Annotated in this window: 52 protein-coding genes and 6 pseudogenes (1 of these 58 only partly in view); 24 read left to right on the top strand and 34 right to left on the bottom strand. The window is 60.8% G+C overall.

What is annotated here, in order from left to right; genetic code table 11:
* Positions 1–217: 217 nt before the first annotated feature.
* Positions 218–367: a hypothetical protein gene (locus ACQR1E_RS22445; RefSeq protein ID WP_434897571.1), complete on the top strand. Its 150-nt coding sequence runs from the start codon at positions 218–220 to the stop codon at positions 365–367.
* A 130-nt stretch (positions 368–497) separates the two neighbouring features.
* On the opposite strand, the gene ACQR1E_RS22450 is transcribed toward ACQR1E_RS22445, so the two are convergent.
* From ACQR1E_RS22450 to ACQR1E_RS22480, 7 genes and pseudogenes are all read right to left on the bottom strand, one after another.
* Entirely contained in the window at positions 498–1028 is a 531-nt protein-coding gene (locus ACQR1E_RS22450) for a Dps family protein (protein WP_434897572.1), read from the bottom strand.
* Positions 1029–1126: 98 nt separating this feature from the next.
* Positions 1127–1558, bottom strand: a complete 432-nt coding sequence (locus ACQR1E_RS22455) for a DUF6130 family protein (protein ID WP_315802208.1) — start codon at positions 1556–1558, stop codon at positions 1127–1129.
* Between the two features lie 123 nt (positions 1559–1681).
* Positions 1682–2590 (bottom strand): alpha/beta fold hydrolase, encoded by a 909-nt coding sequence (locus tag ACQR1E_RS22460; protein ID WP_409997922.1) that lies wholly within the window; start codon positions 2588–2590, stop codon positions 1682–1684.
* Between the two features lie 385 nt (positions 2591–2975).
* A pseudogene (locus ACQR1E_RS22465) lies at positions 2976–3488 on the bottom strand (cytochrome P460 family protein).
* Between the two features lie 131 nt (positions 3489–3619).
* Entirely contained in the window at positions 3620–4441 is an 822-nt protein-coding gene (locus tag ACQR1E_RS22470) for an alpha/beta fold hydrolase (RefSeq protein ID WP_315802206.1), read from the bottom strand.
* Between the two features lie 153 nt (positions 4442–4594).
* Positions 4595–5584, bottom strand: a complete 990-nt coding sequence (locus ACQR1E_RS22475; protein ID WP_250171833.1) for a helix-turn-helix domain-containing protein — start codon at positions 5582–5584, stop codon at positions 4595–4597.
* Between the two features lie 309 nt (positions 5585–5893).
* Positions 5894–8761 (bottom strand): ATP-binding protein, encoded by a 2868-nt coding sequence (locus ACQR1E_RS22480; protein ID WP_315802205.1) that lies wholly within the window; start codon positions 8759–8761, stop codon positions 5894–5896.
* Positions 8762–9060: 299 nt separating this feature from the next.
* On the opposite strand from ACQR1E_RS22480, the gene ACQR1E_RS22485 reads away from it, so the two are divergent.
* Genes ACQR1E_RS22485 through ACQR1E_RS22495 form a run of 3 tightly spaced genes read left to right on the top strand, consistent with a single transcriptional unit; the run spans position 9061 to position 10778 of the window.
* Positions 9061–10026 carry an MBL fold metallo-hydrolase gene (locus ACQR1E_RS22485; RefSeq protein ID WP_250171853.1) on the top strand — a complete coding sequence of 322 codons (966 nt, stop codon included), beginning with the start codon at positions 9061–9063 and terminating at the stop codon, positions 10024–10026.
* A 42-nt stretch (positions 10027–10068) separates the two neighbouring features.
* Positions 10069–10410 carry a hypothetical protein gene (locus tag ACQR1E_RS22490; protein WP_315802204.1) on the top strand — a complete coding sequence of 114 codons (342 nt, stop codon included), beginning with the start codon at positions 10069–10071 and terminating at the stop codon, positions 10408–10410.
* Positions 10407–10778 carry a YidH family protein gene (locus ACQR1E_RS22495; protein ID WP_250171836.1) on the top strand — a complete coding sequence of 124 codons (372 nt, stop codon included), beginning with the start codon at positions 10407–10409 and terminating at the stop codon, positions 10776–10778. Before ACQR1E_RS22490 ends, ACQR1E_RS22495 begins: the two co-directional genes overlap by 4 nt.
* Positions 10779–10842: 64 nt before the next feature.
* Here the strand turns inward: ACQR1E_RS22495 and ACQR1E_RS22500 are convergent, their stop codons facing one another.
* From ACQR1E_RS22500 to ACQR1E_RS22545, 10 genes are all read right to left on the bottom strand, one after another.
* Complete coding sequence (locus tag ACQR1E_RS22500; protein WP_250171837.1) at positions 10843–11247, bottom strand: DUF302 domain-containing protein; 405 nt, start codon at positions 11245–11247, stop codon at positions 10843–10845.
* A 106-nt stretch (positions 11248–11353) separates the two neighbouring features.
* Positions 11354–11887 carry a c-type cytochrome gene (locus tag ACQR1E_RS22505; RefSeq protein ID WP_434897573.1) on the bottom strand — a complete coding sequence of 178 codons (534 nt, stop codon included), beginning with the start codon at positions 11885–11887 and terminating at the stop codon, positions 11354–11356.
* On the bottom strand, positions 11874–13130 hold the full coding sequence (gene soxC / locus ACQR1E_RS22510; RefSeq protein ID WP_315802202.1) for a sulfite dehydrogenase: 1257 nt from the start codon (positions 13128–13130) through the stop codon (positions 11874–11876). The genes ACQR1E_RS22505 and soxC overlap by 14 nt, the downstream gene beginning before the upstream one ends.
* Positions 13131–13264: 134 nt before the next feature.
* Positions 13265–14014, bottom strand: a complete 750-nt coding sequence (locus ACQR1E_RS22515) for an SDR family oxidoreductase (protein ID WP_315802201.1) — start codon at positions 14012–14014, stop codon at positions 13265–13267.
* A 260-nt stretch (positions 14015–14274) separates the two neighbouring features.
* Positions 14275–17442, bottom strand: coding sequence for an efflux RND transporter permease subunit (locus ACQR1E_RS22520; protein WP_315802200.1), 3168 nt, complete (start codon positions 17440–17442; stop codon positions 14275–14277).
* Positions 17439–18587 (bottom strand): efflux RND transporter periplasmic adaptor subunit, encoded by a 1149-nt coding sequence (locus ACQR1E_RS22525; RefSeq protein ID WP_315802533.1) that lies wholly within the window; start codon positions 18585–18587, stop codon positions 17439–17441. Before ACQR1E_RS22525 ends, ACQR1E_RS22520 begins: the two co-directional genes overlap by 4 nt.
* Before the next feature lie 293 nt (positions 18588–18880).
* A complete protein-coding gene (locus tag ACQR1E_RS22530; protein ID WP_315802532.1) occupies positions 18881–19591 on the bottom strand; it encodes an alpha/beta fold hydrolase in 711 nt (236 codons plus the stop codon).
* 111 nt (positions 19592–19702) lie between these two features.
* The gene (locus tag ACQR1E_RS22535; protein WP_434897574.1) at positions 19703–20695 is read right to left on the bottom strand and encodes an alpha/beta fold hydrolase; all 993 of its coding nucleotides are present in this window, start codon (positions 20693–20695) and stop codon (positions 19703–19705) included.
* A gap of 199 nt (positions 20696–20894) precedes the next feature.
* Positions 20895–21185, bottom strand: a complete 291-nt coding sequence (locus ACQR1E_RS22540) for a putative quinol monooxygenase (protein ID WP_250171844.1) — start codon at positions 21183–21185, stop codon at positions 20895–20897.
* 47 nt (positions 21186–21232) lie between these two features.
* Complete coding sequence (locus ACQR1E_RS22545) at positions 21233–21910, bottom strand: type 1 glutamine amidotransferase domain-containing protein (RefSeq protein ID WP_315802198.1); 678 nt, start codon at positions 21908–21910, stop codon at positions 21233–21235.
* 182 nt (positions 21911–22092) lie between these two features.
* Here ACQR1E_RS22545 and ACQR1E_RS22550 point away from each other — a divergent pair, with 182 nt between their 5' ends.
* The gene (locus ACQR1E_RS22550; protein WP_315802197.1) at positions 22093–22476 is read left to right on the top strand and encodes a hypothetical protein; all 384 of its coding nucleotides are present in this window, start codon (positions 22093–22095) and stop codon (positions 22474–22476) included.
* 619 nt (positions 22477–23095) lie between these two features.
* The gene (locus ACQR1E_RS22555; RefSeq protein ID WP_315802196.1) at positions 23096–23362 is read left to right on the top strand and encodes a hypothetical protein; all 267 of its coding nucleotides are present in this window, start codon (positions 23096–23098) and stop codon (positions 23360–23362) included.
* Positions 23363–23364: 2 nt separating this feature from the next.
* Here ACQR1E_RS22555 and ACQR1E_RS22560 read toward each other — a convergent pair whose 3' ends face one another.
* A complete protein-coding gene (locus tag ACQR1E_RS22560; protein ID WP_315802195.1) occupies positions 23365–23619 on the bottom strand; it encodes a hypothetical protein in 255 nt (84 codons plus the stop codon).
* A 303-nt stretch (positions 23620–23922) separates the two neighbouring features.
* Here ACQR1E_RS22560 and ACQR1E_RS22565 point away from each other — a divergent pair, with 303 nt between their 5' ends.
* Both ACQR1E_RS22565 and ACQR1E_RS22570 read left to right on the top strand, forming a co-directional pair.
* Positions 23923–24516, top strand: coding sequence for a DUF6088 family protein (locus ACQR1E_RS22565; protein WP_315802194.1), 594 nt, complete (start codon positions 23923–23925; stop codon positions 24514–24516).
* Positions 24506–25456 (top strand): nucleotidyl transferase AbiEii/AbiGii toxin family protein, encoded by a 951-nt coding sequence (locus ACQR1E_RS22570; protein WP_315802193.1) that lies wholly within the window; start codon positions 24506–24508, stop codon positions 25454–25456. The genes ACQR1E_RS22565 and ACQR1E_RS22570 overlap by 11 nt, the downstream gene beginning before the upstream one ends.
* Before the next feature lie 19 nt (positions 25457–25475).
* Here the strand turns inward: ACQR1E_RS22570 and ACQR1E_RS22575 are convergent.
* From ACQR1E_RS22575 to ACQR1E_RS22585, 3 pseudogenes are all read right to left on the bottom strand, one after another.
* Positions 25476–25718, bottom strand: a pseudogene (locus ACQR1E_RS22575) (SOS response-associated peptidase); the annotation flags it as partial.
* Positions 25714–25926, bottom strand: a pseudogene (locus ACQR1E_RS22580) (conjugal transfer protein TraG); the annotation flags it as partial. The pseudogenes ACQR1E_RS22580 and ACQR1E_RS22575, both read right to left, overlap by 5 nt.
* Before the next feature lie 61 nt (positions 25927–25987).
* Positions 25988–26880, bottom strand: a pseudogene (locus ACQR1E_RS22585) (type VI secretion protein); the annotation flags it as partial.
* On the opposite strand from ACQR1E_RS22585, the gene ACQR1E_RS22590 reads away from it, so the two are divergent.
* The 4 genes from ACQR1E_RS22590 to tnpC all read left to right on the top strand — a co-directional run bounded on the left by ACQR1E_RS22590 (position 26773) and on the right by tnpC (position 30024).
* Positions 26773–27030 (top strand): hypothetical protein, encoded by a 258-nt coding sequence (locus ACQR1E_RS22590; protein WP_434897575.1) that lies wholly within the window; start codon positions 26773–26775, stop codon positions 27028–27030. The pseudogene ACQR1E_RS22585 and the gene ACQR1E_RS22590 overlap by 108 nt on opposite strands.
* 152 nt (positions 27031–27182) lie before the next feature.
* Positions 27183–28079: an IS66-like element accessory protein TnpA gene (tnpA, locus tag ACQR1E_RS22595; RefSeq protein WP_434897576.1), complete on the top strand. Its 897-nt coding sequence runs from the start codon at positions 27183–27185 to the stop codon at positions 28077–28079.
* On the top strand, positions 28079–28429 hold the full coding sequence (gene tnpB, locus ACQR1E_RS22600) for an IS66 family insertion sequence element accessory protein TnpB (RefSeq protein ID WP_434897602.1): 351 nt from the start codon (positions 28079–28081) through the stop codon (positions 28427–28429). Before tnpA ends, tnpB begins: the two co-directional genes overlap by 1 nt.
* Before the next feature lie 68 nt (positions 28430–28497).
* Positions 28498–30024 (top strand): IS66 family transposase, encoded by a 1527-nt coding sequence (tnpC, locus tag ACQR1E_RS22605; RefSeq protein WP_315802189.1) that lies wholly within the window; start codon positions 28498–28500, stop codon positions 30022–30024.
* Positions 30025–30282: 258 nt separating this feature from the next.
* Here tnpC and ACQR1E_RS22610 read toward each other — a convergent pair whose 3' ends face one another.
* The 3 genes and pseudogenes from ACQR1E_RS22610 to ACQR1E_RS22620 all read right to left on the bottom strand — a co-directional run.
* Complete coding sequence (locus ACQR1E_RS22610) at positions 30283–30723, bottom strand: hypothetical protein (RefSeq protein ID WP_315802188.1); 441 nt, start codon at positions 30721–30723, stop codon at positions 30283–30285.
* Positions 30720–30968 (bottom strand): annotated as a pseudogene (locus ACQR1E_RS22615) (DUF2840 domain-containing protein); the annotation flags it as partial. The gene ACQR1E_RS22610 and the pseudogene ACQR1E_RS22615, both read right to left, overlap by 4 nt.
* Positions 30962–31087: pseudogene (locus tag ACQR1E_RS22620) on the bottom strand (replication initiator protein A); the annotation flags it as partial. The pseudogenes ACQR1E_RS22615 and ACQR1E_RS22620, both read right to left, overlap by 7 nt.
* Positions 31088–31480: 393 nt before the next feature.
* On the opposite strand from ACQR1E_RS22620, the gene ACQR1E_RS22625 reads away from it, so the two are divergent.
* Positions 31481–32782, top strand: coding sequence for an integrase arm-type DNA-binding domain-containing protein (locus ACQR1E_RS22625; RefSeq protein WP_434897577.1), 1302 nt, complete (start codon positions 31481–31483; stop codon positions 32780–32782).
* Positions 32783–33092: 310 nt separating this feature from the next.
* On the opposite strand, the gene ACQR1E_RS22630 is transcribed toward ACQR1E_RS22625, so the two are convergent.
* The gene (locus ACQR1E_RS22630; protein ID WP_434897578.1) at positions 33093–33332 is read right to left on the bottom strand and encodes a hypothetical protein; all 240 of its coding nucleotides are present in this window, start codon (positions 33330–33332) and stop codon (positions 33093–33095) included.
* A 14-nt stretch (positions 33333–33346) separates the two neighbouring features.
* On the bottom strand, positions 33347–37975 hold the full coding sequence (locus tag ACQR1E_RS22635) for a CHAT domain-containing protein (protein WP_434897579.1): 4629 nt from the start codon (positions 37973–37975) through the stop codon (positions 33347–33349).
* Positions 37976–38260: 285 nt separating this feature from the next.
* Between ACQR1E_RS22635 and ACQR1E_RS22640 the strand changes: the two genes are divergently transcribed.
* Positions 38261–38899 (top strand): DUF1353 domain-containing protein, encoded by a 639-nt coding sequence (locus ACQR1E_RS22640; protein ID WP_434897580.1) that lies wholly within the window; start codon positions 38261–38263, stop codon positions 38897–38899.
* 422 nt (positions 38900–39321) lie between these two features.
* On the opposite strand, the gene ACQR1E_RS22645 is transcribed toward ACQR1E_RS22640, so the two are convergent.
* Together ACQR1E_RS22645 and ACQR1E_RS22650 are read right to left on the bottom strand one after the other, a co-directional pair.
* Positions 39322–39501: a hypothetical protein gene (locus ACQR1E_RS22645; protein ID WP_434897581.1), complete on the bottom strand. Its 180-nt coding sequence runs from the start codon at positions 39499–39501 to the stop codon at positions 39322–39324.
* 31 nt (positions 39502–39532) lie between these two features.
* Positions 39533–40000, bottom strand: a complete 468-nt coding sequence (locus ACQR1E_RS22650; RefSeq protein ID WP_434897582.1) for an ImmA/IrrE family metallo-endopeptidase — start codon at positions 39998–40000, stop codon at positions 39533–39535.
* A gap of 26 nt (positions 40001–40026) precedes the next feature.
* Here ACQR1E_RS22650 and ACQR1E_RS22655 point away from each other — a divergent pair, with 26 nt between their 5' ends.
* From ACQR1E_RS22655 to ACQR1E_RS22665, 3 genes are all read left to right on the top strand, one after another.
* Complete coding sequence (locus tag ACQR1E_RS22655) at positions 40027–40299, top strand: hypothetical protein (protein ID WP_434897583.1); 273 nt, start codon at positions 40027–40029, stop codon at positions 40297–40299.
* Positions 40300–40304: 5 nt separating this feature from the next.
* Complete coding sequence (locus tag ACQR1E_RS22660) at positions 40305–40706, top strand: DUF6527 family protein (RefSeq protein ID WP_434897584.1); 402 nt, start codon at positions 40305–40307, stop codon at positions 40704–40706.
* Positions 40707–40933: 227 nt separating this feature from the next.
* Positions 40934–41380, top strand: a complete 447-nt coding sequence (locus tag ACQR1E_RS22665; RefSeq protein WP_434897585.1) for a hypothetical protein — start codon at positions 40934–40936, stop codon at positions 41378–41380.
* On the opposite strand, the gene ACQR1E_RS22670 is transcribed toward ACQR1E_RS22665, so the two are convergent.
* From ACQR1E_RS22670 to ACQR1E_RS22680, 3 genes are all read right to left on the bottom strand, one after another.
* Positions 41361–42530, bottom strand: coding sequence for a radical SAM protein (locus ACQR1E_RS22670; RefSeq protein ID WP_434897586.1), 1170 nt, complete (start codon positions 42528–42530; stop codon positions 41361–41363). The two genes, ACQR1E_RS22665 and ACQR1E_RS22670, sit on opposite strands and share 20 nt — an antisense overlap.
* Positions 42511–43863 (bottom strand): radical SAM/SPASM domain-containing protein, encoded by a 1353-nt coding sequence (locus tag ACQR1E_RS22675; RefSeq protein WP_434897587.1) that lies wholly within the window; start codon positions 43861–43863, stop codon positions 42511–42513. Before ACQR1E_RS22675 ends, ACQR1E_RS22670 begins: the two co-directional genes overlap by 20 nt.
* Before the next feature lie 387 nt (positions 43864–44250).
* Positions 44251–44385 carry a hypothetical protein gene (locus tag ACQR1E_RS22680; protein ID WP_434897588.1) on the bottom strand — a complete coding sequence of 45 codons (135 nt, stop codon included), beginning with the start codon at positions 44383–44385 and terminating at the stop codon, positions 44251–44253.
* 372 nt (positions 44386–44757) lie between these two features.
* Here ACQR1E_RS22680 and ACQR1E_RS22685 point away from each other — a divergent pair, with 372 nt between their 5' ends.
* The 4 genes from ACQR1E_RS22685 to ACQR1E_RS22700 all read left to right on the top strand — a co-directional run bounded on the left by ACQR1E_RS22685 (position 44758) and on the right by ACQR1E_RS22700 (position 47758).
* Complete coding sequence (locus ACQR1E_RS22685) at positions 44758–45435, top strand: tetratricopeptide repeat protein (protein ID WP_434897589.1); 678 nt, start codon at positions 44758–44760, stop codon at positions 45433–45435.
* 75 nt (positions 45436–45510) lie between these two features.
* Positions 45511–46416 (top strand): hypothetical protein, encoded by a 906-nt coding sequence (locus ACQR1E_RS22690; RefSeq protein WP_434897590.1) that lies wholly within the window; start codon positions 45511–45513, stop codon positions 46414–46416.
* A gap of 59 nt (positions 46417–46475) precedes the next feature.
* Positions 46476–47204: a dTMP kinase gene (locus ACQR1E_RS22695; RefSeq protein ID WP_434897591.1), complete on the top strand. Its 729-nt coding sequence runs from the start codon at positions 46476–46478 to the stop codon at positions 47202–47204.
* Positions 47201–47758, top strand: a complete 558-nt coding sequence (locus ACQR1E_RS22700) for a hypothetical protein (RefSeq protein ID WP_434897592.1) — start codon at positions 47201–47203, stop codon at positions 47756–47758. The genes ACQR1E_RS22695 and ACQR1E_RS22700 overlap by 4 nt, the downstream gene beginning before the upstream one ends.
* Before the next feature lie 141 nt (positions 47759–47899).
* On the opposite strand, the gene ACQR1E_RS22705 is transcribed toward ACQR1E_RS22700, so the two are convergent.
* Positions 47900–48271: a conjugal transfer protein TraD gene (locus tag ACQR1E_RS22705; protein ID WP_434897593.1), complete on the bottom strand. Its 372-nt coding sequence runs from the start codon at positions 48269–48271 to the stop codon at positions 47900–47902.
* 1 nt (position 48272) lies between these two features.
* The gene (locus ACQR1E_RS22710) at positions 48273–48599 is read right to left on the bottom strand and encodes a conjugal transfer protein TraD (RefSeq protein WP_434897594.1); all 327 of its coding nucleotides are present in this window, start codon (positions 48597–48599) and stop codon (positions 48273–48275) included.
* A 171-nt stretch (positions 48600–48770) separates the two neighbouring features.
* On the opposite strand from ACQR1E_RS22710, the gene traA reads away from it, so the two are divergent.
* Entirely contained in the window at positions 48771–51782 is a 3012-nt protein-coding gene (gene traA, locus ACQR1E_RS22715; RefSeq protein WP_434897595.1) for a Ti-type conjugative transfer relaxase TraA, read from the top strand.
* 128 nt (positions 51783–51910) lie between these two features.
* A complete protein-coding gene (locus ACQR1E_RS22720) occupies positions 51911–52123 on the top strand; it encodes a helix-turn-helix transcriptional regulator (RefSeq protein ID WP_434897603.1) in 213 nt (70 codons plus the stop codon).
* Positions 52124–52616: 493 nt separating this feature from the next.
* Here ACQR1E_RS22720 and ACQR1E_RS22725 read toward each other — a convergent pair whose 3' ends face one another.
* Positions 52617–54179 carry a hypothetical protein gene (locus ACQR1E_RS22725; protein ID WP_434897596.1) on the bottom strand — a complete coding sequence of 521 codons (1563 nt, stop codon included), beginning with the start codon at positions 54177–54179 and terminating at the stop codon, positions 52617–52619.
* A 332-nt stretch (positions 54180–54511) separates the two neighbouring features.
* Here ACQR1E_RS22725 and ACQR1E_RS22730 point away from each other — a divergent pair, with 332 nt between their 5' ends.
* Positions 54512–55764, top strand: the 5' portion of a protein-coding gene (locus ACQR1E_RS22730) for a GmrSD restriction endonuclease domain-containing protein (RefSeq protein ID WP_434897597.1). 412 nt of this gene lie beyond the right edge of the window; only the first 1253 of its 1665 coding nucleotides appear in the window; the start codon lies at positions 54512–54514; its stop codon lies off the right edge, out of view.

Below are 55764 nucleotides of genomic sequence, written 5' to 3' on the forward strand. Positions count from 1 at the left end.
GGTTCGGCTGCGCGTGATGCTGGGTCCACGTCTGGCCGGGTGATGCCACAAGGGTCGCCGCCCGCGAACGTCCGCATCAATGTCTCAAAACGGGCTCGGAACACTTGAGCTACCTCAAGGCGCAATCTCTCGATTCCCGGAGAGTGCGGCGTTAGCCGAACAGCTGTCGTTCGGATGTCGATGACCCCGAGGCGAATGGCTTGGTATCGAGATGACGATGAAGATCCTGGCCGCCGCCGAGTCGGCACTCAATGAGGTCGAGCGCGATAGCAACAGTCTGCGATCCAAAGAACTGCGTGAGGCGATCCAGCAGAGAATCGACGAGCAAAGAGAGGCCATCAAGGCGCTGCGCCGGCTTTACAACTAGCTGGAAGCCATCGGTGCGGGCGCATCCGTGCGCCGCAGCACCTTCTCCAGATCCTCGGCCGGGGCTCCGATCGCCAGCATCGAGGCCGGAATGGCCATGTGCCCGTCGCTGAATTGGCTGCGGTCTGGCTTTAGCCGGCGGACGATTGTGATCGGCGGCTGCTCTCGAACAAGAACCAGACCCGACCTTCAGCTTCATCGATCCACGGTTCGAGCAGGCTGACGCTCGCGACGTCGCGGTGTTCCTCGCAGAGCTGGCGGGTCTCACGCATCCGTGCGATCAACTGCATATTGTCGTCGCGCAACTCCGCGAGCATATCGAGCGGCGTTACGTACTCCGCATCGTTGTCGAGGACCCGCTGCAGGCGCGAGACATGCCCAATGGACTTGATGGTCGTTCCACCGACCTTGCGCACGCGCTCCGCGATGGCGTCCGTCGTGGCAAGAATTTGAGCACTTTGATCATCCAGCATCAGATGATCCTCGCGGAAATGCGGCCCCGACGCATGCCAGTGGAAGTTCTTGGTCTTCAGGTAAAGCGCAAGCATGTCCGCCAGCAGTACGGTCAACGCGCCCGAGACGTCGCGCACAGCATTTGCCCCGAGGCCGCTTGGCGTCTGCAGCGGTGCGGCTCGGCGCTTCTTCGTTTCCACGGCATCCATCTTCGATCCCTTCCAGTTCTGTCCACTACTCCGCGATGTCGATCGTCTCACGCCTGGCGACAAGGGTATTGGACGAACGTGCGATACCTTGGTCGATATCATTCCGGTATTGTAAACCGCACCATTTGACGGTCGATCACGCGGTGGATCGGGTCCGCCAATTCGAACAGCACGCGGTGCGGACCCGGAGCAAGGCCCACGAGGACAACCGTTTCGCCGGATGCGTCGATAAAGTGCCAGGTCGCGTCGTCCACCGTGATGTGCACGTGTCCGACCTTCGGCGACACGTCCAGGGCTCCGGTGCCGAAGACCGGCAGCACACGCAGGTTTTCCGTCCTGTATTGGATGAAGACCTTTCCCGCTGCGAGAGGACCGGCGAGCGGCGGATCCACAATCAGCCTGGGAGGCGGTTCATCATCGAGGGCAAGCAAAGCCGACGGACCGCGAACATCGCGAGCCGTCGCGGCGTCGAGCGTCACCGACGGCACGTTGCCGGCGGGCCTGGCGTCCGTGTCGAAAGAGGCGTCCATGTTCGATTTCCTTGCGTTAGCTAAAGTGATCCAGCGCGCCGAAAGGCCGCTTACGTCCTGCATCTGCAGGCGCAGTGCCGACTTGATGCTGCGCCTCCGATGAACTACCGCGTATGCCGCTCGTCAGGAGGCCGGCAGTTTCCGTTCGAGAAAGCTGCGGATCAACGGAACCATTTCATCGGCCTTGTCCTCGAGTGCGAAGTGGCCGCTGTCGATCAGATGCAATTCGGCATCCGGCAGATCGCGCAGATACGGACCCGCGCCATCCGCCGGGAAGATGAAGTCGTTCTTTCCCCAGACGATCAGGGTCGGCGGCTTGCGCTCCCGGAAGAACGCCTGAAATTGCGGATAGAGCGGAACGTTCGACCCGTAGTCGTGGAACAAGTCGAGTTGAATATCCATGTTGCCCGGCCGGTCCAGCAAGGTCTGGTCGTGCAGTATATTGTCCGGATCGATCCGGCTGACGTCGCTCATTCCGTCGGTGTACTGGAATTTCGTCGTCTCCAGCTTCATCAGGACTTCCAGCGCTTTGCGGTGCGCCGGCGATCCGTCGGCCCAATAGGCCTTGATCGGATCCCAGAACGTCTTGAGCCCCTCCTCGTAGGCATTGCCGTTCTGGATGATCAGCGCGCTCACCCGTTCCGGATGCTTCAGCGCGAGCCGGTAGCCGACCGGGGCGCCATAGTCCATCACGTACATCGCGTAGCGCTTCACCTCGAGCTTGCCCAGCAGACCATCCATCAGGTCGGCAAAGCGGGCGAACGTATAGGCGAACGTCTTGTGATCGGGAGCTGCGCTCTGGCCGAAGCCTGGATAGTCCGGCGCAATCACATGATAGCGGGACGCCAGCTGAGGGATCAGGTTGCGGAACATGTGTGACGACGTCGGGAATCCGTGAAGGAGCAAGATGACCGGAGCATCCGCAGGCCCGGCTTCTCGATAGAAGATATCGATGTCGTCGATCTTTACTGTCCGATAGTGAGTAACCGGAATGGGGCTCGCGTCCATGGCCTGCGCCGCTCCGGACACCATCGCCGGGATCGGCGAGAGCGCAGCTACGGACGCGGCAAGAGCCGCGATCTTGATATATCGTGTCAGTCTGATCATGTCTGCTTCTCCGGGATGTTGCGCTTGTGCGACCGCCGACAGGCAGCGCGATCGTCGCGCCATCTGCATTTGCCAGCCGATGCCGGAGAGACTAGCCGCGAGGATCGATCTGCTCTTGCCTGCGACTCTTTCCGATTGTCTGTTCTTACCGTCCGCGCGAAGGCGACGAGTTCAGAAGATGCCGGCATCGCTTGAGGTGAGCACGACGCGTCCGAAATGGATCTCGCCACGCTGACGAATTGAATGAGACGATCTGGACAGCTCAGCATCATTCCGAAAACGCTTTCGGAGCCCTAGAGGCAACCGAGTCTCAAGGCGCAAGTCGCGTGAAGACGAAGTCGTGTTCTTTGACCCCCGCGGCGTGGCAGCCAAAGCAGGTTTGATGTTGAGCCTCGTCGACCGGCCGGCCATCGATGAAGCGACCGAAGGCCTAGCCACCGGTCGAGCGGTATCGTTTCGAGTCCTTGAGCATGACCTGGACCGTCGTGGCGGGCCCGGGTACGAACGCAGGTTCGAACTCCGTCGACTGGACGTGCTTCCACGCCAGCTTGACCAGGATCGCCCCGTCCGGAAACGGCAGCGTTCCGGCCCGGTAGGCCTCAATCGCCGCCGCGTTACCGACAATGCCCCGGAGCTCGTCCAATCCGGTTTCGTGCGCCACCCCGACCAACTCCCAATGGCGGTAGTCCGGCGGAATTCCAACGCCGAAGATCGGCGACAGCACAAGCTCCCCGGGCGCCGCGCTGGATCGCAGGAAGACGGCGCCCGCGGTCGCCGCAATCAAAATGACAAGCCTTGCCGCCCTGTTCATCGCATGTCCCATCGTCGTACCGCCGAACTGCCAATGACCTTATGAATGCGAGGGGCTCCGCATCGACGCGATCCTTGTGCATCGTGCAGAGCCCGTGCGGAGCTTCTTCGACAACGTGCCGTCGGGCGCCGGCGCATGAGCCGCTAGCCTTGAATGAACGAGAGCAGCTCGGCGTTGACGCGGTCCTTGAGGGTCGTGCACATGCCATGCGGTGCGCCCTCGTAGACGACGAGTTTCGCGTCCTTGATGATCTTGGACGACAGCAGCGCCGAGGCGCCGATCGGAACGATCTGGTCGTCGTCCCCGTGCAGGACGAGCGTGGGGACGTCGAACCGCTTGAGGTCCTCCGTCAGGTCTGTTTCCGAGAACGCCTTGATGCAGAAATAGGACGCCGGAAAGCCGGCCATCATGCCCTGCAGCCAGAAGGACTCCCGGACTCCCTCCGAGATCTTCGCTCCAGATCGGTTGTAGCCGTAGAACGGCAGGCTCAATTCCTTGAAGAACTTCGATCGGTCGGCGGCCACGTTTGCGCGGAGCTCGTCGAACACCGCGATCGGCAGTCCGCCGGGGTTCGCTTCGGTCTTGAGCATCAGCGGCGGAATCGCGCCGATCAGAATGGCCTTCGCCACCCGGCCCGTCCCGTGCCGGCCGATATATCGGGTCACTTCGCCGCCACCGGTCGAATGCCCAACATGGATCGCGTGCTTCAGATCCAGCTTCTCGACGAGCGTCGCCAGATCGTCGGCATAGGTGTTGAGATCGTTGCCCTGCCAAGGCTGGCTCGAACGGCCATGCCCACGCCGATCGAGAGCAATGCAACGATAGCCACGCGAGGCGAGGAAGAACATCTGGTCCTCGAAGGCGTCCGCGCTCAGCGGCCAGCCGTGACTGAACACGATCGGCCGCCCCGAACCCCAATCGTTATAGTAGATCGTCGTACCGTCCTTCGTCGTGATTGTGCTCATGTCCGCTCCTGTCGAGTTTTGTCGGGATCCTCGGCGAAAAGCCGCCGGGACCCGAGTTGCCTTACAACTGACGCATCATTGAGCGAACAAACGACAGCTTCTTTCCGTATTCTCTGCTCCTTGTGACGAAAGCATTGCTTTGCGCCGACGCACTTACCTTTCCTGCGCGCGCTTCCAGGCGGCGGGGCTCGTCTTGACCATGCGTGAAAATACGCGCGTGAAATGGCTTTGATCGGCGAAGCCGGCATTGAGCGCGATTTCGCTGAGCGGCTGATCGCTGTTCAGCATCAATTCCTTCGATCGCTCGACCCGTTGAGATAGCAGCCATTGATGTGGCGGACAGCCCACCGTCCGTCGAAATGCCTGACTGAAGTGACTGCATGACAGGCGGCACGCCTGCGCGAGATTCGGCAACGTCACATTGCCATTCAAGTCTGCCAGCAGCATCTCCTTTGCCCGACGCTCCTGCCATGGAGAAAGGCCGCCTCGGGCGATTTGCGGGCGCGCGTCAGACGATCCGTATGTTTTGAGCAAATGCGCCGTCAGCGCTCTCCAGGCGTGGTCAAGAAAGATCTTGCTCGCCTGTTCGGGACGCATCAGAGCGGGCAGAAGCGCCATCGCAACGTTCGTCACGACGGAGTCCAATCTTGTCTCCACGATGGGACAATGAAGTGTCCCCGCGCCCGGCGAGCCCTGCCCCTCGGCGACCTCGTCGAGAGCCGATTGAGGTAGGTAGAAATTGGCAACCTGGAATGAGCTCTGAATATCTGCCTGCCAAGTGTGTCGCATGTCGCTGATGTGAATTGTGCCTGCCGCGAGCGGAGGACTGGCGCAATGCCTCTCGTCGCTCCACACGTCGTATGAGGCGAGTTCATCCAGGTGTACGCAGACCGCATAGCCGGCTTTCCTGGCTTGCGATTCCGTGGAGCCATGTCCGGCCAGGCGTCTTGAAATGTGTGAGATCACCACCTCGTCTTCGCCCGCCGGAACGACCAGTTGTCTGAAGAGATCAACGCGGTCCAAGGACGTCTGGGCTATCACAGCGCCTCCACGATTCGGAGGCGTGCGGCGCGTCTTGACCGATCCAAACGCGTGCGCCGGCCAACCTGGGCTTGCGGCGGCGGTCTGATCGAGGACGCTCATATCAGGCTCCCCGAATCGGTGGGGACGGCGATCTCGATGCGCGCGCGGGCCGGCTTGATGCAGCGATGCCAGCACGGTCGCTGCGACGGCAGCCGCCAGCTTGAATACTGGCGAGCGCACCCCGTCTGGGGATCCTTCAACCCTTGCATATGTGGACACTCTCGTGTTGGTCGCTCTGCACTTGCAAGGTACAATTCCTGAGCAAGTCCGGGGGTTAGAACATCCGAGAGGCGTGTTAGAATGCTCAAAGACGGGTGTTAGATTGTGTGAGAGGTCTCCTTCGGGACGGTAGACCGCCCGGGTTCCCCGTCAAGGCGCAGCGCGCCTGGCGCAATCAACGAGCAATTTCCTGGCGTTGATGAAATCAGGGCACCCGAAGCCTTCGGTGCGGCTTTCCAGGACGTCCTCCAACAGTTCCACGGACGCCTCGAACCTTCCCTGCGAGCGCCACAGGCTGGCCAAGCTCGTCGCCGTTCGCAGTTCCCACGCACGGGCTCCGCATGCCTTCGCGGCTTCGAGGGATTGAATGAAAAGCTCCTCCGCCCTGGGCATGTCCTTCATCGTTTCGGCCAAGAACACGTGACCTTTGATGCGAAGAAGCTCGGCGGCATTGAACATGTCTCCATTTCGCGCCACCGTAGCAAGTGCGTCGTCCGCCGCGTCAAGCGCTTCTCTCGCTTGACCCGCCATCAGCAATCCCTCCGCCAACGCACTCTTGAAGGCTGTGGTCATCAGTTCATAACGATGCGCGCGCGTCTCGATGAGGGCGTATCTCAGCATCGGCAGCCCCGCCTGGTGGTCACCTCGCATGACAGCGAGATAGCCTCGCACGCCAATTCCCGCCGCCTCATAGGCGACTATTGCGCGATTGCGCGCGTGATCGATCAGTCGCTCGATGCTCTGCTCCGCATTTTCCCAATCTCCGTTCCAAAGATAGACTGAAACAGCCCAGATAAGCGCGATGCAGAGCGTAAGCGGATGATTCAGCTTCCCGGCCTCGATCGAGACCTGCCGAGCCAATTCGGTCGCCCGGTCGGCGTATCCAAGAAGCCAGAGCGTGCGCGCCAGGCAGATTCCAGCGCGGTTGCGATAGTCGAGACCAAGACGGAATGAATCGACATGCTTTGATTCGGGTACGTGCCTGACAGCCGATTCCAGATACCCACGCGCCTTCTCGAGATCCTCCATGAGATGATGCGAGACACCCAGAAGGGAGCTTGCAGCCGCCAGCGCCCCCTGGTCATTCATCTTCAGTGCAACTGCCTCACTGCGTTCGGCATATTTGAGAGCCTCGCGAAAATTTCCGGTTCTGTAGTGAAACAGATGCAGGCGGCCGATCAATTGCAGTTGACTTGGCAAATCCCCCAAGTCCCCGGCCACTTCAAGTCCCCTTTCGAGTGATGTCCTGGCCTGCTGATTATTGCCTTGAGAAAACATGAGCGAGAGGCCAAGCGCCGCCTGCAAGGTCACCTCTCCACACGTCCCCCGGCTCGACTCATCCAGATTGACCATCGCCAGCTCCGTCCAGCGGCGACATTCCGTGACCAACGACGACTCGAGCAGCAGTGGAGCGGCCGCAGCGGTCAGTGCAATAGCGATCGACTTTTCGGTCTGAAGAAAGCTCCACTCCAATGCCGCACGTATGTTGCCGAGGTGAGGGTCGTAATCGGAGGCCCCGTCACGACCTGCCTCGGTCAGCCGAAGATTCTCGTGCTGTTCGGCCCACCTCAGATAAAACATGGCATGTCGCTGGAAGACGCCGTTGTCGTCGTCACGATCGATGAGCTTCGACAAGGCGTATGCGCGCGTGGTGTCGAGCAGACGATAGCGCGCCTCCGATGTCCCTGAAGCGACCGCTATCAGCGACTTGTCGACGAGGCTTGCGACGGCCTCGAACGCGAGCTCCTCGCTGAGATCATCCGGCCCGACCACGGCAACGACGGCTCGCATCGAGAAAAAACCAACGAAGACAGCTGACCGCCGAAGCACAAGCGATTCGTTGTCGGAGAGCAGACCGTAACTCCAATCCAGCGCAGCTGTCAGCGTCTGGTGACGCTGCAAAGCCGTGCGCCGCCCCTGGCCCAGCAGCCTGAACCGGTCATCGAGCAGAGCAGCCGTTCCTTTGACCCCGAAGGCGATCACCCGGCTTGCAGCGATTTCAATCGCCAGTGCTATTCCATCCAATCGCCGGCAGATGTCCCCGACGATCGGCGCATCGGCATCGTTCAATTCAAATGATGACCCATTCGCGAGAACGCGATCCAGGAACAATTGCGCCGCCGGAAACGCAAGCACGTCCGAGACTGTCTGCACATCGAGGGGCGGATTCTCCAATGACGGCAGTTGGAAGACATATTCTCCCTCCACCCGTAGCGCCTCACGACTCGTCGCGAGAATTCGCACCTTCGGTGCGTGCTGAAAAATATGCTCGGCGAGTGCCGCCGCAGAGGTGACGACGTGCTCGCAACTATCGAGGATCAGCAACATGCTCTTGTCGCGGATAAAGCTGATGATGGCCGGCGTCGGATCATCGGATTGAACCATGAGACCGAGCGTCGACGCCACGGCCGTCGGCACGAGCATGGGATCGTTCAGGGGCCCCAAGTCGAAGAAGGCCACGGCGCCGGCAACCTGCGGATTCGTGTGATGCGCAACAGCTATGGCCACCGTCGTCTTGCCGATCCCGCCTGGTCCAACGATGGTGACGAAGCGATCCTTGAGGAGCATCCCGCAGACTTTTTCGACCACCTCGTCGCGACCGATCATCCGGCTGAGACGCGGTGGCAGGCCATAGTTCGACTCGACAGCCCGACTGCGATCGTCTGCCTCTGCGCTCATCCGATATGATACAGGACAGACGAAACTGTACCCTTTGCCCGGCACCGTGGCGACAAATCTGGCGCCGGCTTCTCCGTCGCCCAGGACCTTGCGCAACACGCCGATGTGGAATCGCAGGCTGCCGGCATCGACGTTCACGTCCGGCCAGACCCGCGCCATCAGATCATGTTTGTCGACGACGCTGCCCGCCTGCTGCAGGAGCACAAGAAGAATATCCAGCGCGCGCGGCGGCAGGTGGACCGGTGTCGCACCTTTTCTCAGAGACCGCTCACTCACCCGGAGTATGAACGAGCCGAACGACACTTCATCCTCCTGCGACAACGTATCCTGAGGAATCATCCGGCATGTCCCGCTAAGGCGCCAACGGCCAATTCTTGAGATGTCTGCTTGTCAAAATCAAAGACACAAACGATCACAGGTCCAGCTTACGCGATCGACCTGCGACACTTTGCAACCGATCGCTCGCTTGTTGCCCCGAAAGGGACAAGCCGCCCTTGCTGCGCGTTGCGCAGGCATTTTTGCATCGTTTGCGTCTGCGAGTGAGCGAAACGTACAAAGCCGAGGAGGTTCATTCAAGTACCCGCCATCGAATTCGCCCCATATGTCCGGACGAACCCTGCGGATCATCGGAGGCGAAGATGAGCCAAGTGTCACAATTGACAAGACGGCGCTTTTGTTTGTGTTGCGTGGCATCGGCTACTTTCGCATCCGGTGGAGGGTGGCTGACGCCTCGGGCCGCGTATGCCGAAGCGAGGAACATCGTGGACATGATCCGTGCGGACGCGGCCACGGCATCCATCAAGGTCCACAAATTGCGCGGCGGCGTCAGCGTCCTCGAGGGCTCCGGCGGCAGTGTCGGCGTGCTCAGTGGACCGGACGGCAAGGTCATGATCGACGCCGGAATCACAGCGTCGAAGCCCCGAATGCTGGAAGCGCTGGCCAGTCTTGGAAGCGAGCCCGTGCGGCATCTCATCAACACGCATTGGCATTTCGACCACGCCGATGGCAACGAGTGGGTTCAGGCCCAGGGCGCGGCCATTACGGCTCACGAGAACACACGAAAACATTTGAAGACGATGCAGCGCGTCGAGGACTGGAACTTCGATTTCCCGGCCCTGGCGCCGAGCGCCATTCCCACGGACGTGTTTTCCGAACGGAAGCGGCTGACGGTGAACCGATCCACGATCGAACTTCAGTATTATGGGCCTGCTCACACCGACAGCGACATCTCGGTCCACTTCGTGGAAGCCGATATTCTGCATGTCGCGGATACCTTCTGGAATGGGATCTACCCGTTCATCGACTACTCGACCGGCGGCAGCATCGACGGCATGATCCGCGCAGCGGAGGCGAATCTGGCGAAGGCCGGTGACAAGACGATCGTGATCGCGGGACACGGCGTCCCGATCAGCAATCGCGCCGAGCTGCAGGACTATCGCGACATGCTGGTCGCCATCCGCGACAACGTCGCGCGGCTCAAGAAGCAGGAGAAGACGCTCGATGCGGTGGTCGCTGCCAGGCCGACGGCGGCCTTCGACGGCAAATGGGGTCAGTTCGTCATCACGCCGGCGCTGTTCACCAAGCTGGTCTATGAGGGCGTCTAGCTCGACAGGCCGAAGCGGCGACCCGTCACAGGGAGCACTGACATGAGCGACCCACAGAGGCAAACGGTTCTTGACGCCGGAACCACGACGGCGAATGCCCGTCTTGGCGTGGGATCCTGGACCATCATCGTGATCCTGGTCGCGCTGCTGGGAGCCTCAGGCTTCGTCGCCTATCTCGGCTGGACACTTGGAAGCGGCGCGGACGTGACGACCGCAGGCTATGTCGCGATGGCCCTGGGCGTGGTCGCTTCACTGGCCGTCGGAGTCGGGCTCATGGGCCTGGTGTTCTACAGCAGCCGCCGCGGCTACGACGAGCCTGCGGTGTTCATCACGACGGAGCAAGATTCCGAATGCTCTGTCGAGACGGACGGCGACAACAAATGATCCGCAACTTCCGGGATCACTCCGCAAACGAGCGCACGTTCCTGGCCTGGATACGGACCGCCATCGCCGTGATGGCATTCGGATTTGTCATCGAAAGATTCGATCTGATGCTGGAGGCCGCCGGCTTTGCCGCGGGCGCCGCGACACCGCGTGCGGCGGAGCGCGAATTCGCCAACATCGCGGGAACCTCGGCGATCGCCGTCGGGACGCTCCTGTTCGTCCTCGCGACCGTTCGCTTCCTGCGCAACGCGACCATGATCGACAGCGACGAGGAGCGAAAGATCCCGGGCTCGCGCATGGACATCGTGCTGGGCGGGCTGCTCAGTGTGATGGGAATTGCGCTGCTGGTGTACTTGTCCCACGTCTGACGCAGCCAGGTCAGCCGCGATCGACACCGAGGCGGTGTTCACTGCGCCGGCGCCGTTGGGACTGCTACTTCTCCGACGCGACCTCGGCTGCAATGCCCTGGAGCAGCTTCGACATCGCCTCGACTGCGGCCTTGGCGTCCGGGCCTGCGGCGTGCCTGGCGGCGATCCAGGCCGGATCATTGTACGACAGCCACGTGATGCCGTCCGCATCCTGCCAGACCAGCGCCTTCAGCGGCAGGTCGATGCCCGCGGTCTGCGCCGCCTGCATCACCGGTGTGCCGCCCTTGGCATTGCCGAAGATCAGCAGGTCGGTCGGGCGCAGCGACAGATCGACCGCCGCGGCGCCGGCCGCATGATCGACCCGCGCGAAGATGGTCAGGCCTCGCCGGGACACCGCGGCCTCGAGCCGCCTCATGGTCTCCGTCGGCTCGTAGTGGCTCTTCTGACTGATCAATCCTTCGGCGGCCATGGCGTCTGCTCCTGAGAGGCGGGCTGATAAGAGAACAAGTGTTGCTGCGAGCAAATGAGGCCGCGAACGGCGCAATTGCGGGTATGTCGCGTTCGGCATGGAAAACCTATTTGCTGCTCCTACTGAATTCCGGTTCCGGGATGAAGCCGTCCCGGTTGGGCATCCGGGTTCCAGGCAGGGAGTGATTGTCGAGCTGGCCCTCCGGAGGCAGGATCCCGTTGAGGCTGAGGATGTAGGCGGCCACCGCGTAGGTGTCGTCGACGCTGAGCGATCCCGGCGCCTGATAGGGCATGGCCCTGTGGATGTAGTCGAACAGGGTCGTGGCGTAAGGCCAGAAGCTTCCCACCGTTTTCACGGGCGTGGCCGAGGCCAGTGTCCCCTGCCCGCCAGCCAGCCGATCCTTGATGCCGCCAACGCCATTGTCGCCGTGGCAGGACGCGCAGTTCTCCGCGAAAACGTCCTTGCCTCGGGCCACCGTGCCGCTACCTGGCGGCAGGCCCTTTCCATCAGGTCGGACGTCGATGTCCCACAGCGCGATCTCACCGGGGGTCGCGGGGCGGCCGAAGTCCGCCGCCACTGCGGAGGAGACCAGCGCTGATACCATCGCGCCCGACAGCAGCGCCATTCTACGACAGGACATTTTGCACCCTTCCCGCCTGGTCGATGCTCCAGGTCTGCTGGGCGTTGTAGTGAAACAGGGCGTTGGTCCCCATCGTGGCGATGAAGGAGTTGCGGTCGGGCTGCACATGGCCCTTGTCGTCGGTCGCGCGGCTGACGATCTTTGTCGGCCTGCCGTCCCAGATCCAATCCATCTGGAAGCGTGTCTGGGCTTTCGGCAGCGCCGGAAGGTTCAGTTGCGCGTCCTGCCAGCTGTTCGCGCCGTCGGTGCTGATCTCCACCCTGGCGATCCTGCCGTGGCCGCTCCAGGCCAGTCCCGAAATGCGATTGTATCCCGGCCGGATCTGCATGGTGCCCGAGGGCTGCGTGATGACCGAGTTGGTCTCCATCCGCAGCTGGAATTGCCTGGCCTTGCCGTTGGCGAGGAGCTGCGTGTAGCGGGCCGTCTCCCAGCGGGTCATCCATGGCTGGTCGCCGAATTTCAGGCGGCGCAGCCATTTGATGTTCAGATTGCCCTCCATGCCGGGCAGGATCAGCCGGATCGGAAAACCGTGCGCCGGTCTGATCGGCTCGCCGTTCTGCCCGTAGGCGATGATCGCCTCATCGACGATCTCCTGGGTGAGCGGAATGCTGCGAGCCACGGCGGCGGCGTCTCCGCCCTCGGCGAGCATCCAGGTGGCAGCCGTGTCCTTCTCCACCAGCCCCAGAATGAACTTCAGCGGCACGCCGGTCCATTCGCTGGTGCTGACCAGCCCATGCGTGTTCTGAACGGTGAGATCGCCGTCGGCCTTCTTCCAATTCTCCCAGCCATTGCCGGTGCATTCGAGAAAGGCCATGCGGGAGATGGCCGGCATCGCCTTCAGATCGTCGACGGAGAACACCAGTTGTTTGCGGACCATGCCGTGCACGAGCAGCCGGTGCCTGGACGGGTCGAGGTCGGGGGCGCCAGCGTGACTGCGCTCGTAGTGCAGGTCGGACGGCGTGATGGCGCCGACGAGCTTCTGCAGGGGAGCTTTCGAGTTGATGGCGTCGGCGGGATCGACGTTGCGGCGCCCTGGCCCCGCCTCGGGGATCCGCCCGATCTGCACGTATGTCGACCGTGCGCTGAGCGCGCCCAAATCAGCTCCCGGCTCGCGGGCCGGCACGTCCGCGAGCGTTTCTGCCGCCGCGCTCGCAGCGGCCGTGCTTGCAACGAGGCCCGTCGTCGCGGCCGCGAGGAATTTCCTTCGATTCCACCCGACGTCGCTTCCGTGTCGTTCCGACATGCCGTTGTCCTCCTCACTCCGGAGCGAGCCGGGATCCGCTGCATCTTGTCCCGGCGCGTTCCGCGTTTGCCTCGAACGGAAATCGCCTGAGGGAAAGATTCCGCTGCGGCGACCTCGAACTGCGTGCGGCACGATCAGACCTGAGCCGCGCCGCCGTCCACGAACAATTCGGCCCCGTTGACGAAGGAGCTGTTGTCGGACGCCAGGAACAGGACCGCCTCCGCAATCTCGCTCGGCCGCCCGACCCGTCCGACCGGCGCCACATCGCTGTGCCCCTTCAGGAACTCGGCCATCTGGTCGTCCGTCATGCCGAATTTGTCGTAGGCCGGCGTCGGTACCGTGCCGGGGCTCACGACATTGACGCGGATCTTTCGATCTCTCAGATCGACGCTCCAGCCGCGAGCGAACGACCTGATCGCGGCCTTGCTCGCGGCATAGACGCTGAATGCAGGAATGCCCTTGATGGCGGCGATCGACGCGTTCAGCACGATCGAGGACCCCTCGCCCATCAGCGGCAGCGCCTTCTGCACGGTGAACAGGGTCCCACGGACGTTGACGCCAAACGTCTTGTCGAAGTGGGCCTCCGTGATCGACCCGAGCGGAGCGAACTCGCCGAGACCGGCATTCGCGAACAGAACATCCAGCCGCCCCTTGGTTCGCTTGATCTCGTCGAACAGACGATCGAGATCCCCGGGGTTCGCGATGTCGCCTTGGATTCCCCGGGCGTTCGACCCGATCGCGGCGACGGCCGTCTCGAGTTCGGCCGGCCGTCTCCCCGAAATGAAGACGAACGCGCCTTCCGCCGCAAACAGCTTTGCGGTCGCCAATCCGATGCCGCTGGTTCCACCAGTGACGAGCGCAATTTTCCCTGACAATCGGTTCATGTGGTACCCTTGAGCGGTCGGCTTCCGTAGGCGGCTCCGACGATGCGCGGTGACGCTAAGGGAACATGTCCAAAGCCGATTGGACCTTTCTGCGATTTTTGTCTCGATCACCCGATGTCCGTGTCGTCCAACGAGGACAACGTCAAACGAGCAAGCATCTGGAAGCGCCTCTCCGACCTGGGACTTTGGGGAGGGTCGATCGTTCGACGCAGGAATTGATCCGAATCCGGCATGCTCATCACCAGGTTACAGTCCCTGCGCTAGATATTGGCTCCATGATCACGGCTCGCGATGACAACCGAACCAGGAAAGAGCCGTCGGATCAGCATGTAAAAAATAGGTGTGAAAATCAGACCGAACAGCGTGACACCGATCATGCCGAAGAAGACGGCAACTCCGACCGCTTGTCGCATTTCGGCACCCGAGCCACTCGAAATTACGAGCGGCAGGACGCCGAGAATGAAGGCAAACGAAGTCATCAGAATAGGCCGCAGCCGCAAACGGCACGCCTCGATCACCGCCTCCAGTCGATCGCCGCCCTCGCGCTCGATATCGCGAGCAAATTCGACGATAAGGATGGCATTTTTGGCGGCGAGTCCCACCAGCACGATGAAGCCGATTTGGGTCAGGATGTTGATGTCCTGTCCCATAACGCGTACCCCAACGGTCGCCGCCAGCAGGCACATCGGCACGATCAGCAGCACGGCGAAGGGCAGGCTCCAACTGCCATATTGCGCCGCCAGAACCAGAAATACGAACAGCACGCAGATCGGGAAGACAAAAAGCCCCGCGTTCCCGCTCGTCGCCTGCTGATACGACAAATCGGTCCATTCGAAGGAAAAGCCGCTCGGCAGCGTCTGAGTGGCGAGATTGCGCATGATGTTGATCGCGGTCGCGGAGCTGGTGCCGGGCATCGTGTCGCCTTGCACTTCCGACGCTGGATACAAATTATACCGAGAAACTCGCTCCGGTCCCGCCTTGTCGGTGAGATTCAACACACTGCCAAGTAGCACCATGTCGCCGGCCCTGTTGCGGGTCTGTAGCCGGGCGAGATCAGTCGTATCCTTGCGGAACGGCAGGTCGGCTTGGGCGGTGACACGATAGGTGCGGCCGAGAATGTTGAAGTCGTTGACATAGGCCGAACCGAAATAGGTCTCGATCGTATCGGTGACGTTCTGGATCGGCAGCCCTAGCATCTGCGCCTTCTGTCGGTCGATCTCGACGAACACTTGCGGCGTGTTGGCCGTGAAAGGCGAGAACACCGCGGTCAGTCCGGGCACCCGCCGAGCGGCGGTGACCAGTTCGTCGGTTGCCGCCGCCAGCATCTCGGGCCCACGGCCTTGCCGATCCTGGATGCGCATCGCAAAGCCGCCCCCGGTACCGATGCCCGGAACCGCGGGTGGTGGCACCACAATGATGAATGCACTTTCGATCACCGACAGCCGCTTGCGCAGCTCCGCGGTGATCTTGGCCGCCGTCAGCCCCTTCTTGAGCCTTGCTTCCGGTGCGTCGAACACCGGAAACAGAGCGGCGGCGTTGCTCGACTGCGTTCTGGTTGCGCCAGACAGCCCCGCTAACGCCGGCACCCGCACGACGCCCGGAGTGTCCAGCGCGATGGCCTCGATCTGGCGCACCACTTCGGTGGTGCGCGCAAGCGAGGCGGCGCCGGGCAGCTGCACCGAGACGATGACGTAGCCGCGGTCCTGCGCCGGAATAAATCCTTGCGGTGTGGTGTAGAGCAACCAACCGGCACCACCGATCAGCGCCATGTAGATGACGAGCATCGGCGCCGAATGCCGGATGACGAAAGCGGCCGCCAGGCCGTAGCCTTCGGACAACCGATCAAAGCCGCGATTAAACGCAGCCGCCGCCCCGCCCCAACCACGAGCAACAACATTCCAGCTTGCCGGCGAACGCTTGTCCTGATGCGGCTGCAGAATGATCGACGCCAGAGCCGGCGATAGCGTGAGCGAACAAAAGCACGAGATCGCGGTGGCAACCGCGATGGTGATGGCGAACTGCTGAAAAAACTGGCCGGAGATCCCGCCCAGAAAAGCCGTCGGTACGAACACCGCGCACAAGACTAGTGCTATCGAAACCAGTGCCCCGCCGACCTCCTCCATCGTACAAAGCGCCGCGTCGCGCCGTCGCATCCCCGCCGCGAGATGCCGCTCGACATTTTCCACGACCACGATAGCGTCGTCGACCACAATGCCGACCGCGAGCACGAGTCCGAACAGCGTCAAGTTGTTGATGGAGAAGCCGAGCGCCGCCATCACCGAAAAAGTGCCGACGAGCGACACCGGAATCGCGATGATCGGGATGATCGCGGGTCGCCAGCCCTGCAGGAACACCAGCACGACGATGACCACCAAGATCATCGCCTCGTAAATGGTCTTGATTAGCTCGGATACCGACTGCGCGATGAACTCGGTCGGATTGTAGCCTATGTTGTAATCAAGCCCCTTGGGGAAGTCCGCCTTCAGCCGCTCCATTGTGCTGGAAATCGCCCTTGCGGTCGCTAGCGCATTGGAACCTGGACGCTGGGACACCAGCAGCGCCACGGCCTGTTTCCGCAGCAGAAAACCGTTGGTGGTGGAGGTAAGCGCGCCGAGTTCCACGCGGGCGACGTCACGTAATCTCACGGTGCGGCCATCGTCACCGGCTTTCAGCACGATGTCCTGGAATTCAGCAACATCCTTGAGCCGCCCAGTAAAGGTGAGGCTCGGCTGAAACGCGCGATCGGCAATCGGCGGCTCGGCGATCTGGCCGCCGGCGATCTGCAGGTTCTGCGCCCGGATGGCCCCCAACACATCGCTGGACGTCATTCCCAGGCTGGCGATTTTGTCCGGATCGAGCCACAGCCGCATGGAATAGTCGCGTGCAGCGAAAATCTGAATGTCCCCTATCCCATCGAGCCGCAGCAGCTGGTCGCGCACCTGGCGAAGCGCATAATTGGAGATATACAGCTGATCGTAAGTGTCGTCCGGTGACAGCATGAATACGACCATCAAGAGGTCGGGGCTGTTCTTGCGAGTCACGACTCCCGTACGCTGCACTTCCTCCGGCAACCGCGGCTGCGCGATGGCGACGCGGTTTTGCACCAGCACCTGGGCCTTATCGAGGTCGGTTCCGAGCTTGAAGGTTACCGTGACGGTCAATTGGCCGTTCGAGGTGGCCTGGCTGTAAAGATACAGCATGTCCTCGACGCCGTTGATCTCCTGCTCAATCGGCGTTGCCACCGTGTCCGAGACGGTCTGCGCCGATGCGCCGGGATACTGCGCTGTGACCACGACGGTCGGCGGTGCCACCTGCGGATATTCTGCGACTGGCAAGGTCTGATAAGCGATCACCCCGACGATCAGCAGCACGATCGACAAGACCATGGCCAGGATCGGCTGGTTGATGGACAGGCGCCCTAAGTTCATGGCTTGGCGTCGCCCACCTTGGCCGCATGCGGCGCCACCTTGGCGCCCACGCGGGCACGTTGAAGCCCGTCGATGATGACCCTGTCCTCAGGCCTCAGGCCTTGCTTGATAATGCGCAGCCCGTCATCGAGCGCGCCGAGCGTCACCGGCTTAGCCTCGACGAGGTCATCATCCTTGACCACATAAACGATCTTGCGCGACTGATCGGTGGCGATGGCGGCGTCAGGCAACAACAGTGCCTCATAGGGCGCGCTGCCGATGACACGGACCCGCGCGAATTGACCGGGCAGGATCGACAGATCGTCGTTGTCAACCAGAGCACGTCCGCGGAGTGTACCGGTGCCGACGTCCAGACGGTTGTCCAGAAAGTCCACCTTGCCCGCGCGGGACGGTTTAGTTTCGCCCGCCATGATGATCTGTACAGGATTGGGCGTATCGCGAGAGCTTGGTCGCTTGCCTTCGAACCAAAGCCTGCTGTTCCGCTGATAGATCGACTCATCCATGTCGAAATAGACGTGGATTGGATTCATCGATACGATCGAGGTGAGCAAGGTCGCACCGCTTTCGGACCCTTGCACCAGATTTCCGACGGTCACCAGATGACGGCTGATCCGCCCGGCAATCGGAGCCGTGACCTTGGTGAATTCGACGTCCAGTTCAGCGCGTTTCAGCGCGCCTTCCGCCTGCAATGTCGCCGCCTCGGCCGCAGCCAACGACTGCTTGCGCTGATCAACGATGTTTTCCGAGATGGCCTGGGTCCGGATCAAGGTCGTAGCGCGCTCGAGCTCGCGTTGCGCGAGTTCCACCTTCGCCTTGGCGTCGGCCAATTGACCTTGCGCCTGCTCGGCTGCGGCCTGATACTGGCGCGGATCGATTTCGTAGAGCAGGTCGCCGACGTTAACGATAGCGCCGTCCTTGAATGCCACTTTGGTCACAAAACCGGTCACGCGGGCGCGGATCTGCACCTGTTCCACTGCGTCGAAGCGGCCTGTAAATTCGTCCCAATCCGTGACCATCCGTTTCGTCGGCTGAGCCACCGTCACCGGCGGGGGCGGAGGTGCCGCCGCCTGCTCAGGCGGTTTGTCGCAGCTAGCAAGCAACACGACGGAGGAGGCGACGACAAAGAATAAGGTGCCCCTGAGCAATGGACAAAGACCGTTGCTACTCGCGCTAATCACTTTCCCCGGTGAACCGCCCAACAGCTGCCCCTCCACGTCGTCATTGCGAGCATATCGCTACAATCAGCTCCACGGTAGCCCTTTCAATACCGCGACAGCGCTCCTGAAGTCGGGAACTCGCTTCGCGAGCTCGATCCAGCAAGGCCGTCGTCCAGAGATCGTTTCATTCGCTTGACGGTTTAGCTGCGTGTACCCGCAGACCAGGACCCGCAGCAGAAGTCGCTGCGGGTCGCACCGAAATATATTGTATTCCGCCTCGATTATCGGTCGGCAGACTCGATGAACGCGGCGACCTCCCGCGGATGAGACAGCATCACTGCATGGCTGCTGCTTATCTCTTCCACGCGCGCACCGCTTCGCTTGGCCATCTTTCTTTGCGAGCTCGGGGTTATCATGCGGTCGTTCGACGGGATCAGGAAGACGCTTGGCTTCGCCTTCCAGCCCACCTTCGTGACCTTCGCTTCAACGGCCTGCAGGCCCCAGGGCACTTGCGCGACCGCCATGAACTCGGTGAGCGCCACGGGGGAATCTGCTGCAAAGGACGTCGGAAACTTCGCGGGATCGACCAGGAGATAGCCGTTCTCCGGAGGCAGCAGGGGCGCCTTCGCCTCGCCGGGCTCTGCTGGCCATGCATTGAGCGATGCGGCAGATTCGCCAGTGTCCGGCGCAAAAGCTGCGAGGTACGCCAAGCTTTTGACCTTCGGATTCTCGCCAGCCTGCGTGATCACCATGCCGCCATAGGAGTGTCCCACCAGCACGACAGGATATTTGGCTGTTGCGATCACAGCTTCTGTCGCGGCGACGTCGCCTTCGAGGGTGATAGTCGGATTCTGGACCACCAGCACTTCGTAGCCGTCCTTCTTGAGAATATCGTATACCGCTTGCCAGCCGGAGCCGTCGACGAACGCTCCGTGGACGAGGACGACGGATGTCGTTTTCTGCTGCTGAGCTCCCGAGGAGGTCGACGTCATAGCAAGCGCAGAGAGCGCCAGCAAAGGTGCCAGGTACTTCATCTTAATTCCTTTCGTGTTGTGGCCGGCATGACCAGTCAGCCAGCCTCGGCTTCGTGCGAACGTCTTGCATCAGTGGCGGTCGTTAGTTCGGTCGAGAAAGTCGTTGATCAACGGCGCCATCACGTCGAGTTGGTCCTCGAGTGCGAAGTGGCCGGAGTCGAGGATGTGCAACTCTGCTTCTGGCAAATCGCGCAGATACGCGTGCACGCCTACCTCAGCGAAGACCTTGTCGTTCTTGCCCCAGACGATCAGAGCGGGCGGCTTACGTTCGTGGAAAAACGCCTGGAAGGCCGGGTAAAGCGGGACGTTGGTCGCGTGGTCGTACAGCAGGTCGAGCTGAATATCCTTGTTGCCTGGACGATCCAGCAGTGCCTGGTCGTGGACCCAGTTGTCGGGACTGATGCGCGTCAGATCGCGCACGCCATCGGTGTACAGAAACTTCGTCGACTGGAGCGAGACGAGAAATGAAAGCGCATTTCTTCGCTCGTCCGTTGCTTCTTTCCAATACGCCTTGATCGGCTCCCAGGCCTCTCCCAATCCCTCCTCGTAGGCATTTCCGTTCTGGATGATGAGGCCAGTTACTCGCTCCGGATGCTTGAGGGCGAGGCGATAGCCGACCGGGGCGCCGTAATCCATGACGTACATGGCGTAGTGTCTTGCGCCGAGTTTATCGAGCAACACGTCGATCATCTCGGCATAGTTCGCGAACGAATAGGAAAACCGGTTGCGTTCGGGCATGTCGCTCTGCCCGAAGCCGGGATAATCCGGCGCAATGACATGATAGGTGTGAGCCAGCTTCGGGATCAAATTGCGGAACATATGGGATGACGTTGGAAAGCCGTGCAGAAGGAGAACGACAGGACCGTCGCTTGGCCCAGCTTCCCGGTAGAACATGTTTACGCCATTGATCGCGGCCGCGCGGTAATGAACCGTCGAAGCGCCCGCGCCGCAGGCCACAGTTGGCAGATTACAGTCATGAGCGGGCACCCCCGCGGGCTCTCCGAACGATGGAGATGCGCCTGCAATCGTCAGGGCAATGACAGTCGCGAAAGAAAGACGCATGGCAGCTCCTTCGGCCGTACAACCGATTCATTCCGCAATAGTCAGATACGATCGGCATCACTTGGCGAATCTGTTGATCCGTTGATTGCGCAATCCGCAAAAGAAGCGAGATTGGTTGCGTGATATCTCCGGCCGGCAGTCGCCGAGTTGTCGCAACTCATGCTCGGCAAGCGACGTCGCCAATATCTGCCAAAAGAGATCATCGTACGTCCACGACTTCCGCGACGATTGCCGTACGTTCGGCCAGAGTGGGAACCTTGGCCAAGTAGGCCTGATAATGCTGCGACGCGCGATGCGCTTCGACTGCGGCGCCATCTCGATAGAGCTCGTCAAGGACGTAACGATGATCGTCCACACTGTCGCGCCAGATGTCCCAACGAAGATTGCCGGGCTCTGCCCTGCAATGTGGCGCCATACTAACAAGCAATTCTCTAAGCTCGAGGCTCCTGCCGGGGTGGGCGACCAGAATGGCAGTAATCTTTGACGGCATTGTTCAACCGACTTTCTTTGTGACTGCGACCCGCCGAGGCGGGCAGGTTAAGCTTGGCTGCTTCTGAGCGCCGCCAGCAGCTCCTTCGCCAGGGGCCCGGCCGATGCGGGATTTTGCCCGGTGATCAGGCGTTCATCGACGACGACGTGCGGCTGCCAGTTTGCTGCGGACGTATATTCAGCGCCCTCGGCCCTCAAAGCATCTTCAAGCTCGTACGGAACATCTTCACGTGCGTAATCGTACTCTTCCTTCTTCGAGAACGATGTCAGCTTCCTACCTTGCACGAACGGCTTGCCGTCCCCAAGGTCGACTCCGAGAAGCGCGCACGGACCGTGGCAAACGGCGGTCACAAGTTTTCCTGTGCTCCACGCTCGCACGACTGCATCTTGAACGATATGGTTTCGCTGGATATCGACCATCGGTCCAAGACCGCCTGGTACGAGGATGGCATCAAAGTCCGCGGCGTCCACCTCGGCGAGCTTCCGGCTACGGTTGAGGCGACGAAAAGCCTTGCTTTCTAGGAAGGCCTTTTGTGCAGGATCTTTCTCGTCGTAGGCATCGTAGGGCGTCCATCCGCCTCTCAAGGAAGCGAACTCAACCGCAATGCCTGCCCCATCAAGAACGTCGAACGGATGCGCAACCTCCGCGAAGAAGAAGCCCGTTTTACGATTTTGTGGGCCGATCACTGCTGCGTTGCTGACGATAAACAGGACGTGCTGGGTCATGATTGGCTTTCTGGAGGGCTCCATGAGGAACGCGGCCCAACAACACTATCGCCGGGGCCCCAGAAGCGTATTGGCGAATCCTGCGGGATTATGTGAAATCCCTGCGCTCATTTGGACCGGACCCCAGTGGCATTTGCCTCGATCTTGCCAGAGCATAATTCGGTCCAATTGGACCGCATGTGATGCCCGAAAACTGCCGAGCGCCGTCCCCTGCGGCGTTCGGCGTTCATTCGACATTGATGGAGATCCTGATGCGGACTTTGTATCGCGGCGCGCAAAGCTATGTAACAGCCATCCGGTTTGTGATGGCGGGCTACTATCTCGCACTCTCCGCTGGACTGCTCGCGCTCGCCTTATGGCTTGCCTGGCCGTTCGATGGCGGCTGGCTTTGGACTCTTCTGGTCGTTGTTATTGGCAGTTGGGGCGTCGCCGCCGGGTTCAAGGGCGCCGAACTGCTGCTGAGCACACGGCCAACCGGCCCGCAACCGCCGCTCCGACCTTATTCGATCGAGACCCGTAAAGAGCAGGACCAGCGGCGTGAGCAGAGGGCTCGGCTCGGACGTTAGCGCGAGCGCTCCTGCATCCTCAGCCATGATTCATGGTCGAAGAAGCTAGGATCGCCTCCGCCACCCCGGAGATAGTAAGACCACGCGTCGGCGCGCTCCTTATCGGCACGCTGTTCGGCCGAGAGGCCATCGACTCGCTCGCCGCATGGGTTCCAGATTTGGTGCTGAGGTTCATGGGACATCGGGCAGACTCCTGATCAAAGGATATCAGCTCGAGGAAGTGCAAGAATGCAAATGTCTCGCAGTGGGCGTGCCAGCCCAGGCCGCGGCTGCACGGTAATACGGATGACACCCAGGGTGCGATCGACAATGCGTACAGACACACTTTGCGCGGTGAAGAGAGGGCCCGCCTAGCCCGAAGCGAGTCCGCTGCGGGACCCAGTCAGCCGAAAAAGATCGAGCCTCCATCAAGAAGCAGGCACGTGTAAGCACGTCTAGAAGGAATCATAACAGAAATGCCGCTGCCTGATTCCCATGACACCAGGATGTCAAAGATCGCCATCTCCGCAGCCCCTTTTTTGGGTCAAATTGACCCAAGTTAGATGTCAACAGTTCTTCTTTGTCATCCACCTGAAATAACATGTCACTATCCGATGAGACATGGACAGTGGAGTGAGCCATGGCCAAGTCGGACGACCAAATTCCGGTTCTCGACATCAAACCGCTGACGACCCCGAAGCTGGTCGAGCGCCGGACGGGCGTTGTTCGTGAGCGACTTGCAGTCAGCCTCACAGCGCTGGTCGCGCTGTGCATCCTCGGCCAAATTGCCGCCGTGCTCGTTTCACCCGCGAATGCTCCCCTTATCCGGGAAGCGATTCCGATGAGAGAATTGCTTGTGATTTATGGCACCGTGATTGGATTCTATTTCGGATCCAAACAACGGTGAGATCAAACGAAGACGAGCTGCTTTAGGCGACCATCCTTGCCCTCGACAAGGATGGTACTGCCGCGATCGATTTCCTCCGTAAGAAACTTCTCGTGGCTAATTGCCTGGCGAACGACCTCCGCGAGCGTCAAGCCGCGCTTGGCTGCTATCCACTCAAGAGCGAGACGAGCGTCTGGCGCAAGACGGAGCGTGACCTTTTCGGGAACCTTTAGATCGTCGGCACCGGGCTCGGGGGAGTGGGTTTCGGTTGAAGACATTAAGCGCCCTCTCCGACGCAATGTGGATGTCAAATCGAGGTCTGTGGGGCCACCCATAGATGCCTCGTGAGGTCGCGTCAACAGTCCTTTGCCCGTGCAACTACGTTTCTGGCTCGTGCGCTATTTGGAACACGGCAAGCCAATATTACCTCTCCCGGCTAACGACGAGAGACCTTCAATAACCGGTCAGCCAAAAATGAACGTATAATTAAGCTCTATGAATCAATAGGTTAGCATACTAAATGCATGAATTCTCAATGAAAATACTTGCAAAATGGCCGAAATGGACCTATATTGGCGGGCATGAGCAAGCTCGACGAACTCAAGCGCCACCTGAAGCCTGGTCAGGCCTACCGGCGCGCCGATCTGGCGCGTTGGTCGTCGTCTATTGACCGGCATCTGAAGGAATTGGTGGAGAGCGGGACGCTCAGGAAGCTTTCCGGCGGGCTCTATGTCTATCCAAAGGAAACTGCGTTCGGTCCGGCCCCTCCCTCCGACAAGGAAGTCGTAGCCGCCTTTCTCAAAGACAAGACGTTCCTGTTGGCATCACCCAACGCCTACAATAGTCTCGGCGTGGGGACGACGCAGCTCTACGATAAGACGGTCGTCTATAATCACAAGCGCCACGGCGAGTTTCAGCTGGGCAATCGCAAGTATGCATTTCGGGTGAAGCCGCGCTTTCCCAAGTCTCTGACGCGGGAATTTCTCCTGGTCGATCTGGTCAACAATGTCGATCAGCTGGCCGAAGCGAAGGACGAAGTTCTCAAACGTGTAGCGGAGCACGCCGCCAAAACCGATCCGAAGCTGCTTCGCCGCGCAGTCCGCGAGTATGGGAATGAACGGGCCAAGAAGTTCTTCGACCGTGCGCTAGCAGCGAGGGAATTGCATGCCGCATGACTTCCTCCACAATCATCTGCAATTTGCGGATCTGATCCGGATTGTGGCGGAAGAGAAGGGGATTGACCCGGCGCTGGTCGAGAAAGACTACTGGATCATGCATTGCCTCTATGGGTTGCAACAGCATCCCTTCACGTTCCAGCTCAAGGGCGGCACCTCGCTCTCAAAGGGACACAAGATTATCGGCCGATTTTCGGAAGATATCGATATTCTGATCGAGCCGCCGAGAGACCAGGACGTGAAGACCGGAAAGAATCAGGACAAGCCTGCGCACATCCAGTCGCGAAAGGACTTTTACGATTGGCTGGCGAAGACGATCAAGGTAGATGGCGTCACGTCAGTCGAGCGCGATACCGAGTTTGATGACGTTCCCAAGTATCGGAGTGCCGGCATCAAGCTGAATTACACAACAACCGTTGAAGCACTGAAAGGCCTGCGGGACGGGGTACTTCTGGAAGTCGGCTTCGATACCGTTGCGCCCAATACGCCCAAGGACATCAGCTCGTGGGTGTACGACTATGCCGTCGCCCGCGACGTTGATGTGATCGACAATCGCGCCAAGGCTGTTCCTTGCTACGATCCAGGCTATACGTTTGTCGAAAAGCTCCAGACGGTCTCGACGAAATTCCGCAAGCAGCAGGTGGATGGAAGCGATCCGGTCGAGTTCATGCGTCACTACTACGACATCTACGAGTTGCTGAAGCAGCCGGACGTCCAACAATTCATTGGCACGGATGAATACAAAGCCCACAAGCAGGCGCGCTTCCGCCAGGAAGACAATCAGAACATCGCTGAAAACGAAGCGTTTCTGCTGAGCGACGCCAAAACGCGGTCACTTTACGCCGACGCCTATGACCGCAGCGGCGCCCTCTATTATGCCGGTAAGCCGGCTTTCCAGGAGATACTGGCTGAGATCACCAAGTGGAGCGAAAAGCTCTGAGCGGCACTTGGCTGGCATCTTAGCTCGCAGCCGCCCTATCTTCTTTATCGGCTCCTTGCATCACGATCTTGAGCGCATCATCAGGCAACGGGCGCTGTAGAGCTTTGGCTTCATCCCAAGGTGCGCGTAACCAGACCTCGCGCTCTTCGGCTGTCGTCAGGATCACTGGCATTGCCTTGGGATGGATCGGCGCCACGACGGCGTTCGGCTCGCTGGTCAAAAATCCATAGCTGAGGTGCGGCCCCGGAATCGGCTTCGACTGCTGGCGCGTAGGCGTCATAGACGAACCACCACCAGAAGAACGCCGGCGGCCAATAGACCGGCCATCCCGCAAGGCGGAACCACGGCGGCCCTAGTCGCGGCTGAAATGCAAGCCGCCAGGCCGTCCATTCGGTCGCGCCCCAGATCGCGAGCAGCACGATCAAGGCGACGGCAAGGACTTGGCCCCACAGGATCCTGGTCGCAGGCATGTATCCCTCCCGATTGGACTAGAGGCCGAGATCGCGCTTGCGACCAAGCTGCCACTCGATGCCGCTCGGCCCCGAGCTCGACCATCCACTCGTTCGGGCCGGCCCCAGTCGCGAGCCCCAGGCGCTCGAGATATTGCAGACGCCCTCGCATCAGTCCGACGACTTGCCGATCCGGAAGACCGGGCGCGTCTTGACGAAGATCGATGGCACCGACCTCGTCGGCCGCCATCCGGATCTCGCGATCGAGCCGCGTCCAGCGATCGGCCGAGATCTCCTTCTCCAGCGCGTTGCGGATCTCGTGCTCCGGCTTCGGCCCGAGCTCGAGCGCGACCAGATCCTCGGCGCGAGAGCGCAGGCCTCGGCTGATATGATTACGGGAAATGACGAGATCCGCGCCCGTCTCTTCGACGCCGCGGACCAGCACATGGATGTGCGGGCTATCCGTGTTCCAATGGTCGACCGCGATCCACTCCAGCCGCGTCGACAGATCGGCCTCCATCTGCCGCATCAGGTCGCGGGCGAAGGCCCTGAGGTCCACCATATCGGCCGCGTCATCGGGCGAGACGATGAACCGGAAATGATGCCGGTCGCCCCTGCCCCGCGCCTCGAAGCCGGCTTCATCCGCCTGATCACTCGCGGCATCGAACATCCGTGCCGCTCACCATTGCGGGTGACCCCGTCCCGCTTGAGGTAGGCCAGATGCGCCGCCAGAGGCGCTGACCGGAACGCACGGCCCTTGTGCCTCGCGGTGCGCGCCTTGACTGTGACGCGGCGCGCCAGGGCGAACAGGCGCTCACGACTGAAGCTGAGCCGGCCCCGGCCGAAGGTCGAATGAGCCCGCACCGCATGGCGTCCATTGATCACCGACAAGGGAGCGACATGGCCCGCTGCATTCGCGGCGCGCAGCACGCGGTTGATGAAGCTCTTCGCCTTCGCGCTATGCCCCTGACGAATGCGCCCTGGACGGATGCGGAACTCGCACTCGCTCGTGTTCTTGCGCGGCGCCTCATCGAAGTGATCGCAGCTACAGTGCCGAAAACAACATTGATCTCGTTACTGAAAACACAGAACGCGGCACGCGCTCCGACCGACCGGCACGGTTGAACGCAAGCCATGTCAATGGCTTGGCGTTCAACCGGCGAGCCGCTTTTATCTTGCCACCCCTGGCTGAGCTGTAAGCGTCCGGTCCCTGCACACCTTCCCCCTCGTGTGTTGTCGTTCCATTTCGGGCTCTCTGCTGCTGTGGAGAATCTCCGGTGGGATCCAAACATTTCGAGAACAGAGCGCGCCGCGAATGGTGGTCGCTGCACATTGAAGCGTGGCGTCGGAGCGGTCTCGGGATCCGCAAATACTGCCAGCAACAACGCCTGACCGAGAACACTCTGCGGCGTTGGCTGAAGCGGCTGGCCGGCAACGAGACTGCGCTTAAGCTCGAGAAATATCAGACGGAATTGCGCCGCGAGCGCGCCCAGGAAGAGCGGGAAAAGGCGCTCCGAAAGCAGAAGCAGCGCAGGTTCACGGTCACCTCGGATGTGCGCAATCGGGCGTCCCAGGCATTCTGGGCGATGCATGTCGAGGCACTGAACTGGAGCGGAATGGAGCTCCGCGCCTACGCCTCGGCGATGCAGCTGTCGCCGCATTCGCTGCGCAAATGGCGCGACCGACTGGCCGCCGGCGAGGTCACGATCGACTGGCGTGCCCATCTTCATCCCTCCGTCCGTCCCGCCGTTAGCACTAGTGCTAGGAACTCACAGCCCGAACGCCGCTTGACAGCCGCCGAGATCGGCGATCCGACCGCGCCAAAAATGCCAGCCCGCCGCTTCTTCAGCGACGAGGAAAAGCTCGCGATCGCCAAGGAAACCGAGCTACCAGGCGCCAAGGTCTCTGCCGTTGCGCGCAAGCACGGCATCGTCACCGGGCTGCTGTTCCGCTGGCGCGCGCAGTTCGGCATCGCGCAAAAGAAGCGCTCCAGGCTCGCCCATGTCGTGCTGCCCGACGACATGCCCGCCGCACGCGCCCTGCGCGATCTCGTACGTCCGCCGGAGGGCATGATGGCCGTCGACCTCCAAGATGGACGGCGCGTCTTCGCTCCCGCCGGCAGCGATCCGGATGCCGTGCGAGCGCAGATCGAGAGCAAAGAGGCCGCACAATGATGTTCGTTCCTGCAGGCGTGAAAGTGCACCTGGCACTCGGCTACACCGACATGCGCAAGGGCATGGACGGCCTTGCAATGCTGGTCCAGGAAACGCTGAAGAAGGATCCGTTCTCCGGTCATCTGTTTGCCTTCCGCGGCAAGAAGGCATCGATCTTGACGGTCCTGTTCTGGGACGGAAACGGGCTTTGTCTGTTCACCAAACGCATCGACCAAGGCGGCTTCGTGTGGCCGGTGATGGCGGGTTATGATGGCTCGATCACGCTCACGCCAGCGCAGCTCGCGATGCTGATCGAAGGCATCGACTGGCGCGCGCCAGAGCGCGTCTGGAAGCCTGCAATTGCAGGATGATCTGAAAAATGTAGTGCCGAACTGAGTGCGATTCTTCTACGAATCAACGTGTTCGAGTACCATCGGACATGCAGCTCGATCTCACCAATCTCCCCTCCGATCCTGAGCTTCTGCAGCGCCTGGTGCGCGACATCGCGGCCGCCATCCATCACCGCGATACTGAGATCCAGCGGCTCAAATCCATCATCAAACAGCTGCAGCGAATGCAGTTCGGCCGTAGCTCCGAGCGCATCGATCCCGACCAGCTTGCACTCGGTCTGGAGGATCTCGACAGCGACATCGGCCGCGTCGAGGAAGCGCAGCCGAAGATCACACCGGAAGTCGACTCTTCGCCGCGACGCCGTCCGCTGCCCGATCATCTGCCACGCGAAGACGTTCTGCTTGACGTGCAAGACCCGGTCTGCGGCTGCTGTGGCGGTGCTCTCCATCTGATCGGCGAGAGCGTCAGCGAGATGCTGGATTGGGTCCCGGCGCAGCTTCGCGTCGTGCGCACGACCAGACCCAAATACGCCTGCCGCGCCTGCAACAAGGTCGTGCAAGCCGGCGCGCCCGAGCGGTTGATCGCTGGCGGTCTGGCGACGCCAGCGCTGCTCGCGCACGTGCTGATCAGCAAGTACTGCGACCATCTTCCGCTCTATCGGCAGTCGCAGATCTTCGGCCGTCATGGCGCCGATCTCTGCCGCTCGACGCTCGCAGGCTGGGTTGGCGGCGCGTGCTGGTGGCTCGAGGCTTTGCACGAACGGCTGTGCAAGAACGTGTTCGCCTCCAACCATCTCTTTGCCGATGACACGCCGATCCCAGTGCTTGATCCTGGACGCGGACGAACAAAAACGGGACGGCTCTGGGTGTACGCGCGCGAGCAACGGCCCTGGAGCGGACCCGAACCTCCGGCGGCCATCTATCTGTTCGCGCCGGACCGCAAAGCCGAACGTCCAGTCGCACATCTGGCCGCCTTCAAGAGGATCCTGCATGTCGACGGATACGCTGGCTTCGAGCAATTGGCCAACAAAGAGGACATCACGCTCGCGGCGTGTTGGAGCCACTCGCGACCCAAGTTCTACGATGTGGCCGAAGCCACCGCGTCTCCCGTGGCAACAGAAGCCCTGCGCCGGATCGGCGAGCTCTATGCGATCGAGGCGCGCATCCGCGGCCGATCGCCTGACTACCGTCTTGCCGAACGCAGGACCTTCTCCAAACCGATCGTCGACGCGCTGAACGTCTGGCTCGATGCGCAGCTACGCCTGGTCTCCGGCCGCAGCACGCTCGCTGAAGCGACCCGCTATGCGCTCTCGCGCTGGCACGGCCTGACTCGCTTCCTGAACGATGGCCGCGTCGAGCTCGACACCAATCCGGTCGAGCGCGCCATCCGCCCCGTCACCCTCGGCCGCAAGAACCACCTGTTCGCCGGCAGCGATGGTGGCGGCCAACGCTGGGCGGTCGTCAGCTCGCTCATCACGACGTGCAAGCTGAACGACGTCGAGCCCTACGCCTATCTGCGAGACGTCCTGCAGCGGATAATCGACGGCCATCCCGTCAACCGCCTCGACGCTTTGCTGCCGTGGAGCTGGACGCTGGCTGATCATGTCAAGACCTGAGGCATGTGCAGCGGCCGGACGCTTACGTCGCCCCCTTCCGGCTCAGTCCTTTCCCGCTTATTAGCTCGTAATTCAGCGCTTCCCGTCGTACTCAGGGCGAGTCTGGAGAAGAAACGGCGATCGGGAAACAAGCCGAGAACGTTTGGGGTCACGGATGAGCGACAGAACGGCAGGCCGACAGCCACCCCGAAGTCCGGCGGGCCGGCACGGAAAATGTCGCGGCGGGGTTCGCCAATCGACGCCAGGCCGACAATAAATTCATGTCCAACTGGCGCCATGAGCTGCCGAATTCTCGCAAACAAGGAGCCTGAACGGGAGGAAAACTCTGTCGTTCGACGCGCAATCCATCATGAGCTGTACGACGGCCGCAAACGCCACATCTGCGGTCTGAACCGCATCCATAATGATCGCGAGTTCGCGGCGGCAGACGGTTTGGCCGGAAAGGGCAAGGATCCGCTTCAGCATCGGCACGCCGACTGGCAAGTAGCCGACAGCGGCGAGGAACGTTGCCAGCGGCGCTTGAAGCCGAATAGCCACCAGCTCGGTGACGAACCACTGGCTGACCGGCTGCACGGCATAGAGCCCGATCGGCACGCTTTCATTCCAGATGAAGCGCGGCCGCGGATCGAGCGCACTTTTTCCGAGCAAAAGCGCAATACCGGAGAGCATGGCCAGAGCGATGGAGAGGTGCCGTCTCATGGCATGATGCTCCGGCGATGCAGCCAGGCGCGGTGCCGTAACAGCGTGTATGCCCGCGGCGGTTCATTGGCCGTGAAGCGATTCTGAACGTGCCGCCAATGATCCGGTGCGACATCCACTGGGTCGATGCCGACTGCCTCGATCGCATCGATGTGCTGCAGCACGCGTTCGACCTTCGGCCAGCCGAAAACCTGCAGCAGAATGGCTGCTCCAGGACCGACGAAGGGCACAGTTGCGCAGGCTTTCCATGCGCATCCGCGGTCTCCTTCCACTCATTGATCCAGGAGAATCGGTGCCGCCGCCGCTCGGTCGGCTGGCGGATCGACGTCAGCACGGTCGTCGATTGCAGGCGGTCGAGATACCTTGGCAGCTGTCGCAAGACCGCGCTTGCCGATCCGTTCGCCGAGGTCTTCGGGCGACACGAGGAACGGCACGGTCCACAGCCGTACACGCGGCCCACCAAAACCGTTTGAGAAACCGTTTTAGTTTTCGAAACTCAAACGGTGATTTTGGCTAAGTGCTTGATTTGAATGGCGCGCCCGGAACGATTCGAACGTCCGACCCTCAGATTCGTAGTATGAATTTGGCGCTTTCCGACTGCGCGCGGCGGTGCCTCGCCACACTCTCGCCCACGCAATAAGATACTGATCGGTCATGCGTTTTCGTATCATGGCGCAGTCTGGCGTAATTCGACCTCGATGATTCTCATCCATGACTTCCCCAGACTAAACCCAGACTAAAATTGGTGAAAGTACCCATGGCTGACCAACGCGAGATTCTCACCGATAAGAGCATTGCGCGTCTTTCCGCGGGAGAGAAGCAATACAAGGTGCGCGACAGCGAGCTACCGGGATTTTTCGTCCTCGTCGGCAAGCGTCGGAAGACATTCATGGCCCAGGGTGAGTTCTGGCGCGACGGCGTTCGTGAATTCACGGCCCAGGTAAAGCTCGGTGAATTTGGCGACATAACCACGCGACAAGCGCGAGCCGGAGCCAAGGAAGCACTCGGGTCGATCGCCAAGGGCCAACGTCCTGGCGAAGCTCCGACGATTAGCCGAGGCTCGATAACGCTTCGGCAGGCCTGGGAGCGCTATCGAGATGCGCATATGGAACGCAAGGGTCGAAGCTCGGGTACCATTGGAAATTATCAAGATCACATGGAGCGGTTGTTCAAGGACTGGCTCGACAATCCATTGGCGAGGCTTGGCCGGCAGCCAAACCTAGTTATTGAACGCCACGACAAGATCACGAAGGAAAATGGCCCATACATTGCCAATGGAGCTCTACGTAGTCTGCGAGCCGTCTACAACCACGCCCGGAAAGGTAACCCCAACCTTCCTGCCGCTAATCCAGTTTCCGCGATCGATTGGAACAAGGAGCACCGACGCAATACGGGTATGGGACCGAACGACATCGGTGTTTGGCTAAACGAGCTTCGCGCACTGGATAACCCTTTAAGGCGCGAATTTCACCTTCTGACACTTCTTAGCGGATCACGACCAACAGCGCTCAAAGCGGTCCGGTTTGAGCACATCGATTTGCGAGGACGGCTCATCCACATCCCGAAGCCCAAAGGTGGTGAGGAGAAGGCGTTCGATATTCCGCTCTCGCGGCCCATGGTCCGCTGCATCATCCGCGCGATCAGGTGGGGTCGGATCATGTATCCCGAGGGAGGGTATTCTTGGTTGTTTCCAGCCGATAGCGAACAAGGACATCTCGTCGAGCACAAGGAGGATAGAAATGTCCTCCCCAAATGGGGCAACGATCTGCGGCAGAGCTACCGCACGCTCGCGCAAGCGGTAGGTGTTTCAGAGCTCGATATTCATCTGCTGATGAACCATTCGCTACCCGGCGTGAACGCCGGGTACATCACACGTGATCGGCTATTGAGGGACCACCTGCGCCAGCAGCAGCAAAGAATATCAGATCTGGTTGTGAATGCCCTCGAAGTGAGGGGTGATACGTCGTTGGCGCGATGGCTTAGAAGCGCGAGTATCGCGGGGATCGCTGATCATACTGAAGCAGGAGTGAAGTCTGAGACGATATCGGCAGCTGCATAGAGTGCAAGCTGTGGATTGCCGGTTTCCCTCCCTGACGAGTGCTCTCTGTCCCCAAACTCCGTTCTCCGCCCCCGCGTTCAGGTACTACGGTTGCGCGGTGCGCGTGAGCAGAGTTGGCGACGATACCGGAAGCTTACGATAAGATTGATCTCGCAGACACTGCGGCAGGCCAGTTGCTCGGCGACGATCGAGCCGGTCCCTAACACGCCAATGATGTAAACGCTGAGGCGCCAAGCAATGTCTCCGGTAACCGCCATGGGATGTTTTGTCGCTTCATGCTCCGACCATGTCGCAATGTCGACTCCGGCCTTCAGCACGAGGTCGACCGGCCCGACACGGTCGCCGTCATAAGACCGCGCGCCCGCATCACCCCACTTGGGATCATGATCGACGAGCCTGCCGTCCGGTCGGGGCCGTGCCGGATGGATTTCATCAGAACACGGTCGCTCTTGTCGTCCGCACCAGAGAAGGCAAAGAACCCGCCCGGATGGGCATGGACGGCGATCACCGCGTCTCCGCAAACCGAAGCTTGGTCGATCGTGATCTCCACATATCGACCACATGTCATTGGCCCGTCATTACGAACCCACCCCAGTAGAATGGATGCGCATAGGGGCGCTCGCGGTCTGGCACCGGAAGTCCACCCGCCGCTGCGGTGCCTGAAGGCACCTGCTCAGGCTTGCGACGCTCGTCCAATGTGCCGTCAGGCACTTGATCGGATGGGCCCGTGCTGTCAACCTCCTCGTCCGTCTTGTTGCGTAGGTTCAGAAGCGGCGACGCCAATTGCACGGACATTCGCCCATCTTTCACAGCGGCAGATGCGTAGGCGCGCAGATCCTGCAAGGTCGCCTGCCTGATCCAGTCCTGCGCGAGCTGGAGCGCACGGGCTGGGGGCACCGATTGCTTCCGGTGAAGATCGTAGAACTTCGCCATTAGAAATGCCGTTGAAATATCGTTCACCGGCCACAGGGTCGATATGACGCCGACCGCTCCGATACGCAGGAAGGCGGCCGGCAACCCGGAGAATTCGTCCGGAGTGCGAACCGCGTCATGCAGGCCGGTTTCGCAAGCCGACAGCACGACGAGCCTGGGGGTGCCCAGGGCCGGCGCTTGGGAAAGGGAGGCGACCGACAGGACCTCGTTCTTCAGCAACAGTCCCGCTGCGCTGGCGTCCATCCAATTAAAGCTGCCGTGGCCGGCGAAATGCCAATATGAGCGTCCATTGATCGCTTTGAGAATGCCGTCGATCGTCGCCGCATCACCCTCAAGAACTGCCCTATTGCCTGCTGGAAAGTTGCTTTCGACTAGCGCTCCTTCAATCGTCGAAAACCTCAGGTCTGATGTCGGGTTGATGACCGCGGCAAGCGACACCTCGGCCGTGGACTGTAGTGTCCGCAGGCGCTCGGCGATCGTAGCGATCGCCGCCACACTCGGCGCGTAGGTCACGACATAGTCATCCATCAGTCGACGCCCGCTTTTCGGGCTCCGGGCCATTCCGATCGGAACCACGCCGAGCATGCCTTGGGGGACGATGATCAGCTCCGCCCCGGGCTTAGTGCCGGAACCGACGATGGCTTCCGAGATTGCGCTGCCAATTAGAGTCCAGAGGCTCGGCCCGAGATCGTCGATTGCGGCAAACCACGTCTGCCATTTCTGCCGGCCGGCAAGACGGGAGACATAGTTGGCCTGATAGGCACCGAACCAGCCGCCGAGCTCTTTCAATGAATCCCGGCCGCGCACGAACTCTGCTAGGTTGCGGGAGTCGAGAGATCCCGCATTGTGACTCGAAAGCTCAATCGTGCCGTCACGGGCGGCGGTCGCCACGAGCACCATGGCGCCTGACTCAGTGACCACGGGGGCGACGATGGCACGGCCCTCTCTGAGAAGCGAGGCTACACGGTCCAGCGCCCCTGCGGCGCCATCCGTCTCCGCATCTTCGCCGTCGTGCGATCTGATGAGATCAGCCAACTGCCGACGGAGAGCATCGAGCTCTGTCAGCGCGGATGCCTTTCGCAGGCCAGTCGCCAATCGATACTGCCGCTCGGCATTATTGATCTTGGCGAGAAGCTCGTCCCGCCGGCTGCGTTCGTCAGCGGAGAGCTTGAGCGAGTCGATTCGGAGCGACAGATTGAGCAGCCGCGCCTTGCCATCTTCGAGCAGGCGGAATGCGTTGTGCAGGTCGCCAAGCTTGGCAGCTGCGAAGGCAGCGTCAGCGAACAGCGACCGGCTGCTGGAAATGACCTCCCGCGCCTCAGCCTGATCCAGCCCCATTCCGAACAGCAGGCGGAAGGTCGCGATGGCGTCCTGGTAGTGAGCGAGCGCCTGCGGCCAGTCGGACCGTGCGGCAGCTACATTTCCAAGCGCGTGTACGACCTGAAGATGCTCTCGCGGCCTTGTCTCAGGCGAAAGGAGCGGACGCGCGGCGTTCAGATGGAGCTCAGCCTGATCGTAGCCTACGCGCGGAGCGATTTGTAGATAAGCGCTTGCGATGTTGGTTTCGAGAATGGCCCAGTCGTCCGGGTCCTGCTCGCGCCGATAGATCTTTGCTGCGTCGGCGTAAGCCGAAAGCGCCTTGTTGACGTTATCGAGGTCATCGCTTCTGCTGCGATACGCATGACCTAGACTCATGGATGCGAAGGCCCATTGCTGCGGAAATTCATCCGGTGTCAGAACAGTGAGTGCCTGCTGGTATGCCAAGATGGAGTTGGCCAGATTTTGCCTCGCGTTGCCCCAGACGCGCAGGCGAAAGGCCGAGCCAAGATCGACTTGCAGCCTTGCCCAGTCCTCGGGATAGTGTTCTCTGGTCTGGATCGAAAGCGCCGCTTGGTAGCGCTGGATGGCCTGCTCGACGTTGTCAGCGTTCACACCGTGGAGCCGGTCCAACAGCGAGTTGGCGAGATTGGCCTGGGTCGTCGCCCAGAAGTCCGGATATTGCTCCTTTGAAGTGGCCTCCAGGGCGGCTTCGAATGCGGCTATTGACGCCTCGATATTGTCGGCCCGTGACCCCGATATGCGCAGTTTCAGCGCGAGTCCGAGGTTTCCTTGCGTTTCCGCCCACAGCTGCCTGGACCCGTGCTCATCGTAGACGGCGATGGCGTCCTTGTAGGCGTCGATCGCCGTGTCGATGCTTGCCTGGTCAGCAGAACGTTCCACCAAGGCAAGACCGCGGTTGTTCTGGACCATGGCCCAATCGAGCGGAGCGGCTTGGCGGGTGTAAACCGATTGCGCCTCATCGAAACACTTCAGGGCCGCATCAATGTTGTCCTTCTTTGATCCTTCGATGCGGATGATGTAACTCATCCCGCGCCCGTTCATCGCCTGCGCCCAGCCGCGGGGGTCAGAGTTCCGGCTCAGCACCGACAAGGCAGCCTCATAGTGCTGGATCGATTGCTCCAGATTGCGAAGCTTGCTACCGCTGTAGCGATCCCGATATGCAGAACCGAGGTAGGTCTCGATGAAAGCCCATTCCCTGGGGTGAGCCTGTCGTGCGTAGACCTCCCCGGAGGCTTCGAGAGATGTAATAGCGCGTTCGACTTTGCTGGCCGGATCGCGCGGGTGGTGCAACAGCAGAGAGCCAATCCGCATGGCACTGTTGGCCCATTCAACCGGATCGCTCGCGCGGGTGAAGACAGTCTGCGCGGCCTCGAACGCGGCGACGGCTGCATCGATGTTGGCGCCGCGGTCACCGTCCTCCATGTCGGAGTAGGCTCGTCCCAGATTCGCCTGCGTTTCGGCCCAGCTTCGCGGAAAGTGTTCCAGGGTGCGAATGGTCAGGGCTGCCTTGAATGCCGCGACGGCCTGTCGTAAGTTGTTTTCGTGCACACCTCGGACACGTGCAAGGAGCGCCCCTCCGTAGTTGTTCTGAACATCGCCCCATTTTGGAATGTTGCTTTCTGGGCGTAACGTTGCCAAAGCGGTCTGATAGGAGCTGATCGCGACTTCCAGGTTTTCGGCCGGATCACCCTCGCGGCGTAAGAAATAGGCCAGACCGAGGGCTGCTTGCAGCTGCCCCCATGCATCCGGAAAGTCGGCGTGCGTATAGACCGTCGACGCTTCGCGCAGCAGGCGGATCGCCCGTTCAACATTGTCAGCCGTCGCGCCGGCGCTCAGCAGCAAATGTGCCAGATCGGCATTGGCTGCCGCCCATCGCATCGGATCGCGCTCGCGCGAGGCAGCCGCTAGGAACTCCTCGTAGTTCGTGATCGCCCGACGATCGGCATCGGCCGGGGATCCGCTCGTGCGCTTGCGGTAGGCACCGGCCAGCACGAACCGGAGTGTGACCCAATCGCTCTGATAATCCTCGCGCGGGATGAGCTCGCGTGCGGCTTCGAGCGCGGCTATTCCATTCAAGAACGTCCGGTTCGCCTCGGCGGCGTCACGTTGCTGCTCTGACAGAGCGAGCAGCGCCGTGCCCCGGGCGAACTCGTTCAGAGCCCAGCGAGGATCGGTGCTGCGGTCGAAGACGGATTCGGCCGCCTCGTTGGCCGCAATCGCCTTCTGGAGGTTGTCAACTCTGCTCCCGGTCGTGCGATGAGAAAGAGCTTCGCCGAGGGTTGACTGATTGACCGCCCAGGCTTCGGGGTAGTTTTCTTTTGTGAAGACAGTATCGGCCGCTGCGATGTCGGCAATGGCCCTGTCTATGTTGTGCTCGCCCCCGCCGAGGACCAGCCGGCTGTAGACATAGCCAAGATTGCTCATGACCGATGCCCAGAGCTCCGGCGTTCGCGTCCGGTCGAGCACCGATCTGAGAGGCTCGAGCGCGTCGCTAGCCTTCTTCAGGTTTTGCTGCCGGTCGCCGTTGAGCCGGCGAATGTAGGCTTGGCCGAGTTGAACGTGGTTCTCGACCCACGTCCGTGGGTCCCGCTTGATGTCTAGGACATCTTGCACCGCTTCAAACAGCGCGATGGCGTGATCGACATTGTCGGCCGGCTCGCCGGTGGTACGGACCATGTAGTGCTTGCCGAGGCTGTGACGGATTAATCCCAACCAGACCTCCCGTGGCATCGCGCGCGGCCACTCCTTCATGGCGACAACGCGTGCGATAACCTCCTCGAGCAATCTGATCTGCTCATCATTGTCGCGCGTGGCCCCCGCCTGTTGCAGAAGCGCGACAACCGATTTGAAGCTGGTTTCGGGATCTCCGTTGAGCTGGGCTTGCCCCATTGCGGGAGCGACCGCGATCAGGAGCGCCAAGACAAGTGGTCGCACAGCTGTGCGAATGGCGCAGAACCGCTGACGTGCTCCTATCGTGTCGAAAGGCATCGATCGCGTCATCGCTGGGCAACCAATCAACGCGCCTCATGCTCGGCCCGGTCGGACGATCGAGACCAGAGGACAGCGCAGATGAGATTGATTATATCGCTCCGCTACCATAAATTGAAGAGGCATCAGACGGGAGAGCGTCCTGAGGAAAGCCACCTCTGGAGAGCTGTGAGTGTGGCCGGCTGGATCAAGGGCGGATCTTTGGGGGAGCTCGGGATGAATCGTCGTGATTTTCTGGGCGGCATCGCTTCATCGTGGGGCGCGAGATGGGCCGCCCCGCCGCTGCTTGCGTTGTCATCCGTGGAGGCGCTGGCAGCAAAGCGCGGATCGGACCCTCATTTGGTCGAACATTGGATGGACCAATGGCTGGCATCGAACCGACTTCCCGTCGGGACCCTGGAGATCACCCGGTTCAAGGATCCGATGTATTTCCTGATCAAGCCGATCGGCTGGAAGCCGAATGACGCGTCGAGCGCAGTCCAGGAGGTCACAGTGCCGGCGGGCTTCGTCACGGATTTCGCCAGCATACCGCGCCCGTTCTGGACTCTCCTGCGACCCGACGGGGAGTATGCGTATGCTGCCGTGATCCACGACTATCTGTACTGGACGCAAACACGGCCGCGTCATGTGTGCGATCAGATCCTCAAGCTCGCCATGGAGGATTTTGGTGTGGGCACGGTCACCGCAACTACCATCTACGAGGCCGTTCGCCTCGGCGGCGGTCTGGCCTGGCGACAAAATGCGAAGTTGAAAGCTGCCGGTGAGCATCGGATCCTCAAGGATTATCCTGGCGATCCACGCATCACTTGGCGTGAGTGGAAACAACGGCCCGGCGTTTTCCGCGATCCAGAATGATCTCGCACGCGCAGGGGGGGGGAGACTGATGAAGGGACCCTGGCGGAGAGAGTGTCCGCACCAGAAAATGCTATTTCCGAGCGATTTTAAACCCTTAGCTATGGTTCGGCGCCTGCTGCCCACTGCGCCACCCGCATCCGTTCGGCGGATTATAGCGGAAAACGGCGAACCATCACGGGCAAACTGCCTGACCTTGCGTCCAAGTTTGACCTCGGCCTGAGTTCGTTCGGACAATTGGATGTGCCCATCTGGCGGCGGGTGCCGGCGCGGAGCCTTTGGCGTGGTGCCTCAAGCTACGGAGCTGGCCGGGCGGCTACCGACCGCTCGGGAGCCCCCGACCTCCTTGGGTCAGGCCCGGCGGATACTTACGGTCCAGCCGGGACGCTCCCCTTCGAGACGTATCTCTGAAGGTGTCTACGTCTCTACTTGCGCTTCGATCGACCGGGCCAAGGCAGCACGCCATCGAGTTCGCGTAGCCGGTAAGAATCTTCGTCCCACGGCTTACGTTCGGGAGCCGGCGGCGCCAACTCGTCGTCGTCGAACCACAGCAAGGTCAGAGTCTGGTCCCATGGCGCAAGATAACGGGTGTCTTCGATCAGCACCCCGCCACGCTCCCAATCGTCGAACCAGGCATCAGGCTCGGCTTCCTCGGGACCGGATGGTCTCGCCCGCGCGGACGCGTACGCTGTAGGAATCGGCCGGCAGAGGCATGCCCGGCCTGATCCAACCCTTCGCCTGGCGCAGGCGCGCCGATCGCGCGCTGTAGCGGATCTTGCCCCCTTCCGAGACGACGAAGGCGCAAAGTTCGCGCGAGAAGGTCGCGAAACGCGAACCGGTGGAAAGCAGCGACGCGTCGAACTCGTCGGCCAGCTCGCCGATCGCGGCGAGTCCCATGTCGGCACTATCGACCTTAGGCTTGAACAACCGGTACGGCAGCAGCAGTTCGGCGGCGAAGACGTCGCACGCGATCTCGCCCGGCGGCCGGCGCAAATAGCTCCAGCTTGGCGCAGAATGGTCGGCCTCGATTCCGAGGGCGACGTGGGCCACTTCATGGCAGACGCTGAATCGCTGGCAGGCTGATCGTCGATTGGCTGAGCGCACGGGGAATTCCCTACGTCGACTGCGGGATGGGGCTGGACCGGTCGCTGGTGGGCCTGAGCGGATTCGTGCGCATCACGGGCACCGACCGCAAGGCTTACGACGACAATGTCGGCAGCGCGCGGCTGCCCGTCGAGAACGCCAAGGAAAACGAGTACCGCAAGCAGGCGCAGATCACGGAGTTAAACGCGCTGAACGCCGTCATGGCCGTCGTCCGATTCAAGCAGCATTTCAAGCTGCTCGACCGGCTCGACGAGGCGGCGTCGTACATCTTCGATACCGCGACGATGGAGATAGATTAGGACATATGGTGAGCTTCACGTATCGGGCCGTCGAACGCCTGCCCAAGCAATTAGAGAAGGGCGTCCTTTACCATTCCCCGGAATTCGAGGTCGCGGCGCTTTCCTGCGCCTGCGGCTGCAGACATCGCGTGATGCTCCTGGTACCCGATAGTCATCAGGTTTCACAGCAAAACGGTTTCGCGACCGTGCGACCGTCGATCTCGGTCTGTGATGCGGTTTGCAAGTCCCACTACATCATCACCTCAGGCCAGGTACGTTGGCTCGCCGCGTTCTCGGCCTCGTCGACGATGCGCCGACAGATCGCCCGCCATGTCGAACGGGAATCCGAGCTGCAGACATGGACGAGCTGGATCCGCATATTGATCGCAAGGACGATTGCAGGGCTCAAAGCAATGGTCGGCCTATAATGGCACTATTCTCCGCAACGAGCCTGAAACCGTCCCCCGTGGGGAAAACAGTCTACGCGATCATCCCTTGGTGATTCCAGAAGGCCACGGCGGTGAAGTCGTCGGCGACGCCAGAATGCGAAACCGACCGCCGCCGACAGGCCGTCCCATTGAGATTCACATTGTCCCGTCGCCTGAGTCATAGAAAGATAACAACTTCAAACTTCCCATCCGCGGGCAGCTGTCCTATGCAGATTTATCTTGCCATCAAATATTATCCTGACACCAGCAACCGCGTTCTGATCGAGATGATCTACCGCGCCGTAGAGGCGTCAGGTTTCCGCTGCTTTTGCATCGCGCGCGAAGTTGAGCGCTGGGGCAAGGTCCAGCTCGACGCCCACGAGCTGATGCGCCACACCTTCGCCGTGCTCTCGACTAGCAACGCCGTGCTGGTAGAAGTCTCCGAAAAGGGTGTTGGCATCGGTATTGAAGCGGGCTTTGCCGCCGCGAAAGAGATCCCGGTGATCGCGATCGCCCGCACGGGGATACAGTTCCCGAACACCCTAATGGGAATCGCTGGCAAATCATTCAACTACCGAGCAGAGTTTGACCTTGCGGAGCAGTTAAAGGAACTGGTCAGCAACGGTCGCCTTTCGTCGATCCCCCGACCTCTGGTTAGCTCCCTGCAGCCGTGACTCTCTCCACCAGCTTCGGCACCCGGCCATAGACCTTTTCTGCCTTGCCGCCGCGGCCCTTGCAACCGAGGCACCAAGGGTCGTCGATCGAATGTTGCTGCAATGTCCGCAATATTTCGGTGAACGGCAGAGCAGCGAGATTGCCCGCGCAGAACCGACCGAACGAGAAAGAGCACGGGAAAACCCGGCCGTCGCCGTCAATCTCGCAGGTCTCCTCGCCAGCGCGGCACAGCCCTACCTGGTCGTTGGCGTCCCGTTGGTATTTGTGGGCCGGAACCTCGATTGGCAGGCCGTGCCGGCGCGCGGCGGCGGCCAATCGGTCCCTAGCAGCAACATACTCAGCATTGCCGATCAACAGATCGTCTCGGCCGATGGCGCGGCCATAGGGATTGATGGAATTCACCTTGATCTCGGATGCGCCAAGGTGATCCGCCAATTCGGCGAAGCGGTCGGTCTCGCCGAGATTGCTGCGCATCAAGGTAATGCGCAGTGCTAATTCCCGATCATAATGGCGCCGCAACGATCGCACACCAGCTACCGCCCGCTGGAACGCGCCGCGGCCTCGGACCAAGTCGTTGGTGTCGGGGCTGGCACCATCGAGAGACACCGTCACTGAGCGCAGACTCGCCGTTGCGCCGAGCAGCTGGGCGCGGTCGTCTGTGATACAGATCCCGTTAGTGACGATCGACACCGCAAGATCTGTCGCACGCAGGCGCCCCAGAATATCGTCGAAATGGCGATGAAACATGGGCTCGCCGCCGGCCAGTGTTAGTTTGAAGACGCCGTGGCGATGCAAGGCCTCGAGCGCCGCCACGATGTCCGCGAAACCCAATTCTGGCGAATCCGGCTCGCCGGAACTGTTGTAGCAGTGCGCGCAATAAAGGTTGCATCTTTTGGTGAGGTTGAAGAACGCTTTCAAGGGCGCCGACAGCACCCCGGGGCGGGCCACCGGATTGCGGATCATCACAAGGTCGATCGACTGCTCCTCTCTAAGGATCCCAGTCAGCCAACTGCCGTGCCGACGCGCCGTTTGCTGCCGCGCCGCCTCGGTCAACTCGCCGACATGCTCTGGACCGAGATTGAAGTAGCTCGCGGTCGCCGGATCGTAGAGCACTCCACCAAAATACTCTTCACGGAGATAGAGCTTCATGGCCGTACCGGGACTGCGGTTGCTCTGCCACTTCGGTCGGCCGATCGGCCCCCCTCGTCGCTTCTGTCATCGGCTCGTTGCGCCGCTCGTAGCAATACGGATCGGTGGCGTTGATGTCGCCATAGGCGGTGAAGGAGCGCAAATAGCAGCCGCCCCGGCAGCCCGAATAGGACGGACAGGTCTGACAGGCACTGCTCCCTTCGAGGTTGCGGAACAGCCGAATCGCGCCGCCATTCAGCCACGCGTCCTCCAGCGCCCGAGTCTTGGCGTTGCCGTCGACATAGAGATGCGCGCCAAAGCTCGTGCAGGGCTGGATCTCACCCGAGGCGCGTATGCAGAAGCTCTCCTTGCCCGCGTAACAGCCAAAGCCGAGTTCACCGATGAAGTCTGGCGCGTCGCCGCCCAGCTTCTGATACGGGTTCACCGGCAGCACCATTTTGATCTTGCTCTTCTTGTTGTTGTAAAAGTCGGACAAGATTTTCATCGACTCGATGTATTCGTCTTGGGTCGGGACCAGCGAAGACTGCTGGATTGCGCGGCCAGCCTCGCGCACGCAATTGAATTTCACAACATCGAATTCCAGCTCCTCGGCGAGCCGGATGATCGACTCGAGGTTGCGGATGTTCGACGTCATCAACGTGCATTTGGCGGCGATCTTGCCGGGATAATGCCGGCGCAGATTACGCACGCCTCGCAGCATGTGCTTGAAACGTCCCTCACCGCGGACCTGCTCGTAGGACTGCTGGTCACCGCCGTCGAGGCTGATATTGACGGTGCGGATGTCGAGCTCAGCGAGCCGTCTCGCCATCTTCTCCGTTACCGGAATTCCGCTGGTCGAAAATGACACATCGATATGGTGCTGCACCGCGCGTTCCACTACCGGAAAAAAATCATCGTCGACGAGCGGCTCGCCACCGGCGATCGAGAGCCGATAGCTGCCCATCTGCGCCATCTGGTCGACGATGTCGAGCTTGTTGGCGAGGGAGAGCTCATTGGGCCGTTTATCGCCGGATTCCGTATAGCAGTGAGCGCATTTTTCCGGACAGCGATACGTGATCTCCAGGAAGATCCGCAGCGGCGCAGACAACATGCCCGGGATCGCCGCATTGCCGAGCACTTCTACGTTGCCGGGCAACTGCCGATCGCGCAGGTCGGCCAGCACCTCGCCGGCCTCGGCTCGATCGGCATCGAACCGGCGCAACTCCGCTCCGCTGAGCGGCTTCGATGGCTGCTTCAGCAGCCGCACCGCCAGGTGATCGAGATGCAGGTAGTCCCGCTCAACGCGATCGTAGACGATCCCACCGAAGAACTCATTGCGGAGAACATAACGCATTAAGACCTCCATCCTATCGCGCGAAAAAGGCCGGTCAAAGCGCACGCTAACCCGCATAGAACAAAAATAGCTAGATGACGCCGTCGCAACCGCTACAACATCGACTAGAAGAGAGACCCTTCACACGAGAAGAGAGACCCTGCAAACGACGAGAACGAAGCGGAGAGAATAGAAAGCAACCTGGACGGCTCGGAGCAGATTTGCGGCTAGATCTAAGCGGCGCGCTTAGGATGACATTCCCAATCTCAATGCCACGAAAATCGCTGCGTCGATCAGTGCGCAAGTCAACCGCGTGCAGCCGAAATGCCCGCGACTGCGACCGATAGCTAGCAAAATCTATTCGTCTCGAAGGAACGAGCCGGAATTGCGGCGCTGCTGTTCAGCTAGTCAGTGATGAAATGTGGAGATCTTGTAAATACGACGTTTCTTCGGCTTCGCCGCCGGCCCTGGGAGTTTCTTGGCTGCCTTCTTAGTGATGCTACGCGCAGCGGCCTTCAAACGTTTCGATTGACCAAAAACCATGATCTTCTCCCTGGTCTGGCATGCTACGTCTGGCTGTTACACACAAAGGATACTCGCACCGTTTCCCACAACTTGCAAATGAAATTATTTCCACAGCTACGCGCCCGCGCCCCGCTTTTAATTCGACCGGTCCGCCGCTATCCTTCTGTCGATATGCACGAGTATAGCGGACGATCTCCGTTTGCGGCTTCACGCTTCGGAACTATCGAATGACTAACTCGCTATCAGGAGCATCTCTTGTCCAACTGATCGCGTCGTCTAGAAGACTCGTAATTTAGCTTTTTGCGGCATCAACGTTTCGGTCTGCGGCAACATCGCTAGCGAGCAACTGGCCAGTTCTTCACCTTATCAACTCACACAAGGCGAACGGTTATGGCAAAGTCAGAAACTCACACGTCAGCAGTCAAGGGCAGCGTCGCCAAGCAGCGACTAGAGGCTCATCGTACGGCGATTGAGACCGCCGAGCGACTTCTCAAGGAGGCCGACGCCGAGCGTGCGCCGGAGCAGCGCGAGTACCTGACTGGCCTCGCGCTGTATCAGTTGCAGGAGTACGAACTGGCGCAGAAGCATCTGCTGGCGAGCTTCAACATGCGGGAGAGCCCCGAGACAGCGGGGCGGCTCGCGGTCAGCTACTGGCGTGCCAACGATCTCGACACCGCGGAGAGCTGGATCAAGCGCGCGATATCGCTGGATCCGAAGGGCAGCATTCACACCCAGATCGCCGATACCAAGCCGAGCTACTTGGCGATTCTGAGTCAAATCCTGCTGTCCGCCGGCCAAGCGGATTCGGCCGCCGATTCCGCAGAGGCGGCGCTGTCGCTTAATCCTGGCGACGTGGCCGCGCTGTCGGTAACCGCCAGTACCCGGCTGGCGCGTGGCGACGGCAAGGGCGCGTTGGAAGCGCTCGACGCTGCGCTGAAGCACGCGCCGAACTTCATCGGCGAACACATGAAGCGCGAACAAGGCGTCGCGCGTGACCTGCTCGCCGCCAACGTCAACCTGCGGCCTTTCGCTGCCGACCTGTCGGCGATCAACCGCCTCGTCATCTGATCGTCGGCGCGTCAGATCCCTGCGGGTCTGGCGCGCCGCTTCGGATAGTCGGACCTCAGGCGCTGAGTATCGGATATGTCGGCAAGACCGCTGGCGCGTTTGGCCCAAGTCCTCCATCATCGCGGGCCACTCATCTTTGCGCTCGGCGGAAGCTCCACCACGCAACGACGGAACCGAACCTCGGACACAGACCTGTTCGCCATCGCCGGCCGCGACCAAATGTCCGATCTGGTCGCCATCGCAGGCTCTTTTCCGCGCGCGGATCTGGAACTCCGCGATCTGGATTGGCTTGACAGCTTCTGCACGCGGCTGTCGAGCTACCGGCCGAGCATCAACGCCGGTCCTTCGCCGTTCAGCTTCGTAGACCTGCGGTTTCTGGCCCGTGTGCTCCTCGGCACTGAGATCGTCTCGCACAGCGATTTGCGCCGCCGACTGGAGAGCTGCCGCGAACCGCTACGGGTCGCGCTCGCCACCTATATGTCCTCCTACTACGTGAGCACTTTCGAGGATGTCGCCGGGCTGTACTTCGACCACCGCCACGAGGACGCGCTCCTGGTCGCTGGCGAACTGGCGCAACGCGCCTGCCTGCTTGGCCTGCTTCAAATCGAATTGGTCGACCCTGCGCCGAAATGGTCGTTCGCGATCGCCCGAGAAGGACGATTCCCATCGCTGACGGCTGCCGCTGCTGCAATGCAACAGCATCTTGGCGCGTTTGGTAAACCAACGCCAAATATCTGGGTGCAATCGCTGCTCAAGCTTGCAAACCGCTTGGTGGCGACAGGTATACTCGCCGCCAATGACGAGGGCGAGTCGGCGATGCCGAGCTCGCCGCTGGCCAACTCACCAGCTGTGAATGCGGGACTCTGTGTGATGGGAGTGCCGGGCTTTCAGACCTTGCTCGACGTTTCGACGAACAAGATTTCGGTCTGCAACCGTGTGCTGCTACATGATTTCGCGACGTACTCGTTGGCAACGTCATGAGGTGCATGCTTTGCGCCCGATACGCGCGCAAATGAATTTTACGCAACTGGAGCGTCATGATGATGACGGGGATCGCGATCTCATTCGAAGGTGGAGACGGCGCCGGCAAGTCCTCGGTCGCAAAGTTGGTTCACGACCGGCTGGTCGGCCATCATCCTCCCGCAAGATTTATTTACCCGAAGCGTCCTTTGTTCGATCAACCCTACGTGCAGGCCCATATGGCGGCGATCGGCGCGGCACTGTGGGAGCAGCAGGGGCTCAGCGGGCCCCGTAACTTATTGGGGGACAGGCATTGGGTCTATCTGTCGGCGGCCTGGTTTGAGATCATCGACCAGCATCTTGTGCGCCCCGCGCTGCAGCGCGGCGAACTAGTATTGTTCGATAGCTGGTGTCAGAAGCTTCTCGCGCGCTTCCAGCTGAAGGGGGATGCGATCGCCGAGGAGGCCACGCGTGCCTTCGCGGCGTTGACTCGTCCGAAGTTTACCGTCCTGCTCGACGTCAGCCCGGAGATTGCAGCGCGCCGCAAGACCACGTTTGGTTTCGCCGAGAGCGGCAATTTCGACGGCTTTAGCGGCGCCACCAGGGAGAATTTCATCGCCTATCAAAGCTTGGTGCGCTCCAATCTGCTGGCGATGGCGGAAGCCGAAGATTGGAGTGTGATCCCGGTCGACGGCGCCGAGCCGCGAGACCTCGCCGATCTAGTCATCGAGCTTTTAATCCGGCGCGGCTGGATCGACACAGATTCGCGATCGGTAGCGCACAACGGTACCTCTGGACAGGCAGCATGACGGCGCGCAAGGCGAAGCCAGCGGCCAGGCTCAGCGTGCGTAGCTCGGCACCGAGCCTTGCGGGTAGCCTCGAAGCCAATGCCTTTCTGCTCGGGCTCGTTTTCAACCAAGGCCAAAACGCCGAACGGTCATGGCAGGCGCCGCGAGAATTGTTCGAGCGCCTGGGGACGTCCAGCGTCACGTCAATCAGCAAACTCGACGAGGCAGCCCTCGCCTCAACGATCGCTGCCTCCCCTGCGCTTCACCGTTTCCCGCGCACCATGGCACGCTATGTGCTCGGCACAACGCGGCTGCTCTGTACGCGTTATCGCGGCGACGCCCGAAAGATCTGGCAGCCGTCGGTGGGGTTGAAAGACCTACTCGACCGCCTGTCGGATTTTCCCGGCATCGGCAGCCACAAGGCCGAAGTCGGAGTATTCTTTCTGACGATGGAGCATCAGGTCGCCGTAAAGGACGACGGCACCCGCATCGACCTGAAGGCTAGTTGCCCACGCCTCGTCGCAAAGTTCTTCCCGCTCGATGACCACATCGAATTGCCGCTAATCGGCAAGTAGGCTTACTTATCATATTCTTGGCGATGCGGTCATCGAATTGTTTCTCTCCGGTGCGGCTGGACGTAGGACCGTGATGCCGGAAGTGAGCTGGTTCGTTTCGGCAGTTGGCAATATGGCCCGCCGCGACAATCGTTCGGTGCTCTACCAGCGCGTTCCGCGGCTGTTCGCCAAATCGACCTTGGCGGCGTTGGCCGCCGCATCGTGCACGCGCTCGGCCGGGTCGATCTCCTCATCCTTGACGACTGTGCCTCGAGCCGTTCGACACTGGCAGGAGCAATTCGACCTGTTCACTTGTGTGTCCCTGGCAAGCGCTTGTTTGCCCTTCGCGACCCACAGCTCTCGTGCCTCTTCGGCTTGATCGCTTCGGAGCTTGTCGGCCATCCACAGCAGAGCGCCGAAGATCGTAGCACGGTCGTCGCCTGTGAAGCCAACGAGTCCGGCTTTGACGACAAGACCGCCCAATTTAATGAGATGCCGCGTGCGCTTGCGGCGCTCGACTTGCCATGTGCGCATGTCATGCCGAGCCCTTTCGGCTTGATGACGATTGCGCGCCGCTCGGTTGCGCAGGAGCGCCGTCCATATTACGGTCAGCTGCTGGCGCATTTCGGCGCGCCCGGCCTTGAAAGAACGCGACGCCGCGCTTGGCCCATGCCTCCCTTCTTCCGGCCTCTTTCGTCTCGGCAAGCACGATCAGCGCGCCGGCCAGTTCTTCAGCCGTCAGTGTGTCAGCTCCGGTCGCGATGACCAATTCGCCGAGCCGGCGCACCTTTCGCGTTTTTAGCCCGCGCGCCTTGTCTTCCAGTGCCTTCAGGTCCGCATCAAAGTCTCTTGGTTTGCGCATCGTCACCTCCATCAGTGTTTGTGGAGAGAAGATAGCTGGGCACCCGGAACAATGCTGTAGGGTCATCAGGACGGGCTGAGACGCCGTAATCCCTACCGAGATTTTTTCGAGGGAGGGCGCGCTTATACGTCGTTCCGACGTGCGCTTCGCTGTGCCAATGATCTGATCGCGATGGCGATCTATCATCTTCACGTCAAGGTCATCGGCCGCAAGGCCGGGAGCAGCGCGGTGGCTTCAGCCGCCTACCGCTCAGGCTCGCGGCTGCGCGACGAGCGGCTCGGCCGCGATCAGGATTTTTCTGGAAAGCGCGGCGTCGTCCATTCCGAGGTGATGCTGCCCGAGAATGCGCCGGAGGCGTGGAGCGACCGCGAGCGGCTCTGGAACGATGTCGAAGCATTCGAAGTCCGCAAGGACGCCCAGCTGACCCGGGAGATCGAGTTCGCCCTTCCGCGAGAACTGACTGAGGCGCAGGGCATCGAGCTGGCTCGGGACTTCGTTCAGAGCGAGTTCGTCCGTCGCGGCATGATCGCCGATCTCAATGTGCATTGGGACAGGGCCGAGGACGGCCTGCCCAAACCCCATGCCCATGTCATGCTGACAATGCGCGCGGTCGACGAGAACGGGTTCGGCCAAAAAGTACGAGACTGGAACCGCACCGAGATGGTTGAGCGCTGGCGGCGGCGCTGGGCCGAGCTCGCTAACGAGCGCTTGTCCGAGCTCGACATCGACGCGCGGATCGACCATCGGAGTCTGGAGGCCCAGGGTATCGCGCTTGAGCCGCAAAGCCAGATCGGCGCGCCAGCGAAGCGGATTAATGTTCGGGGCATTGCGGGCGGAGGGTTTGAGGCCGATCGCGCCGAGATCCACCGCGAGATCGCGCGGAACAATGGCGCGCGGATCATCGCCGATCCCAGCGTTGGGTTGGAGGCTATCACCCAGCAGCAATCGACCTTCACACGCCGCGACCTCGCCAAGTTCGGGCACCGTCACAGTGACGGGATGGACCAGTTCAATCAGGTCATGGGCGCGATGCAGGGAGCGCCCGATCTGGTCGAACTCGGTAAGGACGGTCGCGGCGAGGATCGGTTCACCACCCGCGGAATGGTCGATGCGGAGCAGCGCCTGCACCGGGCCGCTGAACGGATGGCGAAACGGTCGCGCCATGAGGTGCGCGATCTCGATCGCCAGGCTGCTTTGGCGAGTGCGGAAGTGCGCGGCCTGGTGCTGTCGTCCGAGCAGGCCGAGGCATTGGCGCACGTCACAGACGGGCGCGATCTCAGCGTCGTTGTCGGCCATGCCGGGACGGGAAAGAGCGCCATGCTGGGGGTGGCGCGGGAGGCGTGGAAAGCAGCCGGCTTCGAGGTCCGGGGCGTCGCGCTGTCCGGCATTGCGGCGGAAAACCTCGAGAGCGGATCGGGCATTGCCTCGCGCACGATCGCCAGCCTGGAGCACGGCTGGGGACAGGGTCGTGACCTGCTCAAATCGAGCGATGTGCTCGTCATCGACGAGGCGGGGATGGTCGGCACGCGGCAGCTCGAACGCGTGCTGTCGCATGCGACCGAGGCCGGCGCAAAGGTGGTGCTGGTCGGTGATCCGCAACAGTTGCAGGCCATCGAAGCCGGCGCGGCGTTCCGGTCGATTCATGAGCGTCACGTCGGCGCCGAGATCGGTGACGTGCGCCGTCAGAGGGAGGACTGGCAACGCGACGCCACGCGTGATCTGGCGACCGGCAAGGTGGGCCACGCGCTTGAGGCGTACCGCGCCCACGGCATGGTGCATGAGTCTGAGAGTCGCGACCAGGCGCGCGGCGATCTGATTGATCATTGGGATCGCGACCGGCAGTCATCACTGGATCGGAGCCGTATCATCCTGACCCACACGAACGACGAGGTCCGCATCCTGAACGAGGCAGCGCGCGAGCGGATGCGGGCAGCTGGCGATCTCGGCGACGAGGTGGAGGTGACGGTCGAGCGCGGCGCGAGAAACTTTGCCAGTGGGGATCGGGTGATGTTCCTGCAGAACGAGCGCGGCCTTGGCGTCAAGAACGGCACGCTCGGGACCATCGAGCAGGTCAGCGCGCAGTCCATAGCCGTGCAGACCGACGATGGCCGATCCGTGCGCTTCGACCTCAAGGATTACAATCGGCTCGACCATGGCTATGCGGCGACAATCCATAAGGCGCAGGGCATGACGGTCGACCGCGTCCATGTCCTGGCGACGCCCGGCATGGACGCCCACAGCAGCTATGTCGCCCTGTCGCGGCATCGCGACGAGGTGGACCTGCATTATGGTCGCGATGATTTTGCCGATGCAGACCGGCTCACCCGCGCCCTATCGCGCGACCGCGCCAAGGACATGGCCTCGGATTACGAGCGCGCCGATCCGCTCCAGAGCTACGCCGAGCGGCGTGGGATCACCTTCCGCGATCGCGTGACCGAGATCGTGCGCAAGATCATGCCCGAGAAGCTGCGTGACATCTTCGACGGTCTGCGCCCTTCGGCTGATGTGGCCGGACTGCATATCGGACAGAGACCCGAACGGGCAACGCCGGAAAGGGAAAGCAGCGATCCCGCAGCCGACCGGCGCCGAGCCGAAGTGCCGGCAAGGAACGTAGCGCAAGATCTCGAAGCGGACGCACGTCGCATCCGGACACGAGCGCTGGTGCGCCATGCCCGCGCGGTAGATGCGATCTTCGCAGCGCGGGAGGCGGGCGGCACAGCGAGCCGCGAACAGGTAAGAGAGCTGCAAGAGGCGCGTCGAGCCTTCGATGAGATGCGCCCCTTTGGCTCGCACGACGCCGAGGCTGCTTTCAGGAAGAACCCGGAGCTGGCTCGCGAGGCGGCCGGTGGTCAGGTGAGCCGGGCTGTGCGCGCGCTCCAGCTCGAAAGCGAAGTGCGCACAGATCCGAGCCGCCGCGCCGACCGCTTCGTAGAGCGCTGGCAGAAGCTCGACCAGACCAGTCGGCGCCTGTATCAGGCCGGCGACTTGTCCGGCTACAAGGCTACGCGCTCAGCGATGGGCGACATGGCGAAAAGCCTCGAACGCGACCCGCAATTGGAATCCGTCCTTGCCAACCGCAAGCGGGAACTCGGCATCGCGTTCGAATCAGGCCGCAGGCTCGGCCACGAATTGGCATTCGCCCATGGCATCGACCTCGGCAGGGGCCGGGGCATTGGCATTTGACCCATCCTGTTCGCCGCCGATTCTACACCGCACTCGGCAACGCGCGAGAACCGCTTGTCCGTCTGCAACTGCTTGGCATCTCTGGGCTCATAAGCCCTCAGGAACAGCCAGCGAGAGGCATCGCGGCCATGCGCGAACCAGATCGAATCATCCGTCTGAAAACCGTCCTCGCCAGGACCGGGCTGTCCCGGTCTACAATCTACCGCAAGATCGCCGAGGGCACGTTCCCGGCTCAGCTAAGGATCAGCACCAACGGGTCCGGCTGGCATGAATCCGATATCAACCGGTGGATAGCAGATCCGGTCCGATGGCGTCCGAATGGCAAATTCAATGAGGTCTAGTGGAGGAGTTGGTGGTTGTCAGCCTTTGGCAAGACCGTCTGCATGCCTTCCGATTCGGGATGAAGGGGCAAGGGCTAACGTCGACCGTCAAGCACGACGAAACTAGAAGCGACTCGCATCCCGTCCTATCTCGAGTCACTTTCACGACCTGATAGAAGCCGCCGCGGCGCCACGCTCGACGGACTTATGTCCGATCAACTTCAAAATACATTTCCTATTGGTAGTAATCTAGCGAGGTGTTGTCGAAGATAATCGAGCCGAATCGGTAAGGCCGGGCGATGATCAACGTGAGTCCACGCGCTACCAACTGTTCGGCGAGGTCCTTCGTCAGCGCCCCAAGGCTCAGTTCTAAAAGATTCACATAGATCGCTCCTAACCTCGAAATTGGAGTGCCTCCCGAGATCACAGTCTCCCCGCAACGTTGTTACTTGTCGAAAATAATCCGCCTTCCCAAATGCTGCGAAAACATTCGGCTACAAATGATCCTGAACATTTACTCTGATGTATGGTGGAGGCTAAGGGCGGCCACGGTCTTCTGCGGAATCGTGACCAAGACTTCGCCATTGACCTCCCTCATCTCGTACGTCAACGTTCCGACCCCCGCCGCTGCAAGCGCCTGGCGTAGATCAGGCTCGATCAATCCTGGTAGAAGCAACCAAAGCTCCGCACTCGCGATGCCATGCATGAGATTCCGATAGATGTGGAGCTGGCCGACGCCTGTGTGAACCTCCCCTGCGGAGTTGCCCGTCTTGATCTCAACCAGGGCAAAACTACCATCCTGCCGGTGCAGGACCGCGTCGGTTTCGTATCCCAGCGAATGAGCCAGTTTGTAAACCTCTACCGACGCGGCGGCCATCGCCTCCTTTAGCGTCAAATAGACGCTACCGTGCCGCCGACTACGTTCAACCTGCTCTGCGGTCCTCGGCGATACCACAAATTTTCCACCTCGCTCGTCCAAGCCGAGCCGCGTGCTTGCCTGCGAAGACGATCCCGGTGGCGTCGATCCCCTGACAGTTTCGCAGGCCCTGACGAACATTGCTGTAGCCAATCGGACCTCGTCCGCAGGAACGTCGAGCTGGCAGACGACGTACCAAAGACGACGGGCCCCTTGTCCCGTGAAGCCCAGATGGACGGGTTCGAGTCCCAACTTGCTCGCGAGGCGCCCCGTTGGCACGTCGGGGCCTCCAGCCGTCTTCAACAAGCCCTGCCGAAGTAAAAAACACCGACCCGAAGGATCTTTCGCGACTGTCGTGAGTGAATTGTGGTCCACCGCGCGAGAGGGATCATTGACCTCAACCGCCCAGCGCTTGCCGGTTGGATCGGTGCCCAGCCTGGTGAGAACACGGCTCGGGTTCGGCAGAGCCGTTAACTCCATCACGAGATCGATGTCGGCGACCCAAAATCGTCCGCGGTGCGATGCAGCACCCTTGAGCAACATCTCGCGCCAGCGACCGAGCCATTCGCGCACCGCGTCGATACTTGTGAGGGGAAAAAGAACCTGCGGGACCAATCCTAGAATCTGTTCGGCCTGCTCGTAGCCGATTTCGAGGTCAAGGATCGCTCTCTCGCTCCAGTCGACGAGTTTACTTAGGCTCAGAGAGCAACCAGCTCGAGCCGGAATGACGGCCGCACAGGGGGAGACGTCGAACGCCGGCCCACAGAACTCCTCGTAATGTCGTCTGAGCAGCGCTGTCGGCTGGTACGTATCCACCTTGACGACAAAGTCTCCGCTGCGATCAATTCCCACGGTGTACGCGAGCATTCGTGATGCGTCCGGGCGCGGATAGATGCGGCTCCAGGTGTATGGCTGAAAGCGTTGCCCCTGCGTCACCACAGCTTGCCGCCCCTCGACTGAACCTCTTGGAAAAAGGCGCAGCTGCAGTTCTTCGGCCCAACGCCTCGTTAAGGCGTGCGCCGCCTGCAGTTTCTCATATGCCTGAAGCTGTGCGGGAGAACGCACCCAGTGGACATCCCCCCAGCGCTGAAGCAACTCGAACTGTTCTTGCGTGAAAGAGCTTGCCTCTAACTCTAACCTCGGGGTCACCTTCTCCTCCATCGATAGCGATCGACTCTGACGAAGGCAGGCTTGGGTAGACGCGCGGCTCGTCAAGACGACGGCTCGCTAAGTGCGTCGACAGCCAATTGGCCGCCGACGCAAATACGCCGCCTCATGCAAAACTAGCGAAATATTGCATTTCGAAGAGCACTTACCACACAAGTGAATTCCTACGATCCTCAATCGTCCATCGCAACGAATCCAGATGCCATCTCCGCAACTAAGCGCAATAAAGCATTGACAGCATGATTAGTAATACCATGATGCTATCCGTCACCGTGAACAACTACTAGCTCAAGCTATTTGAAGACCAATAAAGAATCGGCTCTCGCATGAAAGCTCATGACACTTGGATAAGCAGACGCAGTATAGCAAAATTGCTTCGTGACGTCGATGCAGGAAAATTTGCAGTCCCCCGCTTGCAGCGCGAATTCGTATGGGATGGCCCAAAGGCAGCAAAGCTGATCGACAGCATTCTGCGGGCAATGCCTATCGGACTTATTCTTGTCTGGGATACGCCCCGTAGTCAGCGCCTGCACTTGCGACAAAAATACCATGTACTGCCTCCATTCAACCAGACAAATCGAAGGGTTTGGTTCCTGATCGATGGCCAACAGCGTGTTTCGGTACTGCATCACGTGCGACAGGGCGACCAAGTGGAGAATGCGAGAAAGCGCGACGTTGATTTTTCTAAGGTAGTGCTATCGCTGGTTTCCGAAGACGATAACCAAGCAGTTCGCTATCGACGGCCGCTCGACGGCCACTACATTTCTCTTTCTACCGTGCTGCACCCTCAGTGGCGACAGAAATTAAACGGAATCGGCAAGCGCAAACTGGAACGAATTCGCGAGTATCGCCGTCGCATTCTCGATTACGACGTCTTCACGATGTTCGTGCATGGGTCACTTCCCGACATTCGCGAGTCCTTCTTGCGGATTAATACGCAAGGAATGAAGGTGACCACCGCAGACGCGATCTTCACACAGGCGGAATCGCTTAATCTTAGAGATATAGTACACGAACTTCGTCAGCACATAGATGCTGCCTTTAGTGGAATTCCTGATGAACCATTGCTATTTGTTCTATCTGCCATTCGCGGCGGGTCAGAAGCTCGCGGACGTGCTATTGAAACAAGGATTCGGCGCCTCAATAAGGAAGCGACCACCGATCCCAGAATGCGCAGTTCATTGGCGAGGGATTGGAACCGTCTTGGCCCCTGCGTTGGAAAGGCCGTGGACTACTTGCGCGAACGATTCAGCGTAGTAAGTCGAGAGTTCCTTGCCTCTGATTACATGTTGAGCATGCTAGCGTTTTTCTTCTTTCACAATGGACGAGGCCCCAGTCAGAAGCAAGCAGACGAAATTCGAAAGTGGTTCTGGGCGACGGCTGCCGGTAGCCGATATTCAGGCACCGACTTCAATCGTTGCGTTCCAGCCGACCTTAAATTCTTTGAGGCACTGGCTCGAAACCGTGCTCGAACTTTTCGCTATGATCCACAGATTGAAGTGGTCGACGTGCGCAAAGCTCAATACGCATCCCGAACTGCCATCACGAGCGCGGTCTATTGCATGCTGTTGCGGCGCGG

Source organism: Bradyrhizobium sp. HKCCYLRH1030 (assembly GCF_051168395.1).
GTDB lineage: Bacteria > Pseudomonadota > Alphaproteobacteria > Rhizobiales > Xanthobacteraceae > Bradyrhizobium.

Bases quoted from the DNA above. Each gene is read 5' to 3' on its own strand.
- ACQR1E_RS22470 (WP_315802206.1), bottom strand. From the start codon at position 4,441: ATGAGCACAATCACGACGAAGGACGGTACGACGATCTACTATAACGAT.
- ACQR1E_RS22515 (WP_315802201.1), bottom strand. From the start codon at position 14,014: ATGAACCGATTGTCAGGGAAAATTGCGCTCGTCACTGGTGGAACCAGC.
- tnpB (WP_434897602.1), top strand. From the start codon at position 28,079: ATGTTCGTTCCTGCAGGCGTGAAAGTGCACCTGGCACTCGGCTACACC.
- ACQR1E_RS22685 (WP_434897589.1), top strand. From the start codon at position 44,758: ATGGCAAAGTCAGAAACTCACACGTCAGCAGTCAAGGGCAGCGTCGCC.
- ACQR1E_RS22690 (WP_434897590.1), top strand. From the start codon at position 45,511: ATGTCGGCAAGACCGCTGGCGCGTTTGGCCCAAGTCCTCCATCATCGC.
- ACQR1E_RS22640 (WP_434897580.1), top strand. From the start codon at position 38,261: ATGAATCGTCGTGATTTTCTGGGCGGCATCGCTTCATCGTGGGGCGCG.
- ACQR1E_RS22520 (WP_315802200.1), bottom strand. From the start codon at position 17,442: ATGAACTTAGGGCGCCTGTCCATCAACCAGCCGATCCTGGCCATGGTC.
- ACQR1E_RS22495 (WP_250171836.1), top strand. From the start codon at position 10,407: ATGATCCGCAACTTCCGGGATCACTCCGCAAACGAGCGCACGTTCCTG.
- ACQR1E_RS22680 (WP_434897588.1), bottom strand. From the start codon at position 44,385: ATGGTTTTTGGTCAATCGAAACGTTTGAAGGCCGCTGCGCGTAGCATC.
- ACQR1E_RS22475 (WP_250171833.1), bottom strand. From the start codon at position 5,584: ATGAGCGTCCTCGATCAGACCGCCGCCGCAAGCCCAGGTTGGCCGGCG.
- ACQR1E_RS22700 (WP_434897592.1), top strand. From the start codon at position 47,201: ATGACGGCGCGCAAGGCGAAGCCAGCGGCCAGGCTCAGCGTGCGTAGC.
- ACQR1E_RS22570 (WP_315802193.1), top strand. From the start codon at position 24,506: ATGCCGCATGACTTCCTCCACAATCATCTGCAATTTGCGGATCTGATC.
- ACQR1E_RS22565 (WP_315802194.1), top strand. From the start codon at position 23,923: ATGAGCAAGCTCGACGAACTCAAGCGCCACCTGAAGCCTGGTCAGGCC.
- ACQR1E_RS22660 (WP_434897584.1), top strand. From the start codon at position 40,305: ATGGTGAGCTTCACGTATCGGGCCGTCGAACGCCTGCCCAAGCAATTA.
- ACQR1E_RS22535 (WP_434897574.1), bottom strand. From the start codon at position 20,695: ATGCGTCTTTCTTTCGCGACTGTCATTGCCCTGACGATTGCAGGCGCA.
- ACQR1E_RS22490 (WP_315802204.1), top strand. From the start codon at position 10,069: ATGAGCGACCCACAGAGGCAAACGGTTCTTGACGCCGGAACCACGACG.
- ACQR1E_RS22675 (WP_434897587.1), bottom strand. From the start codon at position 43,863: ATGCGTTATGTTCTCCGCAATGAGTTCTTCGGTGGGATCGTCTACGAT.
- ACQR1E_RS22670 (WP_434897586.1), bottom strand. From the start codon at position 42,530: ATGAAGCTCTATCTCCGTGAAGAGTATTTTGGTGGAGTGCTCTACGAT.
- ACQR1E_RS22555 (WP_315802196.1), top strand. From the start codon at position 23,096: ATGGCCAAGTCGGACGACCAAATTCCGGTTCTCGACATCAAACCGCTG.
- ACQR1E_RS22460 (WP_409997922.1), bottom strand. From the start codon at position 2,590: ATGGTGTCCGGAGCGGCGCAGGCCATGGACGCGAGCCCCATTCCGGTT.
- ACQR1E_RS22485 (WP_250171853.1), top strand. From the start codon at position 9,061: ATGAGCCAAGTGTCACAATTGACAAGACGGCGCTTTTGTTTGTGTTGC.
- ACQR1E_RS22445 (WP_434897571.1), top strand. From the start codon at position 218: ATGAAGATCCTGGCCGCCGCCGAGTCGGCACTCAATGAGGTCGAGCGC.
- ACQR1E_RS22505 (WP_434897573.1), bottom strand. From the start codon at position 11,887: ATGTCCTGTCGTAGAATGGCGCTGCTGTCGGGCGCGATGGTATCAGCG.
- traA (WP_434897595.1), top strand. From the start codon at position 48,771: ATGGCGATCTATCATCTTCACGTCAAGGTCATCGGCCGCAAGGCCGGG.
- ACQR1E_RS22725 (WP_434897596.1), bottom strand. From the start codon at position 54,179: ATGGAGGAGAAGGTGACCCCGAGGTTAGAGTTAGAGGCAAGCTCTTTC.
- ACQR1E_RS22710 (WP_434897594.1), bottom strand. From the start codon at position 48,599: ATGCGCAAACCAAGAGACTTTGATGCGGACCTGAAGGCACTGGAAGAC.
- ACQR1E_RS22590 (WP_434897575.1), top strand. From the start codon at position 26,773: ATGGCGTCCATTGATCACCGACAAGGGAGCGACATGGCCCGCTGCATT.
- ACQR1E_RS22720 (WP_434897603.1), top strand. From the start codon at position 51,911: ATGCGCGAACCAGATCGAATCATCCGTCTGAAAACCGTCCTCGCCAGG.
- ACQR1E_RS22540 (WP_250171844.1), bottom strand. From the start codon at position 21,185: ATGCCGTCAAAGATTACTGCCATTCTGGTCGCCCACCCCGGCAGGAGC.
- tnpC (WP_315802189.1), top strand. From the start codon at position 28,498: ATGCAGCTCGATCTCACCAATCTCCCCTCCGATCCTGAGCTTCTGCAG.
- ACQR1E_RS22545 (WP_315802198.1), bottom strand. From the start codon at position 21,910: ATGACCCAGCACGTCCTGTTTATCGTCAGCAACGCAGCAGTGATCGGC.
- ACQR1E_RS22705 (WP_434897593.1), bottom strand. From the start codon at position 48,271: ATGCGCACATGGCAAGTCGAGCGCCGCAAGCGCACGCGGCATCTCATT.
- ACQR1E_RS22625 (WP_434897577.1), top strand. From the start codon at position 31,481: ATGGCTGACCAACGCGAGATTCTCACCGATAAGAGCATTGCGCGTCTT.
- soxC (WP_315802202.1), bottom strand. From the start codon at position 13,130: ATGTCGGAACGACACGGAAGCGACGTCGGGTGGAATCGAAGGAAATTC.
- ACQR1E_RS22655 (WP_434897583.1), top strand. From the start codon at position 40,027: ATGGGGCTGGACCGGTCGCTGGTGGGCCTGAGCGGATTCGTGCGCATC.
- ACQR1E_RS22500 (WP_250171837.1), bottom strand. From the start codon at position 11,247: ATGGCCGCCGAAGGATTGATCAGTCAGAAGAGCCACTACGAGCCGACG.
- ACQR1E_RS22550 (WP_315802197.1), top strand. From the start codon at position 22,093: ATGCCCGAAAACTGCCGAGCGCCGTCCCCTGCGGCGTTCGGCGTTCAT.
- ACQR1E_RS22530 (WP_315802532.1), bottom strand. From the start codon at position 19,591: ATGACGTCGACCTCCTCGGGAGCTCAGCAGCAGAAAACGACATCCGTC.
- ACQR1E_RS22455 (WP_315802208.1), bottom strand. From the start codon at position 1,558: ATGGACGCCTCTTTCGACACGGACGCCAGGCCCGCCGGCAACGTGCCG.
- ACQR1E_RS22450 (WP_434897572.1), bottom strand. From the start codon at position 1,028: ATGGATGCCGTGGAAACGAAGAAGCGCCGAGCCGCACCGCTGCAGACG.
- ACQR1E_RS22480 (WP_315802205.1), bottom strand. From the start codon at position 8,761: ATGATTCCTCAGGATACGTTGTCGCAGGAGGATGAAGTGTCGTTCGGC.
- ACQR1E_RS22695 (WP_434897591.1), top strand. From the start codon at position 46,476: ATGATGACGGGGATCGCGATCTCATTCGAAGGTGGAGACGGCGCCGGC.
- ACQR1E_RS22610 (WP_315802188.1), bottom strand. From the start codon at position 30,723: ATGAGACGGCACCTCTCCATCGCTCTGGCCATGCTCTCCGGTATTGCG.
- ACQR1E_RS22665 (WP_434897585.1), top strand. From the start codon at position 40,934: ATGCAGATTTATCTTGCCATCAAATATTATCCTGACACCAGCAACCGC.
- ACQR1E_RS22560 (WP_315802195.1), bottom strand. From the start codon at position 23,619: ATGTCTTCAACCGAAACCCACTCCCCCGAGCCCGGTGCCGACGATCTA.